Raw genomic sequence first — 57,671 nt, forward strand, 5'->3', positions numbered from 1 at the left:
GAAAAATGTTTGATTCTGTCTCTAATTTCATCGCGAACTCGTTGGAATGTTGCCCATTTCTCAACATCAGTTCCTTCTGCCTTTGCAGGATCCTCAAAGCCCCAATGATCACGTCTAACATGAGATGGTGTCATTGGACACTTATCCGCTGCATCTCCACAAAGAGTGACTACAAAATCTGCATTATTCAATGTTTCCATATCAATAATATCTGAAGTTTGTTGTGAAATATCGATGTTGGCTTCTTTCATAGCTTTAACAGCATTCGGGTTTAGGCCGTGTGCTTCAATACCCGCACTTAGTACTTTCCACTTTTCGCCTAAATACTTTTTTCCCCAACCTTCTGCCATTTGGCTTCTACAAGAATTTCCGGTACATAAAAAGTAAATTATTTTTTTAGACATAATCAGTAATCCCCTTTGGTTTCAACTTTATATAAAATAATAGTTTATTTAGAAAAACGATAACGAAATATATAGGCCTAATAACGTAATAAACAAAATAGGGACTGTTAACATAATACCTGTTTTAAAATATGTCCCCCAAGATATCTTCACACCTTTTTGAGATAAAACATGAAGCCATACTAAAGTTGCAAGTGAGCCAATTGGTGTGATTTTTGGTCCTAAATCAGATCCAATGACATTGGCATAAATAAGTGATTCACGAATTGTACTGGAAGTACTCGTTTCTGCAATCGCTAATGCATCAATCATCACGGTTGGCATGTTATTCATTAGAGATGAAAGGAAGGCTGCTATGAAGCCCATCGACATCGTAGCTATGAATAACCCTTGTTCTGCGGCAACTTCAATAACGCCTGCTAATACTAGCGTAAGCCCTGCATTTCCAAGCCCGTAAACAACTACATACATACCAATGGAGAAAAATACAATATTCCATGGAGCTCCTTTAATAACTGCTTTGGTGTCAACGGCGTTACTTTTTCTTGCCATTACGATGAAGAAGATTGCTATTATTCCAGCAACTATTGAAACGGGAACATGGATAAATTCGCTGCTAAAATAACCGATAACTAATATGGCAAGTACATACCATGAAAGGTGAAACATTTTTATATCTTTGATAACCTCTTTTGGTTCTCTAAGTTTTGATAAATCATATGTCCTTGGAATACTTTTTCTAAAATAAAATAATAAAACGCTAACGGTAGCTATTAGCGAGAAAATGTTGGGAATAATCATTCTTGAAGCATATTCCACAAAACCAATATCAAAGAAATCAGCAGATACAATGTTAACTAGGTTACTAACCACAAATGGGAGTGAAGTTGTATCTGCTATAAATCCACTAGCCATAATGAACGGAAAGATCATTTTTTCTTTGAAATCCAAGTTTCGAACCATTGCTAAAACGATTGGTGTTAATATTAACGCAGCTCCATCATTTGCAAAAAAAGCAGCGACAATGGCTCCTAACACACTTACATATACGAACATCTTAATACCATTGCTTTTAGCGACCCTTGCCATATGTAAGGCAGCCCATTCAAATAATCCAATCTCATCTAAAATCAAGGAGATGAGAATGATTGCGATAAAGGACAATGTTGCATTCCAAGTAATGTCTACTACTTCTATTACATCACTAATATCGACGACCCCTACTAATAATGCAATGATGGCTCCTCCACAGGCGGACCAGCCTATGTTCAAACCTCTTGGTTGCCATATGACAAAAATAAGCGTAACTATGAAAATCAATGCTGCTAAAATAACTGGTGACAAAATACTAACCTCCATTATTCACACGAGATACGTAATCCCTGGTCTTCTAATTCTTGTAGCTTAAAGTCTTGACTTGGAAGATGATTCATTAAGGTCTGAACTAATGGAAAAACTTCACATTCCTTGTTCAATGAATAGATAATCCACTGACCTCTTCTTGTCTCCCGTATCAACCCAGCATCTTTTAACTTCCGTACGTGTTGACTAATTGCAGGCTGACTTACTTTGAAAATTTCCACAAATTCACAAACGCAATAATCATGCGAATCAAGCATTTTAAGCATTGTTAGTCTAGTTTTATCACCTAACAGTTTTAAAATTGTTGATGCCTTTTCTACTTCAATCGTTGATGTTTCCACAAAAGGACCTCCTCGAAATTTCAAAATTAGCATATAATGATTTAATTATATAGTATTTCACTTATATATTAATTGCAACCTTTTTCTAGTTAAAAAAGTATCCAATGTAACACATTACTTAAAAATACAACATTGCATAGTCATTACTTGTATTTGTCAGAATACTTGCCGTTAATAGATAAGAGACTAAGAAATAGAGTGAATTGTTGGAAGTACTTTAATTCTATCTCAAATTGAGGACAGATAAATTCTAATTAATGAAGATTAATAAGCTACTTAACATATAATAGGGATGAAAGTAGAATAGTGAGGGGAGAAATCACATGGATAAAATAATTACCGACAATTTGTATGAAACAAGAAATAACCTCGTTAAGGAGCTTAGTTCATTAAGCGATGCTCAATTTAATAGTAAGCCTGAAATGAATACGTGGAGTATAGCACAAGTGTGTCACCACTTAGTTTTAGTAGAAGAGGCATCTATAAAGGCTATTGCATGGGGATTAAAAGATAGTACTAAAAAAGAACATAAACCAATCCAACTAATATTATTAGATAGAAAGAAGAAGTTTAAAGCTCCAACAATCGTTGAACCACATGTTGAACCATTTGAAGTACAGAAAATAATTGATTTGTTAAATGATTCAAGAAAAAAATTACTAACTTTTCTTGATACTATAGAAGTTAAATCCATATTGGCGGAAAAATCCATGAAGCATCCTGCTTTAGGTGAATTACCTCTGGATCAATGGATTGAACAGATCTATTTACATGAACAACGACACATAGAACAAATAAAAGAGATAAAAATGACTATTTGAATAATGTTTCCTATAAATAATTTAAACTGCTCGTAGATTTGTTTGTATTTGGGAGAGTCAGAATTAAACGCGAAAATGGTATTTTTCATTTGTGATTTCCTTTGACATGTTTATTTATTTATAACTGTATCTTTTTATGTGTCAGTTTATATATTAATATTAACTCAGAATAAGTGACATATCGCAATAGTGAAATCAAGGAGGAGCCAATCATGTACGTACCTAAATACTATAAAGTAACAGATTTTGATGAAATTAAGGGCTTTGTAAAAGATAATTCATTTGGAACAATTGTTACAACAAAACAAGGTAAACCAATCGCGACTCATTTACCTTTAGGATTTAATAAAATTGGTGATGATTATTTTATAACTGGGCATATGGCTTATGGGAACCCACAGTGGAAAACATTCGATACTGGGGAGGATGTACTCATTATGTTTCAAGGGCCGCATGCTTACATTTCTTCTTCTTGGTATGAGCATGAAAATGTGCCGACATGGAATTATCAGGCAGTCCATATATATGGAACTGCTAACATTTTGAATGAAGAAGAGTTAAAACAAGAGCTAACAATCATGCTTCAAAAATATGAAAGTCATCGTAATAATCCAGTTTTATGGGAAAAATTATCTCCTCAAGTTTTAGAAAAAGAATTAAAAGGAATTGTTGGATTTAAAATTAAAGTGAAAGAAATTCAAGCGGCCTTTAAATTGAGTCAAAATCGTAATGAGAAGGATTATCTTAATATCGTAGAAGAACTGCATGCGGAAGGAGATATTAACTCCCAACAGATGGCCAAAGTGATGGAAAAGAGATTAAGAAGTGAAGGCTAATCGTAGTATATAGGAGGACTGCTTCTCGCATAATATTGAAATCACTGAGAATCTAGGATCCTGCAGTTGACATCAATTTCGTTGAATTTTGAGCGTTACAAAAGTAACGCTTTTTTTTGCGTAAATTGTCAGTTACCATAATAATTAATAAAACCTAAGGAATATAGGAGAAGATAACAATGAAAAAAAGAATCAAAATGAAAATAGCAAAGAGGTATTGAAGGGAAAAGGTGTGGGCTATTTATAATGGTCAATTAGAAAAGGTAAAGAGGATACTTCGTTTTGGAATAGACGTCAACGAAACAGATGACAGAGGTTATACTGCTCTTCACTGGGCTACCCAGGAAAGTGAACTAGATATTATTAAACTACTTCTCTCTGTAGGTGCCAATATAAATACAAAAGACATAGATGGATTTTCCCCTCTATATCAAGCAGCTGCAGATGGTAATATACAAATCGTTGAATATCTTCTAGACAATGGTGCTAATATTGAAATTAAGTCTAATGACGATACTACCCCTTTAATAATTGCTAGTTGTTACAACCAGATAGATACCGTGAAGTTGCTCGTACAAAGAAGTTCGAATATTAATGCAAAAACCGACGATGGAAATACTGCTCTCTCATTTGCAAACGAATATGGAAATGAAGAAGTCGCTACTTTTCTAAAAGAGCAGGGTGCTTAAACAATAAGAATGTCTTAACTCCATCAATATAATCCCATCCTCTTATCTTACTAAATTGCCTTTAATGTTTCCTGAAGCTTTTCCATTACCCTTGATAAAGCTAATATTGAATTTGTTGTATCAGAATCGACGATATACAAAGAATGATTTGCATTTTGGACAACCTCTATCTTTAATGTTGAATTACTTAATTGTTCAATTTGATTTGAATCGAAGTGATGGTCTTTGTCTCCGATGACCAAAAGCCCTTGATGTTCGCTATTTAATATTGAATCAAAAATAGCATCGAACTTTAACAATGGAGTGATTAAAATCATTTTCGACTTTGAAAATTCATTTCTTTTCATAAAGTGATTAGCAATTGGAATTGTACCAATTGATTTACCTAAAAAAACGGTTTCATTATATTGACCATTCTTAAGAACATCCAAAATGACCGGGGTAATATCATCCACCATTATTTTGGATATTTCTTCAAGAGTTGTCTTCAATACATGTTCCATAGGAGTATTGGATATGAACAATATCAATTTTGTTTTGAAGCATTTTCATAGTTGCATAATAGAATAAGGGTTTATCATAATTGTAATTTGAACCTGAAAACATAAAGCAAATTGTTTTGGACCCCGTTTCAATATGTGTATAGCTAATTACATTATCATTCGTTTGTATATCCCTATTATTTTTTTTCATCATTTTCCCCCTCTAAATATATTTATAATATTCTAACATATCCTGTTGAGTCTTTTATAAAATAATCATCCTCTTTATAGCAGAGGATGATTTCACAGTTTACAAAGCCACTCTATTAAATTCGTGTGGTCTTTTTTGTGTGTAACTAGAAGGATTTTCTATAACAAGTGTAGAATGGAAAAAGGAACTCGGAATCTTGTGATTAATAAATAAATTAATAGAACGTTTCTTTAAGTGTTGTGTTTACTAATAATTTCACTTCTTTTTTGAGGGCACATATTTTTAAATTATCCTTTTTTCAGTGACCTCCTTGTTTAAGGAGAAGAATTTAAACTAGTGATTAGAATAGCTTTTTAAAGAATTATTTGGGGGATGGCTATGTGGAAGATTTTAAAGAATTTTTTTATTCTAGAAAAATCAAATAAAAAAAATATTTTTAGTTGTATTATCGTGGCTATATTTGTTTTTGGTATGGTTTTATTTGTGGAAACGGAGGATTTAGGAAACTCAATAAAAGAGCAATCAATTGAATATCAATCGCTTTCTTCGGCATTGATAAAATTTCAAAATGTCGACGCTACTGATAATGGGAATGGCAGCGACATATACAAGAATTTAGTTCTCCAGCAACAAACTGTAGCGAAGAAACGTATGGCAATAAGAATGGATAAACCGGAATTGTTTTTGGATACAGCGCTAGACCTTACGGATTTAAGAGCTAAAGCATTTGATATGGAGGGATATGATAATGTTGCGAGTTATCTACCTTCAAAAATAGAAAATCAATTGGAAAGTGCATTCTATCAATATGTAAAGAAAACGGGAATATCATTATCCACAAATTCCTTATCTTTCTTTCCATTTCTCGCTTATCTATTTGGTGTAATCGGTTCCGTTTGGTTTATTTTCATGAGTATTTATACATGTGGGATTATGATAGAAGAATTCCAACATACGTCATTAATTAAGGGTTATCCTATTATGTTTGATAAATACGTTATAGCTAAATGTATCGTGTCTTTGCTCATTGTAGGTGTATTTCTACTAGAGTTATTTATTTGCAGCCTGCCATTAGTTTATTTTAAGGGATTAGGAAACCCTTCTTATCCTATTGCAATATTTGATGGTATTGTTGGGATTTATCCAATTTACAAATACATAGGTGTCTCAATACTGTATATGATTTGTATATCTATTTTTACTATACTCCTATCAGTAATTTTAAATGTTTTATTGAAGAATATGTATTTGACGCTGTTTTTGGAATTGTTATTATATATTTTCCCTATTTTATTTCCAAGTTTGATGAATCTCGTTCCTTTTAATCCATTTAACTATTTGAATTTTACTAAAATACTGAGCGGACAAACGCTCAATCTTGCAAATCCAGTCATCTTAAATAGCACATATGGACTGATTTATATTGGAATAAGTATTGTCCTAATGGTAGTCGCTGTAAAGTTATTCATGACTACGGGGAAACTAAGAAAGGTTTAGGGGAGTGAGATAATGCAGGCTTATTTTAAGTTTGAATTTATTCAATTTATGAGCAATAAGAAGAATATTGCTATTTATGTCCTTCTACTTTTCTTCTCATGTTATTATGCACTAAAAATTGCTCCAACTTATGACCCTATTGAAAAAGTAGATGTAAGTGAAATCGAAGCACGGTATTTAACAAGAGAAGAATTTCTAAATAATGTTGTGATTGATGATGGGACCCATTATTTGACGAGATTTGCTGCAGAGATATTCCCAGAGTGGAATCAATATGATAAAGAAAGAATAGACACTATCAAACAGCACAATCTGAAAAAGTATGCGGAGGCTACATTTAAGTGGTATGGGTACTCTGATAACGTGATTTTTAACTGGGGAGGTGATATCCTATTCTACAATCCGGGATATTACACGTATGGAAATAGTTTTGCAAGAATGGATGGACACTATGCTTATTTATATTCTGAAATTCGTTATAAAGGATATGCAGAAGGGAAATCGGATTTATCTGTCAATGTTTTCGAGGAAAGGACAGCGTTACAAACATTGCAACGTCTGTTACACACTTTTCTGCCCCTAATTTTCATTGTTAGCTGTATACTCCTTACAGTAGATATCGTGTTAAAGGATAGGCGGAACCCAACACTATTACAAGGGTTACCACTTTCAGATTGGAGAAAGTTGATTGTTAAAGGAGGAGTTTCCTTCCTAGGTAGTATTGTAACAATCATCCCACTTTCTGTAGGACTATTTATAATTGGTGGACGAAATGGGTTTGGTAGTTTTAGTTTGCCAGTTCCAATTTATCATTATAATGAAAAATTATTTTCCAATATAACAATGGGGCAATATCTACTTCAAAACATGTTATTTATTGTATTTTGGTTTTTATTTGTCATTTCATTGCTACTTCTTGTTAGTGTGACGTTAAAAAACGAGTTTGCAAATCTATTGGTAGGTTGCGTGTTTGTTATTGCTGAATTTTTCTACTATGGTAGAGGGATTGGAGTTTTTAGGGATGTTCATTGGTATCCAACGAGCTATGCTCAGGTAGGTCAGATTATTTCGGGATACCGGAACTATCTCTATGGTTCAGAAGGACTTACATTTGGGAGTGGACTCTCCGTAATGGGGTTGTGTACATGTATTTTTCTATTCTTCACTTTCTTAATCAGTAATCGAAGAAAGTTTAAGCTATTTTAGTTTCAATGGGATGGAGGGAAGGTATGATTGAATTAAAAAGTATTGGTGTCCAGTTTTCAGGTAGAGACATTTTAAAAGATGTTTCTGTGTTGTTCAATCCAGGGGAAATTATTGGTTTGGTGGCTCCAAATGGGACGGGAAAGTCAACGCTAATGAATGTCATTATGAATTATGTTAATCCAAATAGTGGGAAAGTTATTTTAAATAATGCGTTAGAATATACAAATAAAAAGAATGAAGTAAAAATCCATCAACTAGTATCCATGATGCCCGATCAAAGTGATTTATACAATCAGATTTCCGGAAAAGAGCATTTAAAAATTTATTCTTCCATGTGGAATAGTAATCCAAAACTGATCGATAGCACAATAAGAGAACTAGGAATGGCGTCCTATATAAATAAGCATACAGGAACATATTCCTTGGGTATGCGCCAAAGACTTTGTTTTGCGATGCAAATAGTATCAGATACCCAAGTCATGTTAATGGACGAAGTGATGAATGGATTAGATCCTACTCATGTCGAACTTATATCTCGAATACTAGTTAAAAAGAAATCCGAAGGAAAAACGGTTATTGTGGCTTCACACTTATTAGAAAACTTAGAGAAATATGCAGATCGCATTTTCTTTATGAAAAATGGAGAGTTACTACTTGTTAATGACCTATCTCCAGGGTTTGATGAAAAGGAAATTACAACTGTTCGAGTAGCGGAAGTGACAGATAAGGTAAATGAAAAGCTTTCAAAAGAGTTTCCAGACACAAACGTACAATTATTGCCAAATGGCGCTACTCTAATAGATGTCCGCGGGTATGATTCAAGTAAATTAGGAAATGTTGTAGAATTTCTTAAAGAAAATCAAATAACTGAGTTTAGTTTTGGGAAAGTAACGTTAAATGACTTGTATTCCATGTATTATCAAGAAGTATGAGGAAATTTAAAAAGTAGAAGATTGATAGAGAATTAGATAATTTCCTTACGTATAAGGTATCATGAATCGTCACATTAGTTTAGGTTTCTAATACCTTAAATAAGAAATCGGTCCATTAGATCGTTTTGAACATATTAACCATTTTAATCAACAATGGAATAAAGCACTTTTAATTGGGGCTTGAATTTAATAACTTAAAGAGTCTTTCAGGGTGAAAAAGTATAATTCCCCTAATATAGTTGTTTTAAATAACGAAATGTTATTTGATATGCTATATTTGTGGGAATCTATTTTGGTATTTTAATAGAACGTATGTGTGATATGATTTTAATATATTTTTGAACTGGTTGATTCACAACCATCAAGCCGTTCTATTTATGTGCTTTGATAAGACTTCGAGTATTTGTTTAACTATTTTTTTAATAGAGAAACTAATTTCTATCGTAATCTGAAAACTTAGAAGAAAATGGGGTGGATTTACAAATGACTGAACGATGCACGTGGGCAACAGCCAAAGAGCCCTTATATGTGGAGTATCATGATAAAGAATGGGGTGTTCCTGTATATGATGATAGGCTGTTATTTGAAATGCTATGCCTGGAAGGAGCCCAAGCGGGTCTAAGTTGGTGGACGATTTTGCAAAAAAGAGAAAACTATCGAAATGCTTTTGATAATTTTGAAGCAGAAAAAATTGTTCATTATTCAGATGAAAAGTTGCAATTACTAAGAGAAGATACTGGGATCGTACGGAATAAGTTGAAAATTCAAAGCGTCGTAACAAATTCAAAGGCATTTTTGAGAATACAAAAAGAGTATGGTTCATTTTCTAATTATATATGGAGTTTTGTAGATAACAGACCTATCGTTAACTATTGGAAGACGATAAAAGAAGTACCTATTACAAACGAAATAAGTGATAACATGAGCAAACGGTTGAAAAAAGATGGATTTAAATTTGTCGGTGGTACCATTTGCTATTCCTATATGCAGGCTGTAGGGATGGTGAATGACCATACATTGGAATGTTTTTGTCACCCTTCTCATGTTGAAGTTAAACTATGAAGTTTTATGAGAGCTAACGTAAAATATTGAATAACTTAGATATTCGGGGTATAAATCGCATGGAGATTCATACTCCGTTTTTTTTTATGCTTAAAAAATTTTCATCCTTTTAAGTTCGCAAATGCAACAACCATCGTGTTCATATCAGTTCATATTCAGTTCATAAATATAGTTTATTATCCTTGTATGAACAATTAAATGAAGAAATATGAGGAGTAACGCCGTGGTGTGAGAAGGAATGGCATGTAAAAATCCGTCCTAAGGCGGAGGGGATTCTCCAGACTAGGGGTCATACAAAAAACTACTTTTGCTAATTAAAATGATGAAAAAAGGGAGGAATTACAATGAGTAATGTGAATAAAAAAGAGCCGAACAATGGTGATTGGGCCATTGAAGCGCGAGGGCTTGTCAAAAGCTTTGGTGACAATCGTGCAGTTGACGGTGTAGATCTGAACGTGCGTACCGGTACTATATACGGTGTGCTTGGTCCAAATGGAGCAGGTAAGACTACCACAATTCGAATGTTGGCTACTTTACTGCGAGCAGACGCAGGTTCAACACGGATTTTTGGGCACGATGTAGTGAAGGAGGCTCATATCGTACGCCAATTAATTGGGGTTACTGGGCAGTATGCTTCAGTCGATGAATCCCTTAGTGCTACTGAGAATTTGATCATCTTCTCCCGACTTCTTGGATTAGGACGTGCGGAGGCACGAAATAAGGCAGAGGAGTTATTGGAGGAATTTGGTTTAACAGAAGCTGCGAAGCGTCCATTGAAAAATTTCTCCGGGGGTATGCGTCGCCGATTGGATTTGGCAGCAAGTCTAATTGCACAGCCACCGCTGATCTTCTTGGATGAACCTACTACCGGGCTAGATCCCCGAACGCGCAATCAAATGTGGGATACTATTCGTCGTTTAGTAAAGACGGGTTCGACTGTACTGTTAACAACACAATATCTTCAAGAAGCGGATGAACTAGCTGATCGGATAGCTGTTATCGATCATGGTCGAGTTGTTGCGGAGGGTACTGTGAATGAACTAAAAGCATCAGTTGGTACTTCATCACTGCAATTGTCCATACAAAATCCAAAGGACATCCAGAACGCCCGTCAGACTGTTGAACGAGTACTCAAAGTACCGTCAGCTGTTTCGAAGGAAATCGGGAAAATTACAGCTCCGATGGCGGATGCAGACCGGGTTACAGACCTGCTTATTGCGCTACGTGAGGCAGGAATTCAGCTAGCCGAGTTGAGTGTGCAGAAACCGACTCTTGACGAGGTCTTTCTGACTATCACAGGCCATGGTGTTGAAGAAAGTGCAAATAACGTATTCAATGAAACCGACAGAACAGGGGAGGTAAGAGCATGAAAAGTACTTCTATTAAGCAAGTTGCCGGCCGCCAACTACGCAACAAAACAAGTTTTAGTCAGTCTATACGCAACTCGCTTACAATGGCCTATCGAGGATTGTTGAAGATTCGCCGCACTCCTGAGCAATTGTTTGATGTCACGCTTCAGCCTATCATTTTCACCCTAATGTTTACTTATATTTTCGGGGGGGCTATCTCTGGAAATGTGCAAAACTATTTGCCGGTTATTATACCAGGAATCCTAGTACAAACCGTAATCACCACCTCAATTGTCACTGGTGTCCAGCTGCGAGAGGATATGGATAAAGGTGTGTTCGACCGGTTCAAGTCACTGCCAATCGCTCGTATTGCTCCGTTAGCGGGAGCCCTATTGGCAGACACTATTCGGTATACAATTGCAACCGTGCTAACTTTCACCATGGGATATATCATGGGCTACCGACCTGACGGAGGAATAGGTCACGTCGTTATCGCTGGGCTTCTTGTCATTATGTGTGCTTGGGCTATCAGTTGGATTTTTGCCTTCTTTGGAGTCATTGCGCGTACCGCTTCAAGCGTTCAGGGAATCTCAATGATTGTGCTGTTTCCACTGACCTTTCTTTCCAATGCTTTTGTACCAGCAGAGACATTACCCCACTTTCTTCAGTTGTTTGTAAAAATTAACCCAATTTCGCATCTTGTAACTGCCGTCAGAGATCTTGCAAACTCTGGTACCATAGGTTGGGATCTGTTCGCCTCTCTCCTTGGAGCTGCTGTTGTAGTGTTTATCTTTGCACCAATCACGGTACGTGCATATATGCGCCGGGCATAGTAAGGTTTCTTGGGGTAAACAAAATCGTTTATAAGTTGTATGTGGAACAGAGAACGCCTTTCAACCAGCTTGCTGATTATAGATAATCAGCGAGCTGGTTTTATTTCCTAATTTATGTATAATAAAAAGAAATTCTTTTAATACATTATAAGGAAGACGAAATCGAAAAGTAGGTTAAAAAAATGGACTTAATTACAGAAAAACTATTAATGATTTCTTTTTTTATCCTAATCATCCATTCCATTGAGACATTGGCTTATGCAGTACGGTTAGCGGGTGCACGTGTAAAATTACTAGCTTCAGCACTGTCTCTTTTTAATTTAATGGTGATGATATCGAGATTAGCGAACATGATGCAGCAGCCCTTTACAGGAAGTTTGATTGATACTGCACCAAAGGAACATACGCTAGAGTTTGTAGAAAACCAATATCGTATAATTATCGGTTCAGCTTCATTAGGGACGCTGCTAGGAATTCTTTTATTACCAACTTTTGTTGCCATCTTTTCACGTGCAATTATTCATTTGTCGCAGGAAAGAGGCTCAATACCTGCTTTATTAAAAAAAGGCTTTAGTATTGAGTACCTAAAGCGAGGAATTAAACATCTCCGTATGCCGCGTATTTCATATTTGAAAGGAATTAGCTGGAGAGATATTCCTCTTAAATTATTTGTTATCAATGTATTTATTACTGCGATCTATACGATTGGTGTGCTTTCCGCTTTATATGCCGCTTTATTGGTACCAGAAAGAGCGACAACAGCGATTATGGCCTCAGGTTTGATAAACGGTGTTGCGACGATCTTACTCATTATTTTTATTGACCCTAAAATTTCAATACTTGCAGACGATGTCATTAATCAAAGAGGAAGCCATCTAAATCTAAAAAGAGCTTCTGTTATGATGATGAGTTCACGTTTTCTAGGAACTTTATTAGCGCAAATCTTATTTATACCAGGGGCAAATTACATCACTTGGTTTACAAAATTCATTGCTTAATGTTTATATTGGGAGCTTTCGTTGAGGCATCGACTTGCAAAAAGTTATCTGATAGCCATACATGAAGGTTAACCAAGAAAATGGTTAACTGGAGAGAGGGATAGTATGAATATTAATAAGTTTATTGAACAGTTCAATAAAAAATAGCCTGATGTTGATAGGTTTGAGGGCGCAACGGATGAAATGATAGCAGTATACGAAAAAATGCTTGGATATCAACTGCCTATTTCCTTTATTGAATTTCTGAAGAGATTTTCTAATGGGATACTCTTATTGGATTGTGAACCAATAGGAGGTGTTTGTAAAAAATCGCCTTGTAGTGACATTCGTAAAGTGAGTAGGATAATCCCTGACATTCTAAATGAGGTATTAATAGTAGAAACCAACGAAATGATTGAATCCACTCGACTTGTCTCATTTACAATGTTTAATGGTGGCGATGCTTCTAACAATCATTGGGTATTCTTATGTGAAGATGGTATCACAAACAATGACTATAGAGTCGGGTTTATTAGTCAGAGATCAAATAAAGTGGTTAAAGTATTAAGCAACTTTGAAGAATGGTTAACAAAATTTTGGGGAAATGATGACGAGGAAGAACCGGGAATTCCTGTATTTCATGCAATTTACCCAGACTATGATGAAAGGGGAGTCATAATAGATTCATAAGGTATCTTCTTTACTCAGCACAAAGAAAAACGAATCAGTCTTAACGACCGACTCGTTTTATTTTCCTTTTGATAAATCGTTCACTTCTTTGTTTGTATTTATATCATTTTGTGCATTTTGTCCAGAGTCATCTAGGTTAAGTTTCAAAATTTCTTTTAATTCGTTTAAGGAATCATCGTCAGGAAAGAAGTACCATATATCCTTCTTTTCTCTCTTATCATATAGTTTTTTATCTATCCCCTCGAGATGTAATTGTTCGACTGGCGATGTTTTTATCTTTTGATACATTTTTATTAATCCTAAATATTCTGAGGTTGGGATATTTGTTTTTACGTTATTGCCAACGTCTCTTATCATGTCATCTATTTTTGTAATATTACTTAGGCTCGTGGCTTTATTTATAACATCTTGAATTACTTGTTTTTGACGTGAATTTCGTCCTTTATCGCCTTCTGGATCTTTTTTACGCATACGTACATAAGCTAGTGCCTCATTACCATTTAAAAACATAGGACCTTTCGTATAAGTTTTCCATTTCAAACTTTCCGTCAGTTGAGCTTTAAATGTAAATGGAACATCTACATCGACTCCGCCTACAGTATTAACAATATCTTCAAATCCTTTAAAGTCTGTGGAAACATAATAATCGAATGGAATATCTAATAGTTTTTGCAACGTATTAATTGTGTAATTTATTCCTCCAATAGAATACGCATGATTTATTTTATCTTCATAGCCCAACTCTTCTATGTAAACCATTGTGTCACGAGGAATATTAACCATCGATATTTTTTGTGTTTTAGGGTTAACCGTTACTACAAGGAGCATATCTGAGCGGCCATATTTTTCTTCCTCTTCATGTTCTATACCTGCTAATAATATTGTAAATGCAGAACCCTCTGCTCTTGGATTCAACTCACCATTATCTTCAGTATCCCCCGGCAAAGGCACAAACATTTTGGATGCTGCATTCTTTGTTTCAAGAGACAGTTTAATTGCAAAAACGATTACACTAGATACTAGTAGCATGGAAACAATAAGTATAGTAAATAAAATTTTTCTTTTTTTCGTAGATTTAAGTTTGGTAACTCGTGTTGAAGCCATATTTTTCCCCACTCTATTTGTGAAATATAATATTAACAAATTATACATAATATTCTTACACATGTATATGAAAAGTCATATACAAGGAAATAGTTAAACAAGATGAAGAAAATTTCTTAAAAACATAATCCCTGATTACCGGTTTTAGGCCAGAACCCACCTTCTTTAAAAGAACTTCCTGAAAAAACTCTTTTTTGTATAGAGCATATGTTATAGATAATATAAGAAAAGGGGAGTTGCAAAGTGATGTTTATAAAGCGTTTTGGATTTAAAAAGCGCGATACATCCATTTATTTTATGGGGGCGGTAAGTCAAAAACAACAGCTAGTCCAAAGTGAAAACAAAAACGAAAAAGAAATTTATCATAAAGTAGATGTTGAAAAATATTTTCGACCATCCTGTCGTGTCATCTTGAATGACCGATTATTCGGCTATCAATTTTTCGGGAACTATTATGATAAAACCTATGATAAAATCAGTCTTTCACCGTTCTTGATGGATACTCCGGAAAATATGCTTCTCAATTATTTCAGCATTTTAAGGGAAGCTGAAAATCTAACAAGCAAACTTATTTCAGGTTGCGGTACAGTAGGAGAGGCGAAGATTCCATTTCCGATCGCATACAATTTCTTCACTAAAGATTATAAACAAAAAGTCTCCTATTCAACTTATCTTTCGTCTTTCGAAGGAATCGGGCATACGAATCTAATAAAATTATATAAACTTCCAACTCAAAATAACGACCAACAGATTCAATTCTTCATCGAACTTGAAACGATTAACGGGACACTGAAGGGCATTTCCGCATTCCAATATCATTACGGCACTGTTTCAATTCTAAAGGAAGAGAGTAATTACAAAATAGATAACATCACATTGATCGGTGAAGATTTTCTGTGTGCTGCATACCATGGTTGGAGGCAACACGGTGAAGATGTAGTAGATGTGGAATATGGTAATTGGTGCAAGCTAATTAAAAAAAGATTGCCAACTAAAATGGATGGTTATGTAAAAACCATTGATGTAATCGGGACGGATGGGAATGACTATCGATTCATCTTCGTTCAATTAACGAACGATACCGATGTGCTAATCTCTCAATTAATAAAAAGGAAACAAGGGATGTGGGAAGCGGTGAAGATAGATCCAACTAGATGTGGAGAAATCAAAAAGCAATGATATTGTAAAGCTATGCTGAAGATGGTGAGTCAATTAGGGTGCCAAGTTCCAAACCAATTCAGAATTCAATGAGAACCTGGTACCCCACTTTATATTATCCTTTTAAGAAAAATGATTCATTGTGAAGTTATTTATGATTTGTATTATACTGCCGCATTTTTTTAACTGTATTAATAAATCTTAACCCATCTGTATCATAGCCAGCCAAGTGTTTTTCGTATGATGGATATTTATAAGGTAGTGCTGTTGATATAAATACTATTAGATTTATGAGGGAAAATAGAATTAATGTAGAGTTAAATGCCCCAAAAATAAAAGAAAAAGAATAAGATAGTATACAACATAATAAAGAGAATAAAGGACCTGCACTATCAATTATCAGTCTTTGTTTATTTGTTAATGGAGGTATATCTTCCGGATTAGAAATAAAAAAAAATCCTGAATTAGCTATTGTTAAATGAAAATGAATTCTTTTGAAATATATATTTAACTTTTTCTCCTTACTTCTTGATCCTAAAAAGATTTCTGCTATAGCATTTTTAGTTGAAGTTAAAATTCCAATTGCATGACCTATTTCGTGAAATAGAACTGCAAGTGGTAATAAAATAAATAAACTAATAATCGCGACAAAAAACTGCAATACATTTCCCCCTCCACTCTACCTCTATATTAACGGCGCGTTTGAAACGATTCTAGGTAATTCATCTTCTGAATATTGATAACCCTTAGATAAACCGAGGGTAGATATAGCAAATATTATTGATAGTCCTAAAAAAACTTTTTATTTTCATTGTAAGTCCTCCCAGTGTTTTATCCCTTTTAAATTTTTGTATGCCTCATTAGATTTTTGAAAACTTATTGCTGCTAGTTTATACTTTGACATTTTCATATAATTTACAGCAATTAAAAGGTAATACTTATATATATTTTTAAAATCGGAAACTTTTTCGAAATAATTGATAGCGTTCAAGCAAGAATTTTCAAAGTTAAGGTTCTCATGAAGGGATTTATATACTTCAATTTGGAGTAAATAGGTAATATGTAACGGTGTATCGTCTTCCTTTAAAATTAACTCTTTTGCTTGTTTACATAAATCAATTACAATATTTGAGCGAGTCAATTTAGAATTTTCTTTTATCACTTGTACTTTTTCTTTCTCACTGTATCCCATTTTCCCTAGCAATGCTGCCGGGACGGGATTGTCAGATCGAATATATTCACCCCATTTCTTTTAAGCAATTCGAGCATGAGATAGTTAAATGTCAATACATGAAGAAATGAAAAGGAAAACGTGAATTCGTCTGTTCGGTTCGATTTTGGCTGGAATTTATGTAGAACAATCCTATCAAATGGAATTATTCAAAAGTCCTGTATTAAAGCTAGACAGCCCCGGCCAGTTGAAGAACTCTACGTTGAAATTATAAGTCCATTAAATTAGTAATTGAGTTAATTTCATAAATAGCATGTAATTTTTAAAACGCGAACAATCCTTAATTTATTTATTGGAGCGACAGGCAGCGACTCCAGCGGGATGAGTGAGACAGATGAGACATTACAAACGACGCGAATGCGGCGGTGATGGCTCATCGCTCACCCCGCGGAAAGCGTCTGCCTATAGCGGAAATCATGCTGATTTATGAAGAATATATTATACATTTCACTTTAATATTGTTCTTGTTATACTCTAAATTTGAATTATGAAATTGATTCAATTATGTATTAGAAAAAGCCCAAGGAGCTAGCTTCAAAAAATGAAGCTGTATCCCTTGGACTTTTGCAATTACTTTATATAAAGAAAGTCTAAAATGCCCAGTCTCCATTACGGAAGATTGGAACGATAGTGCCATCTTGTTTGATGCCATCAATATCCATCTTGTCAGATCCAATCATGAAGTCAACATGAACAATGGAAGTGTTCATGCCATTCTTTAATAATTCTTCTTGGCTCATTTTTGTACCGCCTTCAATCGTTGTAGGGTAAGCTGCGCCGATTGCTAAGTGATTGGATGCATTTTCATCAAATAGTGTATTAAAGAAAGTAACCCCCGATTGAGAAATTGGAGATGGGTCTGGAACGAGTGCTACTTCACCTAGTCCTGTACCACCTTCGTTGTCAAAAACTAATTTTTTAATTGTTTCATCGCCTTTTTCAGCAGAAATTTCTACGATTTTGCCATCTTTAAAGTGCACTTCAATACCTTCAATTAGTGTACCAGCATAGCTTAGCGGTTTCGTGCTTCGTACCACACCTTCCATACGATGTGTATCAGGAGCAGTGAAAACCTCTTCCGTAGGCATGTTAGCAATAAACTCTTCGCCTTTAGGATTATAACTTTCAGCGCAAGCCCAAATATGGTTTTTTGGTAAACCTAAAGTTAAATCAGTACCTGGTGCAGTGTAGTGTAAAGCATCAAATTGTGCTTCATTCAATTTCGCTGCTTTTTCATTCAATATTTTCTTATGTTCATCCCAGGCAGCAATTGGATCTTCTGCATACACGCGACTAGATTTGAAGATTTGGTCCCATAATGCATCAACTTGTTCTTCGGAAGTTGCCAAGTTAGGGAATACTTGAGCAGCCCAACCAGCTCCAGCGGCAGCAGCCACAGTCCATTTCAAGTCGTCATTTTGAGTTGCCTTGCGTTGTGCTTGGAATGCCTTTCCAGCTACGTTTTGGTAGGCTGCAATTTTAGCCGGATCAACTTCATTTAGAAGACCAGGATCACTTGAAACTATAGAAAGACGGCTTACGCGATGATTCAAAACATGGTCTTCGGATTCTTGAATTTCGTAATCAGGAATGTCGGTTAACACTTCTATAGGTTGGTGTAAATAATGTAGTTTGCTAATTTCATCATCGGACCATTTGATAATGACCTTTTCAGCGCCTAAATTATAAGCCTCTTTGGTGATTAATTGAGCTAATGGAGCTTGATCGACAGTGATGGTCATTTTAACCCAATCACCGGGTTGTACATTGATTCCTTTTGCAACTAGTAGTTTTGCATATTTTTGTAAGTTCTCTTTAAAGTTAGGTAACATCATTTTTCCTCCAATAATTTGTCGTTATTAACTATTCTAGCATGCTCAAACTAAAACATCTTTATTTAAATGTAAAAAGTGTCTGAATGTTGCGCCCAATATACCTGTTAACTATGATAGAAATGGAAATCTATTTAAATAGGAGTGATATGTTTGTATCGTAAAGTAGAGGATTTTATAGAAGATTGGACAACCTCAGCAGAAGGAACATTGAATGTTTTCAAAGCGATGACAAATGATAAGTTAGACCAAGCGATTGTTGAAGGACATAATACACTTGGTTGGTTAGCGTGGCATTTAGTTGGTGCTGCAGGAGCGTTTGGTCATTTTGCAGGCTTAGAAATTCCAGGTCCTGGGCGAGATGAGGCGATGCCAACAGATGTATCAGAAATTGTAAAGGCTTATGAAAAGGCTGTGGGTGCATATAAAACAGAGGCGGCTAAGCTGACAGATGAAATGTTGTTGGAAGAAATCTCTGGATTTGTTGGGCCAATAGCTCGTGGAAAATTTTTACGTGGCTTAATTGACCATCAAACACATCACCGTGGTCAGATGACAGTTTTACTACGTCAAGCAGGTCTCACAGTTCCTGGAGTTTTGGGACCAACAAAAGAAATGCAATAATTTTAGATGCCGGTTCTAACCAAACTTAGAACCTGGCACCTTACATTTAAACTTTAAAAACTATACTCTGCTTCTTTTTCTTCACGAATTCTTGTATAAGTTTCGGTTAATACAATCGTATTTTCCACTAAGCGTTCAATTCGGAAGAGCACGTCATCATTCACAATTTCTTTACGATGGAAGTCTTTTTCCTCGATGAATACATACGTTTGAACAATTTGTGCTTTCATATAAGCTAAAACCGGTTTTAGTTGTTGCTCAGCAATTAAGTAGTGCTTTGGAGAGCCGGCTGTTACAAGCATGCTAACGATTTTATCGCGAAAAGCATTTACTGGAAGTAAATCAAAAATGTTCTTTAATGTTGCAGGAATAGATGCCTGGAAAATCGGTGTTCCGATAATAATAGCATCTGCTTCCATTATCGTTGTAGCTATATACCCTGTATCGCCTTCATAGTCCAAGTAATTGCGTCCATCGCTAAATTGTACGTCATACTCAGCTAAATCTATTAATTTCACTTCTGTGTCTGGATAATTCTCTATAATTGATTTTAATGTGTAGTTCATGGCGGTGCGTGTTTTTGAGCCAACTCTTGAACCAGATAATCCAACAATTTTCATGTTAGACGCCTCCTATTTCTTTGCTGTATATTTTTTAATAGCTGGTAAAATTTCTGTGCCTATAAGCTCGATATTTTTGATTAATTTTTCAAATGGCACACCACCAAAGTCCATTTGCGCTATATAACGCTGATGACCGAATAACTCATGCTGATAGAGAATCTTTTCGATTATTTGCTGCGGACTACCAATATTCATTACATCGCGTGTATCTGCACCTTGTACAAAATGTTGTTTTGGATAGCCCCTACCGTTAATTAGCTGCATCCCTTGGTTAACATGAGGAAATGCCTCGCTCTGTGCCTGTTGTGTAGTTTCGGCAGCATAGAAAAATCCCGCTGTTGCAACTGGTAGAGTAGCTGAATCAAAACCGCTTTGTTTGGAAGCCTCACGATATGCGTCGATCGATGTCTTAAAGCTAGTAGCAGGACCACCTAATGTAGCAAGCATCATCGGAACTCCAGCATAGCCAGCTTTAATAGCGCTAGCAGGGGGTCCACCAACTGCACGCCAAATGGGCAACGAGCCGTTTTGTGGACGCGGAATGACCCTTGCATTGTTTAATGGAGCGCGGAATTGCCCACTCCAATTGACAATTTCCTCTTTATTAATCTTCAATAACAGCTCAAACTTTTCCTCAAATAACTCCTCATAGTCGCGAACATTATAGCCCAATAGTTCAAAGAGACCTATTCGCGAAGCACGACCAGCAATAATTTCTGTACGACCTTTAGAAATCAAATCAATCGTCGCAAAATCCTCATAGACACGAACAGGATCAGACGTACTGATAATCGTAGAGGAGCTCGCGATTTTAATTTTACTTGTAGCTTGAGCGATTGCTGCTAACACTACAGAATGTGCTTGTGTTGCAAAATACTCCTGATGACTTTCGCCTACACTAAAAAAATCAATACCTGCTTGCTCCGCTATCTGAGCTAATTCAATAATTTCATGAATACGCTGCTCTGCAGAAATGCGCTCTCCTGTATGAGGGTTTGGGATATGGTCTCCTAATGTATAAAGTCCGAATTCTAGACCCTTACTTTGATCAATACGATATTTTTCCATTTACTTCTCAACCCTTCTAGTTTTATATTGGATACTTTTCTTTTTTGTTTACAATGCTATTATGACTTGAAACATCATTTTATATAAGTACGCACTTCAAAGTGGTATAGTATACAAAATGATACTGAGGAGAGAATAAAACGTGGAAATGCAACCCGAACTATGTCGAGTAGAAGATGCCTTAGGGATTTTAGTAGGGAAATGGAAACCAATAATTTTATTAACCCTTTTGCAGGAAGGTACGCAAAGATTTAGTGAACTAAAACGGAAAGTGCCAGGTATTACACAGAAAATGCTAACAAACCAATTGCGTGAGTTAGAAGCAGAGGATATTATTTCACGCAAAATATATCCTCAGGTACCCCCAAAAGTAGAATATTCTATTACGGAATACGGAAAGAGTCTAGAACCAATTTTAGTAGCGATGCATGAATGGGGAACAGCGCATACATTGCATAAAAACAAAAAGATGAATGGGGAAATAAACTGACCCATCGTAAAAAATAATTCAGTTTACTCACTACAACTGTATAGAAAAATTCAAACACCTCTCCGCTGTTAATTGGAGAGGTGTTTGAATTTTTTTAGAAATACTTTATACATTGAACAGCGATTTATGTTTAATGCAAGAAAGTTAAACTTCGAATTTTCTGAATTTTTTTGTTGACTAATGGAATTTTAGCTATTAATCTAATATCATATTACTAATTATGTATCCATCGTTTATAAAGTGTTATACGCAGATTTATATTACATAATCCGAGGAGGAATGATGTTTGTATAATCCACAAATGGAAACAATGGTGCGCAATGAGATGGAATTTCTTCAACTTAAACGTCTACGAGATACTGTTAGAAATGTTTATGAACAAGTAGCATTTTATCGTAAAAAATTTGAGGAGCTGGGGATTACTCCGGACGATATTCAAAGTTTAGAGGATTTATCCAAATTACCATTTACTAAAAAACAGGACTTACGAGATCAATATCCATTTGGTTTATTCGCAGTACCAAAAGAAGAGATTGTTCGAATACACGGTTCTTCTGGAACGAGCGGGAAACCGACAGTTGTTGGATATACAGCAAAAGATATAGAAATGTGGGCGGAGGTTGTAGCACGTTCGATTGTCGCTGCTGGTGGTAAAAAATCAGATATTTTCCATAATGCGTATGGCTACGGTTTGTTTACAGGAGGAATTGGGCTCCATTACGGCGCGGAAGTTCTTGGTGCAGCCGTTGTACCAATGTCAGGCGGAAACACGGAAAGACAAATTACGCTGATTGAAGATTTTAAGCCTAGGGGCATATGCGGAACGCCTTCATATATGTTGAATATAGCTGAGAAGATGAAGGACAGAGGGATTGATCCAAGGCAGTCTTCCATGGATTATGGAATTTTCGGTGCTGAGCCTTGGTCGGAAGAAATGCGAAAAAAGCTTGAGCAAACGTTCCATTTGAAAGCAATTGATATATATGGATTGAGTGAAATTATAGGACCAGGTGTCTCCGTTGAATGTCATGAAGCACAAAATGGCTTACATGTGCAGGAAGACCATTTTTACATTGAAGTTATTAATCCTGAAACGCTAAAACCGGTTGCTGAAGGGGAAGAAGGGGAACTAGTTTTTACAAGTTTAACAAAGGAAGCCCTCCCAATTATTCGATATCGCACAGGTGATATCTCATCCATCACGCGTGAGAAGTGCAAATGTGGAAGAACTACAACGAGAATGTCGCGCGTGAAAGGTCGAACAGATGACATGATGATTATTCGCGGAGTGAATGTCTTCCCGTCAGAAATTGAACGGGTTCTTTTACAGGTAGAAAATTTAGTGCCGCATTATCAAATTCATTTAATAAGAAAAGACGCGTTGGACTGTGCAGAGCTCCATGTAGAAATTGATAGTACTTTATATGAAATGATTGCTGGTGATTTGAATGATTCGCGAGTAATTCAATTGAAAGGAAAAGTACAGAGTTTAATGAAATCGACCTGTTTAGTTTCGATAGATATCGTATTCAATCGCCCTAAAACGATACCGAGATCAGAAGGAAAAGCGATTCGCGTTGTAGATAAAAGAGATAACAAGGTAATTGGAGTTTAAATACATTTAGTAGGAGGAATTAAATTTGTCTCATAATAAGGATATTTTTGATGTAACTATAATCGGAGGAGGACCGGTTGGCTTATTCACTGCTTTTTATGCTGGCCTTCGAAATATGTCCTGCAAAATAATTGAAAGCCTCCCGCAGCTTGGAGGGCAACTATCAGCACTATATCCGGAAAAGTATATTTACGATGTTGCGGGGTTCCCAAAAATAACAGCACAACAACTCGTCGATAGATTAAAGGAACAAATGACTCAATTTGAACAAACAGTTTGTTTAAATGAAGCGGTGGAAGAGATAGAAAGACAGCAAGATAATTCTTTTAAACTTACGACGAATAAAGAGTCCCATTTTACTAAAACAATCATTATTACTGCTGGAAATGGTGCATTCCAACCGAAGAAGCTAGATCTATCAAATGCTACTAGATTCGAAGAAAGTAATCTACATTATTTCATCAATGATTTACAACAATTTACCGGGAAAAAAGTTCAACTATTTGGTGGTGGAGATTCTGCAGTGGATTGGGCTCTTATGCTGGAGTCGGTTGCGGAAAAAGTAACTTTGGCACATCGCCGTGATAAATTCCGCGCTCATGAACATACAGTGGAAATGTTAATGGCTTCTTCTGTCGATGTCCTGACTCCTTTTGTTCCCGCGGAGTTTATTGGAGAAGAAAAAATAACGCATGTCGTTTTAAACGAAGTGAAAGGTGCAGAAACGAAGGTCATTGCAGTGGACGATGTTATTGTCAATTATGGTTTCGTATCTTCTCTTGGTCCGATTAAAAATTGGGGATTTAATTTGGAGAAAAACAGCATTGTTGTCAATTCAAAAATGGAAACGAATATTCCGGGAATATATGCCGCGGGTGATATTTGCACATATGAAGGAAAAGTAAAGTTGATCGCAAGTGGATTTGGCGAGGCGCCAACAGCGATTAGTAATGCAAAAGTATATATCGACCCAACATCAAAAGTTCAGCCAATCCATAGCACAACTGTGATGGATAAACCTGAGATAAAATCGAAAAAAGTCTACTAAAAAGAAGAAGGAAGGAAGTACATTATGCCTAAGTTTACGATTGTAGATCAGGAAACATGCATTGCATGTGGAGCTTGTGGGGCCAGTGCACCGAACATCTTTGATTATGATGATGAAGGACTTGCGTATGTAATTCTTGATAATAATTTTGGGACGGCTGAAGTACCGGAAGATTTACATGATGATTTGGAAGATGCTTTAGAAGGCTGCCCAACTGAATCTATTAAAATGGCAAACAAGCCAATAATAAAAGAAACGGTATAAAGTAATTCCTGCTAAATTATCAGAATTAACTTGCAACTTATATAACGTCATAATATAATGACGTTATTAAAGTGTTATACCGGATAACAACAATGCATAACTTAAATAGAGGGGTGATTTTACATGTCGAGTGTACAAAGTTCTAAGGAAGAATCACAGCTGGCTCATTTCATGCAGCGAATAGAAGATGGAGACAAGATTGAAGCGGATGATTGGATGCCGGAAGAATACAGATTGACTTTGATTAGATTGATTTCTATGCACGGGATAAGTGAAATAATGGGTGCTCTACCTGAGAAAGAATGGGTTCCTAAAGCTCCTTCTCTTTCTAGGAAGCTTGGCATTATGGCAAAGGTGCAAGATGAAATGGGTCACGGTCAGTTGCTTCTACGTGTAACAGAAGACTTATTGGCACCGTATGGGAAAAACCGTGGGGATTTAATGCAAGACTTATTCAAAGGTGATTTGAAATTCCATAATGTTTTCCATATGGAAACGAAAACATGGGCGGATGCAGGCATTATTGGCTGGCTCGTTGACGGAGCAGCTATTATTACACAAACCAATATGCTTGGTGCTTCATACGGACCATATGCGAGAGCATTGCAACGCATTTGTGCGGAGGAAGTTTTTCATGCACAACATGGCGAATCGATCATCATGGCGCTTGCAGAAGGAACAGATGAGCAAAAAGCGATGATTCAAGAATCTCTGAATCGTTGGTGGGAGGCCCTTCTCATGTTCTTTGGACCAGCAAGTAAAGAAACGACGGGTTCTTCGAAACAAGATTTAACGATTAAATATAAAATCCGAACTAAAACAAACGAAGACTTCAGACAAATATTTTTTGACAAATACATTCCACGTATTTTATCACTTGGACTGACAATTCCGGATTCCACTCTTCATTTCGATGAAGGAAGTAAACTATGGTCTTATAAGCAACCTGATTGGAATGAATTTAAAAAAATCATTAAAAACGGAGGACCGCGTTCACAAGCACGCCTGAACTTACGCCGATCTTCGTACGAAAATAATGCATGGGTACGCGAGGCACTAAGTAAAGCGATCAATTAGAGAAAGGGGTCAGGATAAATGGCGGATGATAAAACATTTTATCAAGAATATGAAGTTTTTAGTAAGCGAACGCCAAGCTCTGCATTCCAGCACCAATTTAGCTTACTAGCACCAAATGAAGATATGGCATTTATTTTGGCACAGGAAAATTTCATGCGCCGCGAACCGGTTGCTGACATTTGGATTGTGAATCGTAAGAATATCCGAAAGATGGATGTAGAAGAAAAAAAGACTCTAGGCAGGTTGGATAATAAAGATTATCGTACGACAAAAGGTTACGGCTACTTAAAGAAAAAATGGCGTCAATATGAGCAGCAAATACTGGATGAAAAAGAGATTCTGTCATGGGGAGGAGAACGTAAATGATCGAAAACGATTCTATCATGAGCCCTGAATATAAAGAAGCGATAACGAACCTACTATTCCAACTGGCCGATGATGATTTTTTGTATGCTTACCGAGGATCAGAATGGCTCGGACTTGCTCCTCATATTGAGGAAGACGTAGCATCTTCGTCCATTAGCCAAGACAGTATGGGGCATGCAGCAATGTACTATAAACTCCTAGAAGATTTAGGAGTGGGTAATGCCGATGACCTTGCCCATTTGCGTCAGGCACATGAAAGAAGGAACAGCATTTTAACAGAACGAGTGAACGGGGAAGGCTATTATATGGAAACACCTCAATATGACTGGGCCTATCAAGTGGTAAGAAGTTACTTTTACACGCAAGCTAAAAAAGTGAAAATTGATTCGTTAAGTGAAAGTTCTTATAGCCCAATTGCAGAAGCGGCAGTAAAAGTGAAAATGGAACTTTATTATCATAGATTACATTGGGAAACATGGTTTAAACAATTACTAAGCTCTACGGATGTAGCAAAAAAGAAAATGAACGATGCAATAGAGCTCGTTATGGGTGATTTTGGAGATGTATTTTCTTATGGAAACCAAAAACAAGTAATTGAAACTAGTAGATTAATAGCAAGTGAAGAAATGTTGAAAGAAAAATGGAGAGCGAATATTGAACCAGTATTTAGTTTTCTTCAAATGAAAGTACCGACGATTCCAGATCGGGCTACTAGAAACGGACGGAACGGCGAACATACAAAAGACTTGGATGAAGCATTACTTACGCTTTCTGAGGTTTACAAACTTGACTCAGTAGCAGTCTGGTAATCCGAAAATGGAAAGAGGTGAACTGAATGACTGCATCTGTAGAAATTTCTGTCGGGCGCGTATTAGAAATACTTAAAAATGTAAATGACCCGGAAATTGACTCAATCAGCATAGTAGATCTTGGTATGGTGGGAGAAGTCACTACAGAAGGAAATAACATAAAAGTAGTTCTACTTCCGACTTTTTTAGGGTGTCCTGCACTCGAAATTATAAAAAAGAATACGATAAATGCTTTAAAAAAACTTCCAGAAGTGAACGAAGTCGAAGTGGAATTCGTCTTTCATCCGCCGTGGACGTCTGACCGAATAACGGAACAAGGACATGTGAATTTAAGGAAGTTTGGAATTGCTCCTCCACCCCGTCACTTGGAAGAGGACGGCTCCTGGCATGTTGATTGTGCGTATTGTGGATCTACTTATGTAACGATGGAAAATATTTTTGGACCTACAGCATGCAGAAGTATTTTGTACTGTAAAAGCTGTAAAAATGTTTTCGAAGCAATGAAACCTGTTTCTACTTTAATGTGAAGTGAGGAGAAGAAAAATGGCTAAATTAATCGCGTTATACAAACATCCTGAAAACAAAGAGGCTTTTGATGATCATTATTTCAACGTGCATGCACCACTTACAGCAAAAATTCCTGGTCTTCGAGAGATGAAAGTGACGAAAGTGACAGGATCTCCGATGGGGGGAGAAGGAAAGTACTATCTCACATGTGAGATGCATTACGATAGTTTGGATGCATTGCAAGAAGGCCTACGTTCACCTGAAGGAAGAGCATCTGGCAAGGACTTGATGGGATTTGCAGGCGATCTTGTTACTTTAATGATCGGTGAGGAAGCGTAATGAACAGTTTCGAATTCATTGAAACCTCCTTAACGGGAAACGTAGGGGTTATTGAACTAAATCGTCCCCGCCAGTTAAACTCATTGAATCGGAAAATGGTAAATGAAATTGTCGTTGCAATGGAAGGGTTTGACCAAGATGAAAAAGCTCGTGTTATCGTACTTACCGGCAAAGGGCGTGCTTTTTCAGCGGGAGCAGATATAGATGAAATGATGGATGATAATCCTATTAGCCTGGAACAATTAAATCAGTTTGCTGATTGGGATCGTTTTGCACTCATAAAAAAACCAATTATAGGTGCGGTTAAAGGGTTCGTTTTCGGGGGTGGATTTGAGCTTGCACTTTGCTGTGATTTATTAATCGCTGCAAGCGGTACAGAATTTTCATTTCCAGAAGTTGGCCTTGGGGTGATGCCCGGGGCAGGAGGAACGCAACGGCTGACGAAACTTGCTGGACGTACAAAAGCGCTAGAGTGGCTTTGGACTGGAGAGCGTATTTCTGCGGAAACGGCTCTTAAACACGCAGTCATCAATAAAATTGTTGCTCCTGAACTATTAATGGAAGAAACGATGAAATTCGCGGATCGACTTTCTAAACAGCCGCCTCTCTCATTGCGCCTCATTAAAGATTCGGTCAACAAAGCAGTGGATTATTCTTTATATGAAGGAATGCAATATGAACGAAAAAACTTCTACCTACTTTTCGGTACACAAGACCAAAAAGAAGGTATGAATGCATTTGTAGAAAAAAGAAAACCGAATTATAAAGGGAAGTAAGGAGGTTGTTGCATGTGTTTGAAACGATCCGTTATGACGTTAAAGACGGTATTGCATGGCTTTATTTAAATAGACCGGACAAATTGAATGCATTTATCGCACAAATGAATCGGGAAGTGAAAGACGCAATCAAAGCCGCTACGTTTGATGAACAAGTTCGTTGTATTGTCATTTCAGGCGAAGGACGTGCATTTTGTTCTGGTCAGGATTTAGCAGAAGTCGATGAGAATATGGATCACGGTCAAGTGTTAAGAGACTACTACGGACCGATGATAAAGCAAATTAGACAATGTGAAAAGCCAATTGTCGCAGCGGTAAATGGGGTAGCTGCCGGAGCAGGATTCAGCCTAGCGCTCGCTTGTGACTTCCGACTTGTTTCGGAACGTGCCAGCTTTTTGAACGCTTTTATACATGTTGGCCTCATTCCAGATTCGGGTAATCTTTATTATTTAACACAGTTAGTTGGCCAGTCTAAAGCTGCGGAACTATCTATCTTGGGAGAAAAAGTGACAGCTGCTGATGCAGTAGCAATTGGTCTAGCGAATCGACTAATTTCATTGGAGACTTGGCAAGAAGGCGTTTCCGCATTTGCAGCAAGCCTCGCTTCTCAACCAACAAAAGCAATCGGATTAATCAAACGGTCCCTGAAAGCGGTTACGGAACTTTCTTTTGAAGACTACTTGGAGCAAGAAGCACAAGGGCAGCGAATTGCTGGTCTGACAAATGATCACCGAGAAGGTGTCCGTGCATTTATGGAAAAAAGAAAACCTGTTTTTTCAGGAAAATAAGGAGAGCTGAGCACATGACAACAATTGGTGAAAGTAAAATGGAGCAAGAAGCGATGAAACGAGAATTTTATCATTTGATTATTAACGGAGAAAAAGTAAAAAGCAGCACAGGTGAAACGATAAAGACATTTAATCCGGCAACAGGTGAACTCGTAGCGGAAGTTGCAAAAGCTTCAAAAGAAGATGCTGAAAAAGCTGTTGCAGCTGCTCGTGATGCGTTTGATAATGGCAAGTGGAAAAAGTCTACAATTGGTCGACGTGCGCAAGTATTGAATAAAATTGCAGCAATAATGCGTGCTCGTTTCAATGAACTTGTTGAATTGGAAATTCTTGATACTGGTAAATCTCTTCACGCAGCGCAAGGTCAAGTTTCACAAGCAATTGAGGATTTTGAGTTTTATGCTGGTGCAATTGTTGGCCACCGAGGAACAGTTAACAATGTCCCAGGACAATTCCACAACTACACGGAGAAGGAGCCTGTTGGTGTTTGCGCGCAAATCATACCATGGAATTACCCACTCATGATGGCAGCATGGAAAGTAGCTCCTGCGATTGCAGTTGGTTGTTCTGTAATTGTAAAACCGGCATCACTTACTCCACTTACTGCTATTATTCTTGGGGAAATTTGCCTTGAAGCAGGTGTCCCTGCAGGCGTAGTAAATGTCCTTCCAGGCTCGGGATCTGACATTGGGAATTTTTTAGTGGAGCATCCACAAGTTGATAAGGTTGCATTCACTGGTTCAACTCCTATTGGGAAAGATATTATGGGTAAGGCATCTCAAACGCTAAAACGGGTTACACTTGAGCTTGGTGGAAAATCACCGAACCTCGTATTTGAAGATGCTGATATTGAAGCTGCAGTAGATGGCTCTTTATTTGGTATTTTCTACAACTCGGGTCAATCATGTGAAGCCCGTTCTCGTTTATATGTTCACGAAGACATTTACGATGAATTTATGAGCAAGTTTGTTGAAAAAACGAAAAAGCTACAGCTAGGAAATCCATTTGATAAAGGTACTCATGTCGGCGCAATTATAGATCAAGGTCAACTGGATACAATAGATGGTTACGTCCAATCTGCTAGAAAAGAAGGAGCAGAAATTCTTGTTGGCGGTAATGTTGCAAAGCCAGAAGGATACGAAAATGGATTCTGGTATGAGCCGACGATTATTGGCAACGTAGATCACAATATGACGGTTGTTAAAGAAGAAATTTTCGGTCCTGTTGTCGTTGTGATGAAATTTAAAGATGAAAAAGAAGCTATACGACTAGCGAACGATACTGAGTTTGGGTTAGGTTCAGCCATATGGTCCAAAGATGGTGCACGTGCAACACGTGTCGCAAATCAAATCCAGGCAGGAATTGTTATGGTAAACTGTCCATTTTCAGCATTCCCTGGGACGCCATTTGGTGGCTACAAGCAATCTGGATTCGGACGCGAGTTATGTATCGAGACACTAGATCTCTACTCTGAAACGAAGAGTATTTTAGCATACTATGGCAGTCGTCCACTAAATCCGTTCGGACTGTAAAAATAGAGTAGGATTACGGACAGGGATTGTTAAAAACCCTGTCCGTCTTCTTTCATATCAAAGGAGGATAACGATGATTAACCATATTGTGATCATAGGTTCAGGTGTGATGGGGAGAGGAATTGCTTATGTAGGAGCAGTTGGTGGATATGCTGTGACCCTCGTAGATAATAATGATTCTGCATTACAAAATGCGAAACAAGAAATAGATAGTATTTTTGAAAAAGGTGTTAAGCTTGGAAAAATTTCCTCTAAACAAGCGGAACAATCACGTAAAAATTTGAGTTATGAAAGCGACCTTGGAAAAGCGTCTAGTATTGCTGACTTAATTATTGAAGCAGTTCCTGAAAAGACGGAAATTAAAAAACAAGTGTTTGAAATAATAGAAGAATATGCTCCAGCTCATTGTTATTTTGCTACGAATACTTCAACTATGAGTCCAACAGAAATTGCTTCATTTGGTAAACGCCCTGAAAAAACAATAGCAATGCACTTTTTTAACCCTGTACATAAAATGCCTCTTGTCGAAATTGTTCGGGGATTAGAAACGAGTAATGAAACGGCAGAAGTCATTAGAGAAGTAGCGGTAAAGATGGGTAAAGAAACTGTCGTCATAAATGAATTTCCTGGGTTCGTAACGAGCCGGATAAGTGCACTAGTTGGTAATGAAGCATTCTATATGCTTCAAGAAGGGCTAGGCACACCGGAAGAAATTGATAAAGCGATTAAGCTAGGACTAAATTATCCAATGGGCCCATTCGAACTCGTAGATCTAGTCGGACTGGATACTCGGTTGAATAACTTGAAATATTTACACGAAAAGCTAGGGGAGAAGTATCGTCCAGCACCTCTTCTAGAGCAATATGTCAAAGCGGGGCGGCTTGGAAGAAAGACTGGTAAAGGTGTATACGACTATACAACTGGTGAAGAGTTGGTGACGAAATGAGAGAAGTTGTCATAGTAGATGCTGTCCGCACGCCTATCGGAAGATATAATGGTGTATTAAAAGATGTCCGACCAGATGATTTGGGAGCTGTTGTTATTAAAGCACTTGTTGATCGAAATCCTAAGATTTCCCCCAAAAAAATTGAAGAAGTTGTTTTTGGAAATGCAAATCAAGCGGGTGAAGATAATCGGAACGTTGCACGAATGTCTGGATTGTTAGCTGGCTTACCAGTCGAAGTCGCAGGTACGACTATTAACCGCCTGTGCGGGTCGGGACTTGACGCTATCATGTACGCAGCTAGAGCAATTGCAGTCGGCGAAGGGGATATTTACATTGCAGGTGGCACTGAAAGTATGACTCGTGCCCCACTTGTTATGGCAAAGCCAGATAAAGAATTTCCACGTGGCAATATAGAACTGCAAGATACGACGATTGGCTGGCGTTTTACAAATAAAAAACTAAAAGAAATGTACGGCGTAGACACGATGCCGCAAACAGCAGAAAATGTTGCACAGAGGTATCAGATAACCCGGCAAGATCAGGATTTATTTGCTTACGAAAGTCAGCAACGTGCTAAAAAAGCAATAGAAGAAAATCAATTTGCTGAAGAAATTGTTCCTGTTATCTATAAAGACCGAAAAGGCAATGAAATCATTGTAGATAAAGATGAACATCCACGCCCTGATACTACGCTTGAAAAGCTTGGTAAACTAAAACCATTATTTGAAGGAGGCACAGTTACGGCAGGCAACGCTTCGGGCGTAAATGACGGTGCAGCTGCTTTACTACTGATGAGTGCCGAAAAAGCGGAAGAATTGAATTTAAAACCATTAGCAAAATATGTTACGGGAGCGACTGCAGGACTTGAACCTTCTGTTATGGGACTAGGCCCAATTTTTGCTTCTAGAAAAGCTTTGGATCGTGCTGGGTTGTCAACTAAAGACATCGGACTCGTTGAATTGAATGAAGCATTTGCTTCCCAATCATTGGAGTGCATACGCCAGTTAGACTTAGATACTGAAAAAGTAAATGTCAATGGAGGAGCAATCGCATTTGGACACCCTTTAGGTGCAAGTGGTGCTCGCATTGTTACAACACTTTTATATGAAATGAAGAAAAAAGGCGTTCAATTCGGATTAGCCACGATGTGCATCGGTGTCGGACAGGGAATTGCAACGATTTTTGAACATATACCTGAATAAGAAGTTGAATCTCTTCAATATGAAGTTGATATACTAGGAATCTAGTATTTATAACGACTTGAAGCGCTTTTAAATGGTGACTACTTACGAACTATTTCCTATATGTTTTTAGTTTTACCGATTACTGTTTACACGAAACAGTAAAGCAGATAATTAGCGTTAGTGGAAACTGAAAAATAGATAGCATCTATCGATAAAGAAGTGCTGAGCGGACGAAATTGTTATCTTCGTCCGCTTTTAAAAGAGTAGGAAAGCATCTTATCTCTGATAAACCAAACCTAATGCATCTTGTCTCTTCACCTTCCATTAAACCTAACGTAAATAAATAGTGTAGCCAATGTTTCGTCCAAAGTACCATGGAAACGTAAAGACAAGATGCACATAAAGGACACTTCCGTTTTTCTTACTGAAAAGGAGAGGACACAATGACAACTATTTTACTTAAAAAAGAAAACAATATTGCGTATGTCACTATTAATCGTGAAGAAGCATTGAACTGTTTTAATTATGAAACATTGCATGAGCTTCAAAAAGTGGTAGATGCGATTTCACTTGATGCGGAAGTAAGGGTAGTCATTTTTACTGGAGCAGGTGACAAATCATTTAGTGCAGGCGCGGATTTAAAAGAGCGAAAAACATTAAAGGAAACTGAAGTACGAAGAAATGTGAAAGCGATTCGGGATGTATTCAACAGTATTGCAAGTCTCCCACAGCCGACGATTGCTGCTGTAAATGGATATGCATTCGGTGGTGGTTTTGAATTAATGATTGCATGTGACTTTTCCATTGCAATTGAAGGAGTGATAATGGGTCTAACGGAAACGAGTTGGGCTATCATTCCAGGTGCGGGCGGGACGCAACGACTTCCAAGGCTAGTTGGGGAAATGAAAGCGAAAGAACTAATCTTCACTTCAAGGAAATTCACAGCAGAAGAAGGAGTTCACCTTGGGGTAGTTTTGAAAACTGCGAAGAAAGAAAACCTTCTTGCGGTTTGTGAACAACTTGCCTATGAAATGATGGGAAATGGTCCTGTGGCGATTAAGCAAGCAAAATATGCAATTACGCAAGGTATGAATACCGATTTGCAAACGGGACTCGCAATTGAATCTAAGGCATACGAATTAACAATTCCAACAGAAGATCGAATGGAAGCATTACACGCATTCAGTGAGAAAAGAAAACCAATCTTTATTGGGAAGTAATCAGTGTACTGTACTCAAGAGTTGTTTTTAAACAGATAAAAAGCGCCGGGTATTAAGTTAAGGGTTTCTTGGTTGGAAATTTTGCCACTACCATTATTTAGTCTCTCGAAAAGCTTGTTATGTGGTTTTCATAAAAGCAAAAAAGTAGAGGTGAATTTCCTAATATTTTCACTACTATTTTATTCATTCTAGAAAATCGTTGATAAAGGCAACGCCCGCGGAAAGGGAGCCGTTTCAACGATTTTCTTATTTATTGGACAACCACAACTTACAAAATCGAATTATACTAAATGTAGGGGTGTTTAATTTCTTATAACAAAATAATGAAAGACGAAAAGAAGCGTGATATATTGTTAGGTAGGAAAAAAGAAAGAGTGAGTCTATATGTCAAACACACAATCAATGATATTTACAATATACGGAGATTATATCCGCCATTACGGCAACAAAATATGGATTGGGAGCTTAATCCGATTATTGAAGGAATTTGGCCATAATGAACAGTCGGTGCGGGTAGCTGTATCAAGAATGATGAAACAAGGGTGGCTCGAATCCGAGAAAAAAGGAAATAAGAGTTATTACTTTCTGACTGAACGCGGAGAAGCACGGATGGAAGAAGCTGCTATTCGGATTTTTAAACTGATGCCAAACGATTGGGATGGTAAGTGGCGTATGCTTATGTATACTATTCCGGAAGAAAAAAGACAAATCCGAGATGAACTGCGCAAAGAGCTTTTATGGAGCGGATTTGGTAGCTTTTCCAATGGGTGCTGGATTTCTCCGAATAATCTTGAAAAAGAAGTACAATTTCTTATAAAAAAATATGATATACAAACTTATGTAGATTTCTTCGTATCGGAATACAAAGGACCGCAAGCAAACAGAGAGCTTGTTGAAAAAAGCTGGCCACTTCAAGAAATCGATGGGAAGTATAAAGAATTTATTTCGACCTATAGTGAACAATATATTGTCCATCAAAGTATGATAAACGATGGACGGATGACAGATGCAGAGTGTTTTGTGGAACGGACTAATCTCGTTCACGAATACCGAAAATTTCTCTTTACTGATCCTGGGCTTCCGAAAGAATTACTCCCAGAAATTTGGAGTGGCAACCATGCAGCTCTATTATTTGAACAATATTATAAATTGTTGGCACAGTCTGCAAGCAAATTTTTTGAAGAAGTATTCCAAGAAGATAATGATATGCGTCGGAAAGACAAAGGATATGATGCAGATGATCATCCACTTCTTATGGATTAACACCTTTCAACGACATGTTTAAAAGCTGTCAAGTCTCACAAGTTATCTCTTATTATTTGCTAAGTGGTTGCTTCCATGAAGAGACTGGTTGCTTTCATAAATGAATCTGTTGCTCTTCGTGTAGTAGTGGTTGCTTTCATCATGCCAATGGTTGCCCTTTTCCAGTTTTACCCTTTATATTACCGGGCAAATAGAAAATGCAGCCAAGATTTGATTCTTGGCTGCTGCTATACTATAGCAAGTGTTTATTCTTTATTGTTTTCACCGTTTTGAAAAATTTCTCTATAGTCATACCCTTTTTGAACATAAGTATTAATCGATAGTTGGATAATCTCGAAATCCTTTTCGTTCAATCCTCTAACCACTTTTCCTGGTGAACCGACGACTAGTGATCGGGGAGGAATTTTCTTTCCTGGTGGTATTAATGTATTGGCACCTATTATGCACTCTTCCCCAATTTCCGCATGATCCAGAATGGTAGAACCCATTCCAATAATTGAGCGTTTTCCAACCTTGCAACCATGTAGGATGACATTGTGTCCAACAGTAACTTCATCTTGTACTACAACTGGCGCGTCCTCATATAAATGTATGGTTGAATTGTCCTGAATGCTACATCTTTTACCTATTGAAATTAATCCTTCATCACCTCGTAGAACCGCATTAAACCAAATTGTAGACTCTTCTCCAATTTCAATTTCTCCAATAATTTTGGCCCCTGGTGCAACAAAAACAGTCGGATCTAACTTCGGTTTTTTCCCTCTATACGAAATAATCATAAATTTTCTCCTCGCTTTTAAAATTATCGGAATTGTTATTCTATTAATTTTAATATAACATATTTGTTGAGAGGTGGTAAAAAAATGATATATGTATGTGAAAAGCTAAAAATTAACTATCCAATTATTCAAGGTGGAATGGGCAATATTAGCAATGCGCAACTCACAGCAGCTGTATCAGAAGCTGGAGGTCTTGGAACAATAGGTTGTGGGACCATGTCACCAATGGAAGTAGAGAAAATAATACTCGAAACGAAGCAGCGAACAAATAAGAACTTTGCCATAAACATTGCAATTAGTGTTTCGCCTTTTGTAAATGAACTGATTAATCTTGTTATCAAGTATAAAATACCGATTGTTTCATTATCAGCGGGAAATCCAGTTCCTTATATTCCTCTACTGCATGAACATGGTGTAACAGTTATAGCATTAGTAGCCTCTGTAAAGCATGCACAAAAAGCGGAACAAGCTGGTGCTGATATACTTGTTGCAGAAGGGTTTGAAGCAGCGGGCATCAACTCAAACCTAGAGTTAACGACATTCACGCTCATACCACAAATAGTGAAGCATGTAAAAATTCCTGTAATAGCAGCGGGAGGAATTGGTGACGGTAATGGATTGGCTGCTGCACTTATGCTAGGTGCTAGTGGTGTACAAATTGGTACTCGTTTAATTGCAACAAAGGAAGCACCTTTTCACAATGTGTACAAGCAAAACCTAGTGGCAGCAAGTGATACAGAAACTTTGATTATTGGAAGAAGTGTAGGACGCTTAAGAAGAATATTAAAGACTCCATATGCGATGAAGCTGGATGAGTTAGATAAAATGGGAATGACAATAGAGCAATATAGTGAAATGACATCGGAAAAACAACATATTAAAGGTGCGATTGACGGCGATATGGAGAATGGTTTTATTAATAGTGGTCAAATCGCAGGCCTTATTGAAGACATTCCAACAGTAAAAGAATTAATCGATGAAATGATGAAGGAAGCAGAAAACCGAATGAATAAATCCTCGGAAGAATTAAAGAGGTTACTAGTCAAATAGCATACACCGGTCTTTATTTATATTAGAAAAGCACAGAGCATCCGAAATTGTATCTTCGGATGCTTTTTAATTAGTAGGGAAGGGTTTATCGCTCATCAAAACCATATGTATCATGCCTTTAAACACTTGTAGAGAGAGTGGGATAAACATCCGCCCAACATTACAGTAAGTGGATATGAATTGAAATATAGTGTATCCACTGTTTCATCGAATGACTCTTCAAAAGAATTTTTACTCTGTTTTTAGTTAAACTTACAAATATCTAATTCGAAATACATAGATTTTTCTGATTATTGTATTGACTATCGTATTACGGATTGATACTATTACGTTATAATACTGTTATGCGAAGTAGACTTGTCGCTAATTATGTAAGCGTTTACAACTTTTTGTGTGTATTAAATTGCCGAAACACCATTCTGTTTTATTAACAATCTACCATATAGTAAATAGAGGTGAAATGATGAGGCGGGGGATGGAATTAGGTAGAGAAGAGACAATAGAAATAATTGTAACCAAGGATATGTTTGCTTCATTTGAAGGAGAAGTTGTGCATCCTGTCTATTCAACAGTAGCTATGACATATCATATGGAGTGGGTTTCTAGAAAAATCATTCTACCATTTTTGGAAGACGATGAAGAGGGAATGGGAGCATCGGTTAAACTAAACCATCTAGCGCCCTCCCCGCTCGGTTCCATAGTTACACTAACTGCAACCTTAGAGGGACTGTTTGACAATGTAGTACTGACCAAAGTGACTGCATCAAATCACAACGGTATCATCGGAAAAGGTGAAGTAAAGCAAGTAATTTTACCGAAAAAAATGATCGCTGAAAAACTGAAAAATGCTTCTTTATTTCCTAAGAAAAAGAAATTAATTTAGTTAAGAACTAATCGCCGAGGGGGCTTAAGAGATGATAATGGCAGATAAATTTTCAATGACAAAAGAATTTGATCTATTCGATAAGATGGCTAAGCATGAACAGGTGGTTTTTTGTAATGATCCATCCACTGGCTTGCGTGCAATAATTGCAATCCACGACACAACGCTTGGACCGGCACTTGGTGGATGTCGTATGCAACCTTATAACAGCGTGGAAGAGGCGTTGGAAGATGCTTTGCGTCTTTCAAAAGGAATGACGTACAAATGTGCAGCAGCAGACGTAGATTTCGGTGGTGGAAAAGCAGTTATTATCGGTGATCCTAAAACAGATAAATCTCCGGAATTATTTCGCGCGTTTGGTCAATTTGTAAACTCACTAGGTGGCCGCTTTTATACAGGAACGGATATGGGTACGACGATGGACGATTTCATTCATGCAATGAAAGAAACGAATTTCGTCAACGGTCTTCCAGAGGTATATGGAGGAGGTGGTGATTCTTCTATACCAACAGCAGCAGGTGTTTTGTACGGTATAAAAGCAACTAATCAGTTGCTATATGGAAGTGACGAATTGGGGCAACATACTTATGCGATTCAAGGCCTAGGAAAGGTTGGATTCAAAGTAGCAAGTGGATTGCTTGAAGCTGGTGCTCACATCTACGTGACAGATATTAACGAAGAAAGTCTGAAGGCAATTGAGGAGGTAGCAGCAAAAACACCGGGAAAAGTACAAATTGTTGCAAATGATGACATTTATTCACAAGAAGCAGATATATTCGTTCCTTGTGCATTTGGTGGGATTATTAACGATACTACAATCCCTAAGTTTAAAGTTAAAGCGATTGTAGGATCCGCTAATAATCAATTATTAGATGATAGACACGGCAAGCTGTTACGTGATAAAGGGATTTTATATGCACCGGACTACATCGTAAATTCTGGGGGGCTCATTCAGGTAGCAGATGAATTGTATGGTATTAATCAGGAACGTGTATTAGCAAAAACTAAACATATATATGATGCAATTCTGGAAGTGTATAAGGATGCTGCGAGTAGTGGAAAAACAACTGAGGAATCGGCGAATGCTATGTGTGAGAAACGAATAGAAAGTCGAAGAAAACGGAATAGTTTTTATTCAGCACCGAAAAAACCAAAATGGTCGTTTAATAAACTATCCTGATTGGAGGCAGTTAAGTGGAACATAACTATCCTATTAAAAGAATAATAGATGATAAGGGCTTTCTTGTGGATGCGAGCTATGAAAAACAGATAGATGAGCAATTAGTTAAAGACCTTTACTATCACATGTTACGGGTCCGTACTTTTGATAGAAAAGCGATTAACTTGCAAAGACAAGGACGGCTTGGAACTTATGCGCCTTTTGAAGGGCAGGAAGCAGCTCAAGTTGGGAGCTCACTTGCGTTAAATGCTGACGATTGGGTATTCCCGACTTATCGAGATCATGGTGCGACAATAACGTTTGGAAAAAGTATGGTTCAAACGTTTTTATATTGGAATGGCAGAGTGGAGGGGTGTGTAGCTCCGCCTAATAGAAATATTTTCCCACCAGCTGTTCCTATTGCGACTCAAATTCCCCATGCAGTTGGAGCTGCCTGGGCTGAAAAAAGAAGAGGAACACAAAATGCAGCAATTGCTTATTTCGGAGATGGTGCAACTTCGGAAGGCGATTTTCATGAAGGCTTGAATTTTGCGAGTGTATTCAAGGTACCGGTCATCTTTTTTAACCAAAATAACGGGTATGCAATATCCGTTCCAATTGAAAAACAGATGAATTCGGCAACTATAGCACAAAAATCAGTTGCTTATGGCATGCCAGGGGTAAGAATTGACGGAAACGATTGCTTTGTAGTTTATTTTGAAACGAAGAAAGCATTTGACTATGCACGAAATGGAAATGGCCCGACTTTAATAGAAGCAATTACTTGGAGAAAAGGTGCACACACGACTGCTGATGATCCTTCGAAGTATCGTTCTGAAAAACAAGGGGAGGGTTTTGTTGATCCTCTTTCACGATTAGAGTTATTTATGAAAAATTACGGTTACTGGAATGATGAGTGGATTGAGGCGACTAAAGAAAAAACGAGTAGTGAAGTGGAAGCGGCTGTTGAAGAAATGGAGAAATTTCCGCCGCCGAACGTAGAGGACGTTTTCAATCATGTATACGCTGAAATGCCAGCTCATCTCGCTGAACAAAAAGAAGCGTACCTATCACATTTAGGGAGGCATTAATGAATGGCACAATTGAAAGAGTCGGATCAAAAAACCGAGACGACAAAGCAGCTGACGTTAATTCAAGCGATTAATGATGGTATGCGTTTGATGCTAGAAGAGGATGATCGAACGATCATTCTTGGTGAAGATATCGGAAAAAACGGAGGAGTGTTTCGTGCAACGGAAGGACTACAGGAAGTGTTTGGTGATGATCGAGTAGTCGATACACCGCTTTCAGAAGCAGGGATTATCGGTACTTCAATTGGCCTCGCAGTTAATGGTTTTAGACCGGTTGCTGAGATTCAGTTCCTCGGTTTTATTTATCCTGCATACGAACAAATTATGACACATGTCTCACGAATTCGAATGCGAACAATGTCCCGTTTTACAGTGCCTATGGTTATACGAGCACCATACGGAGCTGGAATTCGTGCTCCAGAAATACATTCCGACAGTACAGAAATCTTGTTCACGCATATGCCTGGCATCAAAGTTGTTTGCCCATCTAATCCATACGATGCAAAAGGTTTGTTGATTGCAGCAATGGAAGATCCTGATCCTGTGATAGTTTTGGAGCCTATGAAAAACTATCGAGCAAAGAGAGAAGCAGTCCCTATTGGTAAATATGCGGTGGAAATTGGTAAAGGAAAAATAGTAAGGGATGGTACGGATGTAACTCTAATTGCTTGGGGGGCTATGATTGGAATAGCGGAAAAAGCAGCTGAACAGGCCGAGAAAAAAGGTATTAGTTGTGAAATTATCGATTTGCGAACATTGTATCCAATAGATCGCGATATTATTGCGGGGTCCGTGCAGAAGACAACTAGAGCAGTCATTATCCATGAAGCGCATAATACTGGTGGCCTTGGGAACGATATCGTGTCAATTATCAATGATACCGCTTTCCTCTATCTTCGAGCTCCGATTGAACGTGTAACAGGATTTGACGTTCCGGTTCCATTCTTTGCATTAGAAGAACATTATTTACCAACACAAGCACGCGTCATGGAAGGAATAGAAAAAGTGGTAAATTTTTAAGGAGGAAATGGGATGCTCGAAGTAAAGCTACATGATGTCGGGGAAGGAATGACGGAAGGGGAAGTAATCCATTACTTAGTCAAAGTTGGAGATTCAGTAATGACGGATCAGCCTCTTGTCGAAGTACAAACAGATAAAATGGTTGCTGAACTCACATCGCCCTGCTCAGGTATCGTGAAAAAAATTCCTATTGAAGTTGGTGAAATCGTCCAAGTAGGAACAAGTCTACTCTACATTGAAGTAGATGGGGGTGGTCAGCCAGAACTAAAATCATCGTTAGAAATGAAACAAGTTAAAGAGAAAAAGGCGATTCCTCCGCTTGAAAAAGCAGCAGCACCTACTTCTTTTAAACGAGTACTTGCTGCACCTTATACACGAAAAATCGCACGTGACAACAATATAAATCTGGAAGACGTTCATGCTGCTGACCCTTCAGGAAGAATAACTGAAGAAGATGTTTTTCGGTTCTTAAAAGGACTCCAAACCGAGAAGGAGCAAGTAAATGACGTGAAGCAGGTGGTTATTGTTCAAGAAGCTCCTAATGAAATTCCTTTTAGAGGCATTCGAAAAAAGATTGCTGAAAAGATGACGAAATCACTTTTTACAATCCCGCATGTCACTCATTTTGATGAAGTAAATATGACTAAACTGTTTGAAATGAAGGAGCTATTAAAAACATCTGGTGAGTCAGTGAGCATATCCGCATTTCTTATTAAAGCACTTGTTATTTCATTGAAGGACTTTCCGATATTCAACGCAGAACTAGATGAAGAGAATAGTAGGATATTACTCAAGAAAAACTACCATATTGGTATCGCAACAAACACGGATAGCGGATTAATCGTCCCTGTTATCCATGATGTTGATAAGAAATCAATTAAAGAGATTAATAGTGAAGTAAAAGATTTAACGAAAAGAGCGATCGAAGGGAAGATACAACCATTTGAAATGCAAAATAGTACTTTTACAGTGAGTAATGTTGGACCACTAGGTAGTACTGGTGCAACCCCAATTATTAATTATCCTGAAACGGCCCTAATTGCTTTTCACAAAACGAAAAAACAACCTATCGTCAATGAATATGATGAAATTGTTATCGGTCGTATCATGACGCTGTCCATGGCATTTGACCATCGTGTTGCGGATGGTGCGACTGCTGTTAAGTTTACGAATCGCTTTGCAAGCCTAATTGAACAACCCCACAAACTAATGATGGAGATGATATAAAATGGTTGTTGGGGAAATCAGTCAGGAACGAAAACTCATAATTATTGGAGGAGGACCAGGCGGATACACTGCTGCCATTAGGGCTGCACAGCTTGGTCTTTCCGTAACACTAATTGAACAGGCTGAAATGGGTGGTGTTTGTTTAAATGAAGGATGCATTCCTTCTAAAGTATATACACACGCAGCAGCTAAACGCTCAGAAGCCGCACATTTGCAAGAACTTGGTATCGGAAGTTCGAATAACCTTTTGGATTTCCAAAAGCTAAGTGCCTATAAAGAGAAAGTTATCCACCAACTTAGGTCTGGTGTAGAAAGTTTATGTAAGGTAAACAAAATTGAATTAATACAAGGTAAAGCTACCTTCCTAGCTGTGGACAAAATCGGGGTAGAAAAAGGACATCAATTCGATATTTTTGAATTTGAACAAGTAATTATCGCAACAGGTAGTTCCCCGATTCTACCAACTACTATGAAAGAAAAAGGGAAAAGAACTCTCTTTCCTCATGAGCTATTTAAATTGGAAGAGATACCGAAGCATCTTATTGTAAGGGGTCAAGATTACATTGCACTCGAAGCTGCTTCTAGTTTTGATGCATTAGGAGCAAAGGTTAGTTTAGTGATAGATGATAAAAAAGGATTTCCTTTCGATGAATCCATTAATAAAGAATTACATCGTGTTTTTAAAAAACGTAAAATTACCGTTCATAAAGAGATGGAATTCATTTCAACTAATGAGAAGGATGACGAGATATCAATAACGTTTTTAACGGATAAAAATGAAGAAGAGACAATTCGTGGATCTCATCTATTCGTTTCCGGAACAAGGAAACCAAACTTGGATTCTCTAGGAATTAGTCGATTCCAGATTGAACAAACAGTTGAGGGATTCATAAAGATAGATGGAAATATGCAATCATCAATCCCTTCTATATATGCGATTGGAGATGTTACAGAAGGTCCAATGCTCGCAGTAAAAGCAATTAAGCAAGGAAAAGCTACTGTGTCTTCCATCGTAGGAGAACAAACGGAAGTTGACCTTACATTTATGCCGGTTGTCGCGCATACAATTCCACCAGTTGCCTCGGTAGGGCTGACGGAACAAAATGCACGTGACTTTGAGATGTCTATTCGTGTCAGTCAATTTGCTCTTGGTGGGAACGGTTATGCAACAATTACTGGCAAAAAGGATGGGTTTATTAAAGTTATTTCCGATTCAACTACTGAAATCATTCAAGGTATTCATATGATTGGAGAGGGAGCAGTTGAAATGTCAGGCTCCTTTGTACAGTTGCTTGAAATGGCTGCGAAAGAAGAAGATATAAAGTTTCCACACTATGCACATCCAGGATTCAACGAAGGACTACAGGAAGTGGTAGAAGGGCTTATCGGACAAGCAATTCATGCTGCGCCGGTTAAAAAGAAAGGCTAGTAAAATATTTAACTAAAGAATAAGTAATACGTACGCCTGTATCATAAATAGACAGAATATTAAAATTTGTTTTTAATTTGGATTCACATAAATACAAAATAAAACAACGTTAAGAGGGGGAAAGGTAAATGAAGAACACTTGGAAAAAAATGATGGCTGTTATTTTTAGTACTACATTAATACTTGCTGCATGTGGTGATGGAGGAGAAAAGGCGACATCCTCAAAGAAATATAAAATAGGCGTCACTCAAATTGTAGAACATCCATCCCTAAATGCTGCTTATGATGGCTTTAAAAAGGCTCTAGAAGATGCAGGAATTGATGCAGAATATGATCCACAAATCGCTCAAGGGGATAATAGTGCTAACACAACGATAGCGACGAATCTTGTCAGTGCAAAGGTGGATTTAATATTTGCAAACTCAACACCAAGTGCTCAAGCTGCTGCAAGTGCTACATCTGATATTCCAATTGTTTTCACATCCGTAACAGATGCAGTTGGAGCAGAACTCGTTAAATCAATGGAAAAACCGGGTGGTAATGTAACAGGTACAATTGATGCTCATCCTGATGCAATTTCTGATACGATGAAGTTCCTTAAAGAACAATTAGGAGCAAAAAAAGTTGGAATGGTGTTTAACTCTGGAGAGCAAAACTCTCGTGCACAAGTAGATGCGGTAAAAGAAATGTTAAAAGGTATGGATATGACTGTTGTGGAAGCATCTGTTGCTACATCTGCAGATGTGAAACAAGCCGCTGAGTCATTAATTGGAAAAGTAGATTCTATGTACATCATTACAGATAACACGGTTGTTTCCGCTCTTGAATCCGTAATTTCAGTAGCAAACGACAACAAAATTCCAATGATGGTAGGGGAATTTGACTCTGTTAAACGAGGTGGGTTAGCAGCTTATGGATTTGAGTATTATGACATTGGCTACGAAGCAGGGCAAATGGCTGTCAAAATATTAAAAGGTGAAAGCAAGCCAGCTGACTTACCTGTTCAAATCCCACAAAAGTTAAAATTGGTTTTGAATAAAAAAACAGCTGCTATTTTAGGAATCGACATTAAAGATGAATGGAAAGCTGAGCTTGTTGAATAAATAGGAGGTGATTCTGTATGTTTGCAGCTGTATTTGGCTCTGTGGAGCAAGGAATCATCTATGCAATTATGGCACTTGGGGTGTATATTTCATTCCGAGTGCTAGATTTTCCAGATTTAACAGTGGACGGTAGTTTTGTAACAGGAGCTGGGGTTGCTGCAACGATGATTATCACTGGATATCACCCAGTGATAGCTACAGCAGTAGCTATAGTTATCGGTTTTATTGCTGGATGTGTAACCGGGCTTCTACATACAAAAGGAAAAATTAATGCGCTGCTATCTGGAATCTTAATGATGATTGCCCTGTACTCCATAAATTTACGCATAATGGGTCTGACGTCTCCAAATTCCATTGGTCGTCCTAATATTCCTTTATTAAATGCTGAAACAATGTATAGTAAATTCCAATCATTTTGGGGTTCTTTAGGCATCGATACTTCCATTAATAACTTTTTAGGTGATCAAGGAATTCAGTACTTGCCTTCAACCTGGGGTACAGTGATTATCATGATCATTATTGTTTTAATCATTAAGTTTATCGTAGATTGGTTTTTGAAAACCGAAGTAGGTCTTGCGATAAGAGCTACTGGCGACAATAAGAAAATGATTCGTAGTTTATCTGCTAATACTGACACACTCATTATTGTTGGTCTTGGCTTTTCCAACGCACTAGTAGCATTTTCTGGGGCATTGATCGCTCAGTATGCAAAATTTGCTGACATCGGAATGGGAATTGGGATGATTATTATTGGACTCGCTTCCGTTATTATTGGTGAGGCAATTTTTGGAACGAAAACAATTCTGCGAACAACATTTGCTGTAATAGCAGGAGCCATTATTTATCGAATCGTACTTGGTCTTGCACTTCGAGTAAATTTTCTCGATACGGGAGATATGAAATTAATAACGGCAGTTATTGTAATTGGAGCATTGATTTTGCCGCAATTTATTGAAAAGAAACGCGAGAAAAGTAGAAAAGCAAAACGCCATGCGGAACGGTTAGTAGAACAAAAGCATTTGCTAATGAAGGAGGGAAATCCCGTTGTTAAAGCTCAGTCAGGTCAATAAATTATTTAATGAAGCGACTCCTGATGAAAAAATTGCTTTAGATCAAATTAATCTTCAGTTAAATCCTGGAGATTTTATGACTGTGATTGGAAGCAACGGAGCTGGAAAATCGACTATGCTGAATATGATTTCCGGCGCTCTTTCTCCTGATTTTGGTGTAATTGAAATTGCGAATAAAGACGTTACAAGAGTACCGGAATTTCAGCGTTCCCAAATGATTGGAAGGGTATTTCAAGATCCAATGGCAGGCACAGCTCCTACAATGACGATTGAAGAAAACCTGGCGATGGCTTATTCACGAAACAAAAAACGGTCATTAAAAAAGGGTGTAGACAAGAAACGTCGTGAGTTTTTTCGTGCATCGCTTGAGACGCTTCATTTAAACCTTGAAAATCGATTGAATGCAAAAGTAGGAATGCTTTCTGGTGGAGAGAGGCAAGCACTATCACTCTTGATGGCAACTTTTACCCAACCATCTATTTTGCTTCTTGATGAGCATACCGCTGCGCTGGATCCTTCGCGAGCAGAACTAATTACAAATTTAACAAAGAAACTTGTAGAAAAAGATCAGCTTACAACGTTGATGATCACGCATAATATGCAACAAGCTTTAGATTTAGGGAACAGGCTTATTATGATGGATAAAGGTCAGATAATTTTAGAAATAGAAGCTGATGAAAAGAAAAAGTTAACCATTCCTAAACTAATGGATGAATTCCAACGCATTCGTGGAGAGAAGTTAACTAGTGATAAGGCATTATTATCGGTATAATTTGCGCATCATATTTCTCGGGAAATATATTTGTTTACATTATGGAAAAATAGCTTACTAACTAGGAAGGTAACGAAAAGCTCCATATAATTCGACTTTGCTAGATGGGGTTGTCCAATAAGCAAGAAAATCGTTGAAACGGCTCCCTTTCCGCGAGAGTGTCGCCTTTTTCAACGATTTTCAAGAATTCAAAAGTAGAAGATAGAAATGTTCAAGCTTTTATTAGCCAATTTATTAGAATTCAACTTTTTCATTTTCATCTTAACTAAAGGGGTGAAACGTATGAGTAGTGCAAAGATGAAAGTGTTAGGGAAACGTGAATTAGTATTCGGAGAAGTAAATACCAAAACTAATACAGTCAAGATAAAGGACAACAAATTTAATGCAAATGAAATACAATTCGATACACCAATTACGGGGACAGTTTTTGGCACACTTCTGAACTACAAGGGGGCTCTTGAAAGACTTGGGGATGCTGTCAATAATGAACCATATAATTCTCCTCCAATCGCCCCTGTCCTTTATATTAAACCGGCAAATACCTTTAACCGATATGGAGCAGCAATCCCCATGCCAATAGGGATAACTAAACTGGAAATAGGAGCGGCACTAGGATTAGTAATAGGAAAGAAGGCTGTCGCAGTGGATGAAGAAACTGCGCTAACTTATATTGCAGGGTACACGATTGTGAACGATGTAAGCGTGCCACATGAAAGTGTATTCCGTCCAGCAGTTCAACATCATGCACGTGATGGATTTTGTCCAATTGGCCCATGGATAATTGATCGTCATGAAGTGGATAATCCCGATGATTTAATTATTCGAGTATTCATTAATGATAAGCTTCGCCAAGAAAGTTCAACATCCAATTTAATTCGTACAGTCCCCCGCTTACTCGTGGATGTAACTGAGTTTATGACGTTAAGTAAAGGCGACGTGTTACTAGTAGGAATTCCTGAAGAGGCGCCACAAGCTCAAGTAGGAGATAAAATCCGAATAGAAATTACAGGTATTGGTAGTTTAGAGAATGTTATTTTAGAAGAAACAGAGAACAATCGGAGGGGGACGATATGAGAAGAGCAAGAATTGCATATGGAGGGGCTATCCATGAAGCAATTGAATGGGAAGGGTTTCTTAAATTAGAAGATGGTCGAATAGTTGAGGAGCACAATGTATCCTGGCTTACTCCGATAGAGCCGCGTACGGTTTTTGCGTTAGGACTTAACTATGCAGATCATGCAGCGGAACTTGCTTTTTCAGCTCCTTCTGAACCACTTGTCTTTTTAAAAGGCCCGAATACGTTTATTGGGCACCAAGCTTATACCCGTCGTCCGGCAAATGTTACTTATATGCACTATGAGTGTGAATTGGCCGTCATAATCGGTAAAACAGCTAGAAGTGTAAAAAGAGAAGATGCTTACAAATATGTTAAAGGGTACAGTGTCGCCAACGATTACGCTATCAGAGATTATTTAGAAAACTATTATCGGCCAAACTTGCGAGTGAAAAATCGTGATACATGTACACCATTTGGTCCATGGATTGTCGATATGAAAGATATTGCAGACCCAATGAATCTAAAATTGACAACACATGTCAACAACCAACTCGTTCAAGAAGGAACGACTGCAGATATGATATTTGATATTCCCTCGATTATTGAGTATTTAAGTAGCTTTATGACGTTGAGCGAAAATGATGTCATTCTTACAGGTACGCCAAAAGGGTCTGTCGATACAGTAGTCGGAGATGTTGTAGTCACGGAAGTCGAAGGAATTGGTCGCTTAGTAAATACCATTATCGGAGACGATTCCTTTACAAATGGATAGTGTGAAAAGGAGGGGATTATTTGCCGCATTTCATAGTGGAGTACACGGATAATATTAAAGAAGAGGCGAATCTTCCAAAATTATTCGAGGAAATTCATAAAGTTTTTATTGAACGAGACACTATATTTCCTATAGGTGGAATCCGTTCAAGGGCGATTGAACTAAAAGAGTACCGAGTGGCAGATGGTACAGGGAATGATGCATTCGTCCATGCCGTATTAAAAATTGGTGATGGGCGTTCAGATGAAATAAAGAAAGAAGTTTGTACAGCGCTCTTTGAAGTAATGAAAGAACATTTCTCGTCATTAATGGCTAAGCGATATTTAGCCTTGTCCATGGAACTTATTGAATTAAGTGAAGTTGGCACTTATAAACAAAATAATATTCACGCTAGATTTAAAAAGTAGTGTAGATTACCCAATTAATTTATTAATATACATTTCGTTCGGAAAATTCTGATTATAGTAAGTGGAATTAATGAGGAGGGAATAGAATGGGCGCACGAACAGGTAAAGAATACATTGATGGTATTAAAAAACGACAAACAGAAGTCTGGATTCATGGGGAAAAAGTAGAAGATGTTACGAAACATCCAGCATTTAAAAATGTCGTAGAAAGCGTTGCCGGTCTTTACGACTTACAACACGAGAAATCGGAAAAAATGTTATATACTTCTCCGACATCAGGGCAAAAAGTTGGCCTATCTTTTATTGCACCTAAAACGAAAGAAGATTTATTCAAAAGACGAGAAATGCATAGCGAATGGGCTGCATTCTCCGGTGGCATGATGGGTCGTTCCCCAGACTATTTAAATACAAGTATTATGGCCTTCGGTACAGCGAGTGAATTTTTTGCGCAAGAAGGTGGCGGAAGTGATCAATTTGCTAAAAATGCAGCAAATTACTATGAATATGCACGTGAGAACGATATTAGTTTAACCCATACATTAATTCACCCACAGGTAAACAGATCCATGCTCACGCAATCAGAGCAAAAAGATCCATTTCTCTCAGCAAGGATTACGAAAAAGACGGAGGATGGAATTATTGTGAATGGTTGTCGTCTCTTGGCAACTTTAGGCGGTATTACAGATGAGCTTGTCGTATTCCCTTCGACAATAAATAGAACTCCAGGAACTACAGATGACCCATTTGCATTTGCGTTTGCCATTCCAAATAATACTAAGGGATTAAAATTCCTATCTAGAGAATCTTTCGATTATGGTAAGAGTAAATGGGATCACCCACTCGGCGCTAGGTTTGATGAGAGTGATGCAATCATTTCCTTCGAAGATGTGCTAGTTCCGTGGGAGAGAGTTTTTGTATGTGAAAGTACAAATATATGTAATCGCACTTACGCTGAGACGAATGCGGTAATACATATGACACATCAAGTTATTTGCAAAAACGTCGTAAAAACTGAGTTCATACTAGGTGTTGTCATTAGTATGATGGAAGCAATTGGTATTGATCAATTTATGCATGTGAAAGAAAAAGCGAGTGAAATCATGGTTATTTTAGAAGTGATGCGTTCACATTTATTTAAATCCGAACATAATGCAAAAATTGATCAATATGGCAATATGACACCAGACTTCGAACCGTTAAATGCAGCACGCAACTGGTTCCCAAAAATGTATCAGCGTATGAATGAAATTATTAAAATTCTAGGAGCTTCTGGATTAATGGCTCTTCCAACAGAAGCAGACTTTAGCAATACGGACGTCGGTTCGTTAGTTCATCGCTATACACAAGGTGCAAATATAAACGGCGAGGAAAAAGTACAGCTCTTCCGCCTAGCGTGGGATATTTCCATTAGTGCATTTGGGAACCGACAAGCACTTTATGAATATTATTTCTTTGGTGATCCAGTGAGAATGTCAAATGCTTATTATGATGGGTTTAATAAGCAACCTTATAAAGACATGGTTACGAACTTTTTAAATAAAGCAAAAAAAGAAGCAGGAATATTATCGTAAATTCCAGTTAACATCTATTGAAAATAGCGAGGTGAATAAATGATGCACGAGGTAGATCACGAAATTGATGATCGCTTATATCGAAATGTGATGGGTAGTTTTGCCACAGGTGTAACCGTTATAACAACAGAAGTAGAGAAAGTAGTGCATGGCATGACTGCAAATGCTTTTATGTCGGTTTCTCTCAATCCTAAGCTTATCGCAATTAGCATTGGAGAAAATGCAAGAATGCTTCAGCATATAAAGGATTCTAAGAAATTTGCGATTAACATATTATCGTCTAACCAACAAAAGAAGTCGAAACAATTTGCAGGTCAGCTTAAATCAGAATCTGAAGTTACGTTTACCTACTTTAAAGGACTGCCAATACTTGAAGATACTTTAGCAGTGATTACATGTGATTTGAGTAGCGAGTATGTTGTGGGAGACCATACGATTTTTATCGGTCATGTTACTGGAATTCAGCTTGAGCAAAAAGATCCTTTATTATTTAGTCAAGGAAAGTATCGAGAATTAAAAGATCTACAAGAATCAGAAACAACTACTTAGAAGGAGTAGAGTCTAATGGCATATGAAGAAGCTAAAAAGAAGTTAAGAGGTTCCATTTGTCCTGTCGTTACACCCTTCAAGGAAAGTGGTGCAATTGACGAAAAAGCATTCATCGAGTTGATCAATTGGCAAATTGAAAGCGGAAGTCATGGTATTTCTGTTACAGGAACAAGTGGCGAACCAAGTTCTTTAACAATTGCTGAAAGAAAAAGGGTTATGAATCTAGCGAAAGAGACAATAGATGGACGCGTGTTTTTTGCGCCTGGTACAGGGTCTACAAACCATGATGAGACAATGGAACTAACGAAATATGCAGAAGAAATTGGTGCGGATGCGGCCATGGTTATCGTGCCTTACTACAATAAGCCAAACCAAGAAGCACTTTATCAGCACTTTAAAATAGTAGCAGATTCAGTTAAAATCCCAATCATTATTTACAATATACCAGGTCGATCTGCTGTCAATATGGAAGTTAGCACGATGAAACGCTTAGTGGAAGATTGTCCAAATATTATCGGTGTAAAAGAAGCCAATAAAGACTTTGAACATGTTAATCGTGTGCTTCTAAACTGTGGAAGAGATTTTCTTTTGTTCTCGGGGATTGAATTACTTTGCTACCCAATGCTTGCAATTGGAGGAGCTGGATTTATTAGTGCCACAGCAAATGTAGAACCTGCAAAAGTAGCAGAGTTATATAATGCTTGGGAAGCTGGAGATGTCGCTAGAGCACAAAATCTTCACTTCGAATTAATGCCATTAAATGATGTACTTTTTAAAGATACAAATCCTTCCCCAGTTAAAGTAGCGCTTGGCTTGATGGGGAAAATAACACCGCAACTGCGCTTGCCATTAGGATTACCTTCAGCAGCGATACAAGAAGAAGTTCGAGAATCACTTATTGAACTCGCTATTTTGCCTAAGGAAGCAGCTTTAAAGTAATTACAAATAAGAAAATAGGTGATAGAAATGTTATCTTCTCAGGAGTTAGTCTCTTATAAACATGAATCACAAAAAAATATATCCCTCTATATAAATGGAGAATTCACTTCCTCTGTAGGTGGAAAGACGTTCAAAAACATGAACCCATTTACGAATGAACAAATTAATGAAGTTGCAGAAGGGCAGTCAGAAGATATTAATAAAGCAGTCGCTGCCGCGCGGGAAGCCTTTGATAACGGTCCCTGGAAAACTATGAAACAAAGTAAACGAATGGAATATATTTATCGTATTGCAGATTTGATTGATGAAGAAATAGAAAAAATAGCTTACTTAGAATCACTTGATACGGGTCTTCCGATTAGCCAAACGAGAAAAATGGTAAGCCGAGCTTCTGAAAACTTTCGATTTTATGCTCGGATGGTAGAAAGCCGACTAGTTGGAGATGCCTATCAAGTAGATGATGAATTTATAAACTATACAATTCATGCACCTGTTGGGGTTGCAGGATTAATAACTCCTTGGAATGCCCCATTCATGTTAGAGACATGGAAAGTGGCACCAGCACTTGCGACAGGAAACACAGTTATTTTAAAGCCAGCCGAACTTTCTCCCCTATCTGCTAATGTTTTAGCGGAAGTAATTCATAAAGCGGGTCTGCCAAAAGGCGTTTTCAACGTTGTTCATGGCTACGGTGAAGTAGCAGGGGATGCGCTTGTAAAACATCCGGATGTCCAACTAATTTCATTTACAGGGGAAACAAAGACGGGGTCAACGATTATAAAAAATAGTGCGTATACGCTGAAAAGTTGCTCGATGGAGCTTGGTGGTAAATCACCGATAATCGTTTTTGATGACGCAGACTTTGATCGTGCTTTAGATGCTTGTGTTTGGGGGATTTACTCATTTAACGGCGAACGATGTACTGCCAATTCTCGATTATTTTTGCAAGAAGGGATTAAAGATAAATTTATAGATGCTTTAAAGAGGCGAGTTGCGAATATTAAAGTCGGTGACCCATTAGACGGAAATACGGAAGTGGGACCGCTCATTGATAAAGGTCATTATAGCAAGGTGAAGAGCTACTTGGATATAGCAAAAGAAGAAGGAACCGAAGTGATCACTGGGGAAATCCCTCTGGAATTCGCAAGAGGGAACTTTGTAGCACCAACAATTATCCTAAATGCTGAAAATCATATGCGTGTTTCGCAAGAAGAGATCTTCGGCCCTATCCTAACTGTTTTGACATTTAAAGATGAAGAAGAAGTAATAAATCTTGCAAACGATATAGATTATGGACTTGCGGGTTATGTATGGACGAATGATATTAAACGAGGTCATCGTGTTGCACATAAAGTAGAAGCTGGAATGCTTTGGGTGAATGCACAGAACGTCCGTGATTTAAGAACACCTTTTGGAGGTTCCAAGTCCTCTGGAATTGGACGTGAAGGCGGGCATTATGGCTTTGGGTTTTATACGGAGCAGAAAATAATTCATGTTTCGATTGCTGAGCATCATATTCAGCAGTTCGGGAAAAATTAGCGGAGGGTATGGTGAACGCGATGGATTTTTCAATCATTCGAATCGCAAGAACGGTGCTTCATGTATTGGATTTACAGGCGTCCCGTAAATTCTATGTGGATGGATTAGGCATGATTGAAACAGAAAGTGATGAAAATCATATATACTTAAGAGGTTTAGAGGAACATTCCCATCATAGTTTGTTATTAAAAAAAGCAGACAAAGCTGTTGTGGAAGTACTTAGTTATAAAGTAGAAAAAGAACAGAATCTCGACGAAATAGAAAAGCTTTTTATTGCAAGAGGACTAAAAACAAAATGGATGGCGAAAGGCGAACAACATGCAATTGGAAGAACTCTTCGTGTCCATGATATATCGGGTATTCCATTAGAATTTTTTGCGGAAATGACGACTGTCGATCGGATGCTGCAGCGCTATGACCTTTATTCAGGAGCGAAAATACAGCGAATTGACCATGTGAATTGTGCAGTACCGCATGTTCAAAAAGCATATGATTTTTACGTGAAAGACCTAGGGTTCTCGTGTTCAGAATACACGGATACAGAAGACGGAGAATTGTGGGCAGCTTGGCTTTATCGGAAACCAACCGTTCATGACCAAGCATTCATGAGTGGTCCAGGACCGAAGCTACATCATTTTGCTTACACACTAACTGATCGACTCAGCGTGCTCGATTGTTGTGATGTTTTAGCGAGCTTGGGATATGCGGATTCGATCGAACGAGGACCTGGACGCCATGGCCTATCCAACGCCTTTTTCCTCTATTTGAGAGATCCAGATGGTCATCGCATAGAGCTTTACACAGGTGATTATTTAACAAGCGACCCAGATTTAAAGCCGAAACGTTGGGATTTAAATGATCCGCTTCGTCAAACGTTCTGGGGACATAAAGCACCAGATAAATGGTTCAATGAAACAAGTACCTTCATTGATATTGAAACGGGTGAAGAGATAAAAAGTGAAGAACCATTTTTGGAACAAAGAAAACCAAAAATTGTCGTTTGAGAACGAATTGAAAATACAACAAAACCAGCTAGAAAAATGGTGATTTTACCATTTTTCTAGCTGGTTTTTCATTAGCGCTATTTTTAATCTTCCCAATTTCCTCCCTACAAAAATTCGAAAACTCATTTTTTCATTTAATCTGTATATTTCATTTGTATTTCACATTTTACTTATATAATCGGTTTTGTATTAGAAAATTAGGAGGGAATTTATATCAAAAAAATTGTAATTGCTTTATTATCCATAATTATATTTAGTTCTACACTTGCTGGTTGTGGAAATGAGTCAACTAGCAATCAGGAAAGTCAAAAATGTCATTAAAATCACGGGGGATAGAGATTGAATAAGAAAAAGCACTTTTATAATATTTTTTGGCGTTGGCACTTTTATGCTGCTTTATTTATTGCACCATTGTTGATTACTCTAACAATTAGTGGGATTGGATATTTATTTTATACAAACGTTGAAAATCAAATGTATAGTGATTTGTTTTTTGGTGAAAGCAGTAAAAGTGAATCGGTTAGCATAAACGAAGCGATAGAGAATGCTGAAAATCAATATGATGGTTATCATGTAAAAAAAGTAATTGTTTTGAAAGATAGTTATAATACAAGATTTACGATGACTAATATAATGGGTGATCAAAAATATGTCTTCATTGATGATCATAATCAGATATTAGGTAGTCAAAATGCTGCAACTACTTATTCGAATTTTATGAGGAGTCTACATAGTTCTTTATTTGTAGGTGGAACAGTTGTAAACTATATGGTTGAATTAGCAGCATGTTGGGCTATATTTTTACTTGTTTCAGGAGTCTATATGTCATTTAAAGGCAAGGTATTTAAACGACAGAAAGGAACCAAAAATAAGAGACAGAAACATAAAAAACTTCATGCAATCACAGGAGTTATTATTACTATTCCAATGGTAATTATTATTTTTACTGGGTTACCTTGGTCAGCCCTTATGGGGAACTTTATATACTCAGCGGCACAAGCACATCCGTCACTTGGTTTTACAGAATTAAACGAAGTTCCACCAACATCTAAGATGAACGAAATTCCTTGGGCAACTAGAAAAAAAGAAGCACCTACTTCTAACGCCGATATAACATCATTGACTGTAAGTGATCTGATGACGATAGTAGAAAATCAAGGAATCGGCAAACCTTATTCCATTATTCTTCCAAGTGCAGCAAATGACGTTTATACAGTAGCGAAAGGAAGCAATACAGGGATTACAGGGTTAGATGTTAGCCCTTCCGATGAAATAACTGCATATTTTGATCAATACAGTGGGGACTTTATCTCAAAAGTAAGTTACGATGAATATGGCATATTAGGAAAATGGTTCACGTGGGGAATTCCTTTACATGAGGGTCATTTATTTGGTTGGCCAAATAAAATAATCAATCTAATCGTTTGTTTAGCATTCCTAACAGTCATTATTTTTGGATACAAAATGTGGTTAGATAGAAAAATGAAAGGCCAATTATCAGCTCCTCCAAAAACACCAATGGGAAAAAGTTTTGCTGGATTCATTGTTCTACTGGCAGTACTTGGATTAATAATGCCTCTCTTTGGTTTATCCCTAATAGTAATTGCTTTTATAGAATTTATAACATATTTATTGAAAAAGAAAAGCAGAACATTTATACAACGTCAAAATCAATGAAGTTCGTATTAAGATAGAAGAATTGTATAAAATCGTATTCAAGAGAATTTTTCTGGAATACGTTATGGAATTGTAAAATTGTAATGTGGAATTCATATGTTGTTCATGTTGACGAAGTATTATAAACACCATAGTAACAAATAATACTATGGAGGTTAACATAATGGAAACAAAATGGAGTTTAAGATTAATTCGTTTAGCTGCAATTTTTGGATTGTTAGGAGCTATATTAGGTTCACATATGGCGGGATCAGGTAGCTATCAATTCCGTCCAATTCACGCGCACATATTAGTCGTAGGTTGGTTAACAATCTTTGCGTGGGGTGTTTTCTACCGAGTATACAAAATTAAATCTTCCAAATTGGTAGCAGTTCATGGATGGACTGCGGTAATTGGATCGGTAGGTTTGACAGTGGGAATGTGGTTAAATACATTAAAACCATATAATGTGAATGAAACCTTCTCTTTAGTATTCTACATTGTTGGTGGAACTGTTCTATTAATAAGTTTCGGTTTATTTATTATTAACACATTTATGATTGTTACTAAATTAGATAAGAGATTCTAATAAAAATATTTCCAGTAAAAGAAAATTAAATTAGTAGAATAAATTACAGCCCCCTAAAAGATAAGTAGGGGGTTGGTTTTATTTTAAATGAAAAATTATGAATCGTGTGGCATGTCCAAATGAAGTACTTTAAGGCAGCTACCTTGCTGCCTTATTATTCGTACCATGGATTCAGATGAACAAGAACTTCCTCCACATTAGAATATTGCTTTATTATCGTTCTTTTAATTTCTTTTGAAACATCGTGACCCTCTTGAATGCTTAGTGAAGCGGATATACTTACTCGAACATCGACAATGATGTAGTGACCATGTTCTCTTGCTCGGATGCGGTCAATTCGTTTTACTTCAGAAACGGATTGAACTAACTCGAAGATTATTTCCATAGTTTCAGAATCAATATTTTTTTCCATTAGCACATCAACAGACTCTCTTCCCATTCCAATGGCT

At 37.4% G+C, this 57,671-nt stretch carries 59 protein-coding genes and 2 pseudogenes (2 of these 61 running past the window's edge); 49 read left to right on the plus strand and 12 right to left on the minus strand.

The features are described 5' to 3' along the window. The 3 genes in view from arsC to ACTSKG_RS13960 are tightly spaced (at most 48 nt apart) and all read right to left on the minus strand, a layout consistent with a single transcriptional unit that may run on beyond the window. Positions 1 to 404: the 5' portion of an arsenate reductase (thioredoxin) gene (arsC, locus tag ACTSKG_RS13950; protein ID WP_464755160.1), read on the minus strand. Its footprint begins 16 nt before the window's first position; only the first 404 of its 420 coding nucleotides appear in the window; its start codon is at positions 402 to 404; its stop codon lies off the left edge, out of view. Between the two features lie 48 nt (positions 405 to 452). Next, positions 453 to 1,763: an arsenic transporter gene (locus tag ACTSKG_RS13955; RefSeq protein WP_464755161.1), complete on the minus strand. Its 1,311-nt coding sequence runs from the start codon at positions 1,761 to 1,763 to the stop codon at positions 453 to 455. Continuing rightward, positions 1,763 to 2,107: an ArsR/SmtB family transcription factor gene (locus ACTSKG_RS13960; RefSeq protein WP_464755162.1), complete on the minus strand. Its 345-nt coding sequence runs from the start codon at positions 2,105 to 2,107 to the stop codon at positions 1,763 to 1,765. The genes ACTSKG_RS13955 and ACTSKG_RS13960 overlap by 1 nt, the downstream gene beginning before the upstream one ends. 323 nt (positions 2,108 to 2,430) lie before the next feature. Between ACTSKG_RS13960 and ACTSKG_RS13965 the strand changes: the two genes are divergently transcribed. From ACTSKG_RS13965 to ACTSKG_RS13975, 3 genes are all read left to right on the plus strand, one after another. Beyond that, on the plus strand, positions 2,431 to 2,928 hold the full coding sequence (locus ACTSKG_RS13965; protein ID WP_464755163.1) for a DinB family protein: 498 nt from the start codon (positions 2,431 to 2,433) through the stop codon (positions 2,926 to 2,928). A 212-nt stretch (positions 2,929 to 3,140) separates the two neighbouring features. Next, positions 3,141 to 3,764, plus strand: coding sequence for an FMN-binding negative transcriptional regulator (locus ACTSKG_RS13970; RefSeq protein WP_464755164.1), 624 nt, complete (start codon positions 3,141 to 3,143; stop codon positions 3,762 to 3,764). A gap of 230 nt (positions 3,765 to 3,994) precedes the next feature. Then, a complete protein-coding gene (locus ACTSKG_RS13975; RefSeq protein WP_464755165.1) occupies positions 3,995 to 4,453 on the plus strand; it encodes an ankyrin repeat domain-containing protein in 459 nt (152 codons plus the stop codon). Between the two features lie 50 nt (positions 4,454 to 4,503). On the opposite strand, the pseudogene ACTSKG_RS13980 reads toward ACTSKG_RS13975, so the two are convergent. After that, positions 4,504 to 5,146 (minus strand): annotated as a pseudogene (locus ACTSKG_RS13980) (alpha/beta hydrolase). Positions 5,147 to 5,524: 378 nt separating this feature from the next. On the opposite strand from ACTSKG_RS13980, the gene ACTSKG_RS13985 reads away from it, so the two are divergent. From ACTSKG_RS13985 to ACTSKG_RS14020, 8 genes and pseudogenes are all read left to right on the plus strand, one after another. Further along, entirely contained in the window at positions 5,525 to 6,643 is a 1,119-nt protein-coding gene (locus tag ACTSKG_RS13985) for an ABC transporter (protein ID WP_464755166.1), read from the plus strand. 12 nt (positions 6,644 to 6,655) lie between these two features. Continuing rightward, entirely contained in the window at positions 6,656 to 7,849 is a 1,194-nt protein-coding gene (locus ACTSKG_RS13990; protein ID WP_464755167.1) for an ABC transporter permease, read from the plus strand. A 23-nt stretch (positions 7,850 to 7,872) separates the two neighbouring features. Further along, on the plus strand, positions 7,873 to 8,781 hold the full coding sequence (locus tag ACTSKG_RS13995; RefSeq protein ID WP_464755168.1) for an ATP-binding cassette domain-containing protein: 909 nt from the start codon (positions 7,873 to 7,875) through the stop codon (positions 8,779 to 8,781). A gap of 483 nt (positions 8,782 to 9,264) precedes the next feature. Then, on the plus strand, positions 9,265 to 9,843 hold the full coding sequence (locus ACTSKG_RS14000; RefSeq protein WP_464755169.1) for a DNA-3-methyladenine glycosylase I: 579 nt from the start codon (positions 9,265 to 9,267) through the stop codon (positions 9,841 to 9,843). A 344-nt stretch (positions 9,844 to 10,187) separates the two neighbouring features. Beyond that, complete coding sequence (locus ACTSKG_RS14005; protein WP_464755170.1) at positions 10,188 to 11,213, plus strand: ATP-binding cassette domain-containing protein; 1,026 nt, start codon at positions 10,188 to 10,190, stop codon at positions 11,211 to 11,213. Then, the gene (locus ACTSKG_RS14010) at positions 11,210 to 12,025 is read left to right on the plus strand and encodes an ABC transporter permease (RefSeq protein WP_464755171.1); all 816 of its coding nucleotides are present in this window, start codon (positions 11,210 to 11,212) and stop codon (positions 12,023 to 12,025) included. Before ACTSKG_RS14005 ends, ACTSKG_RS14010 begins: the two co-directional genes overlap by 4 nt. A 182-nt stretch (positions 12,026 to 12,207) precedes the next feature. Next, complete coding sequence (locus ACTSKG_RS14015) at positions 12,208 to 13,023, plus strand: lipid II flippase Amj family protein (RefSeq protein ID WP_464755172.1); 816 nt, start codon at positions 12,208 to 12,210, stop codon at positions 13,021 to 13,023. A 180-nt stretch (positions 13,024 to 13,203) separates the two neighbouring features. After that, positions 13,204 to 13,692: pseudogene (locus ACTSKG_RS14020) on the plus strand (SMI1/KNR4 family protein); the annotation flags it as partial. 57 nt (positions 13,693 to 13,749) lie between these two features. Here ACTSKG_RS14020 and ACTSKG_RS14025 read toward each other — a convergent pair. Then, on the minus strand, positions 13,750 to 14,796 hold the full coding sequence (locus ACTSKG_RS14025) for an LCP family protein (protein WP_464755173.1): 1,047 nt from the start codon (positions 14,794 to 14,796) through the stop codon (positions 13,750 to 13,752). 246 nt (positions 14,797 to 15,042) lie between these two features. Here ACTSKG_RS14025 and ACTSKG_RS14030 point away from each other — a divergent pair, with 246 nt between their 5' ends. Further along, positions 15,043 to 15,975 carry a hypothetical protein gene (locus ACTSKG_RS14030; protein WP_464758039.1) on the plus strand — a complete coding sequence of 311 codons (933 nt, stop codon included), beginning with the start codon at positions 15,043 to 15,045 and terminating at the stop codon, positions 15,973 to 15,975. A 127-nt stretch (positions 15,976 to 16,102) separates the two neighbouring features. On the opposite strand, the gene ACTSKG_RS14035 is transcribed toward ACTSKG_RS14030, so the two are convergent. From ACTSKG_RS14035 to ACTSKG_RS14045, 3 genes are all read right to left on the minus strand, one after another. Then, positions 16,103 to 16,615, minus strand: coding sequence for a site-2 protease family protein (locus ACTSKG_RS14035; RefSeq protein ID WP_464755175.1), 513 nt, complete (start codon positions 16,613 to 16,615; stop codon positions 16,103 to 16,105). A 147-nt stretch (positions 16,616 to 16,762) separates the two neighbouring features. Continuing rightward, on the minus strand, positions 16,763 to 17,146 hold the full coding sequence (locus ACTSKG_RS14040; protein WP_464755177.1) for a hypothetical protein: 384 nt from the start codon (positions 17,144 to 17,146) through the stop codon (positions 16,763 to 16,765). Between the two features lie 629 nt (positions 17,147 to 17,775). After that, a complete protein-coding gene (locus ACTSKG_RS14045) occupies positions 17,776 to 19,020 on the minus strand; it encodes an aminopeptidase (RefSeq protein ID WP_464755178.1) in 1,245 nt (414 codons plus the stop codon). Positions 19,021 to 19,170: 150 nt separating this feature from the next. Here ACTSKG_RS14045 and ACTSKG_RS14050 point away from each other — a divergent pair, with 150 nt between their 5' ends. Continuing rightward, on the plus strand, positions 19,171 to 19,641 hold the full coding sequence (locus tag ACTSKG_RS14050; RefSeq protein WP_464755179.1) for a DinB family protein: 471 nt from the start codon (positions 19,171 to 19,173) through the stop codon (positions 19,639 to 19,641). Positions 19,642 to 19,694: 53 nt separating this feature from the next. On the opposite strand, the gene ACTSKG_RS14055 is transcribed toward ACTSKG_RS14050, so the two are convergent. Further along, on the minus strand, positions 19,695 to 20,261 hold the full coding sequence (locus ACTSKG_RS14055; RefSeq protein ID WP_464755180.1) for an NADPH-dependent FMN reductase: 567 nt from the start codon (positions 20,259 to 20,261) through the stop codon (positions 19,695 to 19,697). A 12-nt stretch (positions 20,262 to 20,273) separates the two neighbouring features. Continuing rightward, positions 20,274 to 21,332, minus strand: coding sequence for an LLM class flavin-dependent oxidoreductase (locus ACTSKG_RS14060; protein WP_464755181.1), 1,059 nt, complete (start codon positions 21,330 to 21,332; stop codon positions 20,274 to 20,276). A 142-nt stretch (positions 21,333 to 21,474) separates the two neighbouring features. Here ACTSKG_RS14060 and ACTSKG_RS14065 point away from each other — a divergent pair, with 142 nt between their 5' ends. From ACTSKG_RS14065 to paaX, 16 genes are all read left to right on the plus strand, one after another. Further along, positions 21,475 to 21,822 carry a winged helix-turn-helix transcriptional regulator gene (locus tag ACTSKG_RS14065; protein ID WP_464755182.1) on the plus strand — a complete coding sequence of 116 codons (348 nt, stop codon included), beginning with the start codon at positions 21,475 to 21,477 and terminating at the stop codon, positions 21,820 to 21,822. 301 nt (positions 21,823 to 22,123) lie between these two features. Then, positions 22,124 to 23,437, plus strand: a complete 1,314-nt coding sequence (locus tag ACTSKG_RS14070; RefSeq protein ID WP_464758040.1) for a phenylacetate--CoA ligase family protein — start codon at positions 22,124 to 22,126, stop codon at positions 23,435 to 23,437. 25 nt (positions 23,438 to 23,462) lie between these two features. Then, on the plus strand, positions 23,463 to 24,485 hold the full coding sequence (locus ACTSKG_RS14075; protein ID WP_464755183.1) for an NAD(P)/FAD-dependent oxidoreductase: 1,023 nt from the start codon (positions 23,463 to 23,465) through the stop codon (positions 24,483 to 24,485). A 24-nt stretch (positions 24,486 to 24,509) separates the two neighbouring features. Next, complete coding sequence (locus tag ACTSKG_RS14080; RefSeq protein WP_464755184.1) at positions 24,510 to 24,749, plus strand: ferredoxin; 240 nt, start codon at positions 24,510 to 24,512, stop codon at positions 24,747 to 24,749. Between the two features lie 123 nt (positions 24,750 to 24,872). After that, positions 24,873 to 25,826 carry a 1,2-phenylacetyl-CoA epoxidase subunit PaaA gene (paaA, locus tag ACTSKG_RS14085; protein WP_464755185.1) on the plus strand — a complete coding sequence of 318 codons (954 nt, stop codon included), beginning with the start codon at positions 24,873 to 24,875 and terminating at the stop codon, positions 25,824 to 25,826. Between the two features lie 18 nt (positions 25,827 to 25,844). Beyond that, positions 25,845 to 26,192 carry a 1,2-phenylacetyl-CoA epoxidase subunit PaaB gene (gene paaB, locus ACTSKG_RS14090; RefSeq protein ID WP_464755186.1) on the plus strand — a complete coding sequence of 116 codons (348 nt, stop codon included), beginning with the start codon at positions 25,845 to 25,847 and terminating at the stop codon, positions 26,190 to 26,192. Next, positions 26,189 to 27,001 (plus strand): 1,2-phenylacetyl-CoA epoxidase subunit PaaC, encoded by an 813-nt coding sequence (gene paaC / locus ACTSKG_RS14095; protein WP_464755187.1) that lies wholly within the window; start codon positions 26,189 to 26,191, stop codon positions 26,999 to 27,001. The genes paaB and paaC overlap by 4 nt, the downstream gene beginning before the upstream one ends. Before the next feature lie 26 nt (positions 27,002 to 27,027). Then, positions 27,028 to 27,528, plus strand: a complete 501-nt coding sequence (gene paaD, locus ACTSKG_RS14100) for a 1,2-phenylacetyl-CoA epoxidase subunit PaaD (RefSeq protein WP_464755188.1) — start codon at positions 27,028 to 27,030, stop codon at positions 27,526 to 27,528. A 16-nt stretch (positions 27,529 to 27,544) separates the two neighbouring features. After that, positions 27,545 to 27,847 carry an EthD family reductase gene (locus tag ACTSKG_RS14105; RefSeq protein ID WP_464755190.1) on the plus strand — a complete coding sequence of 101 codons (303 nt, stop codon included), beginning with the start codon at positions 27,545 to 27,547 and terminating at the stop codon, positions 27,845 to 27,847. Beyond that, complete coding sequence (locus ACTSKG_RS14110) at positions 27,847 to 28,623, plus strand: enoyl-CoA hydratase/isomerase family protein (protein ID WP_464755191.1); 777 nt, start codon at positions 27,847 to 27,849, stop codon at positions 28,621 to 28,623. The genes ACTSKG_RS14105 and ACTSKG_RS14110 overlap by 1 nt, the downstream gene beginning before the upstream one ends. Positions 28,624 to 28,637: 14 nt before the next feature. Next, positions 28,638 to 29,411 (plus strand): enoyl-CoA hydratase-related protein, encoded by a 774-nt coding sequence (locus tag ACTSKG_RS14115; protein ID WP_464755193.1) that lies wholly within the window; start codon positions 28,638 to 28,640, stop codon positions 29,409 to 29,411. A 14-nt stretch (positions 29,412 to 29,425) separates the two neighbouring features. Then, positions 29,426 to 30,943 carry an aldehyde dehydrogenase family protein gene (locus tag ACTSKG_RS14120; RefSeq protein WP_464755194.1) on the plus strand — a complete coding sequence of 506 codons (1,518 nt, stop codon included), beginning with the start codon at positions 29,426 to 29,428 and terminating at the stop codon, positions 30,941 to 30,943. A 73-nt stretch (positions 30,944 to 31,016) separates the two neighbouring features. Beyond that, on the plus strand, positions 31,017 to 31,889 hold the full coding sequence (locus ACTSKG_RS14125; protein WP_464755195.1) for a 3-hydroxyacyl-CoA dehydrogenase: 873 nt from the start codon (positions 31,017 to 31,019) through the stop codon (positions 31,887 to 31,889). Next, positions 31,886 to 33,091, plus strand: a complete 1,206-nt coding sequence (locus ACTSKG_RS14130) for an acetyl-CoA C-acyltransferase (RefSeq protein WP_464755196.1) — start codon at positions 31,886 to 31,888, stop codon at positions 33,089 to 33,091. The genes ACTSKG_RS14125 and ACTSKG_RS14130 overlap by 4 nt, the downstream gene beginning before the upstream one ends. Before the next feature lie 425 nt (positions 33,092 to 33,516). Further along, positions 33,517 to 34,293: an enoyl-CoA hydratase-related protein gene (locus ACTSKG_RS14135; protein ID WP_464755197.1), complete on the plus strand. Its 777-nt coding sequence runs from the start codon at positions 33,517 to 33,519 to the stop codon at positions 34,291 to 34,293. Positions 34,294 to 34,677: 384 nt separating this feature from the next. Beyond that, entirely contained in the window at positions 34,678 to 35,556 is an 879-nt protein-coding gene (paaX, locus tag ACTSKG_RS14140) for a phenylacetic acid degradation operon negative regulatory protein PaaX (RefSeq protein ID WP_464755199.1), read from the plus strand. Between the two features lie 245 nt (positions 35,557 to 35,801). On the opposite strand, the gene ACTSKG_RS14145 is transcribed toward paaX, so the two are convergent. After that, the gene (locus ACTSKG_RS14145) at positions 35,802 to 36,335 is read right to left on the minus strand and encodes a gamma carbonic anhydrase family protein (protein ID WP_464755200.1); all 534 of its coding nucleotides are present in this window, start codon (positions 36,333 to 36,335) and stop codon (positions 35,802 to 35,804) included. Between the two features lie 84 nt (positions 36,336 to 36,419). Between ACTSKG_RS14145 and ACTSKG_RS14150 the strand changes: the two genes are divergently transcribed. The 20 genes from ACTSKG_RS14150 (at position 36,420) to ACTSKG_RS14245 (ending at position 57,222) form a co-directional block, all read left to right on the plus strand. After that, on the plus strand, positions 36,420 to 37,385 hold the full coding sequence (locus ACTSKG_RS14150; protein WP_464755201.1) for an NAD(P)H-dependent flavin oxidoreductase: 966 nt from the start codon (positions 36,420 to 36,422) through the stop codon (positions 37,383 to 37,385). A 463-nt stretch (positions 37,386 to 37,848) separates the two neighbouring features. Next, positions 37,849 to 38,268: a thioesterase family protein gene (locus tag ACTSKG_RS14155; RefSeq protein WP_464755202.1), complete on the plus strand. Its 420-nt coding sequence runs from the start codon at positions 37,849 to 37,851 to the stop codon at positions 38,266 to 38,268. Positions 38,269 to 38,299: 31 nt separating this feature from the next. Further along, positions 38,300 to 39,448, plus strand: coding sequence for a Leu/Phe/Val dehydrogenase (locus ACTSKG_RS14160; RefSeq protein ID WP_464755203.1), 1,149 nt, complete (start codon positions 38,300 to 38,302; stop codon positions 39,446 to 39,448). Between the two features lie 14 nt (positions 39,449 to 39,462). Further along, positions 39,463 to 40,518: a pyruvate dehydrogenase (acetyl-transferring) E1 component subunit alpha gene (pdhA, locus tag ACTSKG_RS14165; RefSeq protein ID WP_464755204.1), complete on the plus strand. Its 1,056-nt coding sequence runs from the start codon at positions 39,463 to 39,465 to the stop codon at positions 40,516 to 40,518. Positions 40,519 to 40,521: 3 nt separating this feature from the next. Then, positions 40,522 to 41,538 (plus strand): alpha-ketoacid dehydrogenase subunit beta, encoded by a 1,017-nt coding sequence (locus tag ACTSKG_RS14170; RefSeq protein ID WP_464755205.1) that lies wholly within the window; start codon positions 40,522 to 40,524, stop codon positions 41,536 to 41,538. A 12-nt stretch (positions 41,539 to 41,550) separates the two neighbouring features. Next, complete coding sequence (locus tag ACTSKG_RS14175) at positions 41,551 to 42,765, plus strand: dihydrolipoamide acetyltransferase family protein (RefSeq protein WP_464755206.1); 1,215 nt, start codon at positions 41,551 to 41,553, stop codon at positions 42,763 to 42,765. A gap of 1 nt (position 42,766) precedes the next feature. Then, on the plus strand, positions 42,767 to 44,194 hold the full coding sequence (locus ACTSKG_RS14180) for a dihydrolipoyl dehydrogenase family protein (RefSeq protein ID WP_464755207.1): 1,428 nt from the start codon (positions 42,767 to 42,769) through the stop codon (positions 44,192 to 44,194). Between the two features lie 128 nt (positions 44,195 to 44,322). Next, the gene (locus tag ACTSKG_RS14185) at positions 44,323 to 45,297 is read left to right on the plus strand and encodes an ABC transporter substrate-binding protein (protein ID WP_464755208.1); all 975 of its coding nucleotides are present in this window, start codon (positions 44,323 to 44,325) and stop codon (positions 45,295 to 45,297) included. A 17-nt stretch (positions 45,298 to 45,314) separates the two neighbouring features. Continuing rightward, entirely contained in the window at positions 45,315 to 46,367 is a 1,053-nt protein-coding gene (locus tag ACTSKG_RS14190; RefSeq protein WP_464755209.1) for an ABC transporter permease, read from the plus strand. Next, positions 46,342 to 47,139, plus strand: coding sequence for an ABC transporter ATP-binding protein (locus ACTSKG_RS14195; protein ID WP_464755210.1), 798 nt, complete (start codon positions 46,342 to 46,344; stop codon positions 47,137 to 47,139). The genes ACTSKG_RS14190 and ACTSKG_RS14195 overlap by 26 nt, the downstream gene beginning before the upstream one ends. Positions 47,140 to 47,421: 282 nt before the next feature. Beyond that, entirely contained in the window at positions 47,422 to 48,213 is a 792-nt protein-coding gene (locus tag ACTSKG_RS14200) for a fumarylacetoacetate hydrolase family protein (RefSeq protein WP_464755211.1), read from the plus strand. Next, positions 48,210 to 48,968 (plus strand): fumarylacetoacetate hydrolase family protein, encoded by a 759-nt coding sequence (locus ACTSKG_RS14205; protein WP_464755212.1) that lies wholly within the window; start codon positions 48,210 to 48,212, stop codon positions 48,966 to 48,968. Before ACTSKG_RS14200 ends, ACTSKG_RS14205 begins: the two co-directional genes overlap by 4 nt. 20 nt (positions 48,969 to 48,988) lie before the next feature. Next, positions 48,989 to 49,375 (plus strand): 5-carboxymethyl-2-hydroxymuconate Delta-isomerase, encoded by a 387-nt coding sequence (locus tag ACTSKG_RS14210; RefSeq protein WP_464755213.1) that lies wholly within the window; start codon positions 48,989 to 48,991, stop codon positions 49,373 to 49,375. Positions 49,376 to 49,461: 86 nt separating this feature from the next. Further along, complete coding sequence (hpaB, locus tag ACTSKG_RS14215) at positions 49,462 to 50,946, plus strand: 4-hydroxyphenylacetate 3-monooxygenase, oxygenase component (protein WP_464755214.1); 1,485 nt, start codon at positions 49,462 to 49,464, stop codon at positions 50,944 to 50,946. A 42-nt stretch (positions 50,947 to 50,988) separates the two neighbouring features. Then, the gene (locus tag ACTSKG_RS14220; RefSeq protein WP_464755215.1) at positions 50,989 to 51,495 is read left to right on the plus strand and encodes a flavin reductase family protein; all 507 of its coding nucleotides are present in this window, start codon (positions 50,989 to 50,991) and stop codon (positions 51,493 to 51,495) included. 15 nt (positions 51,496 to 51,510) lie between these two features. Beyond that, complete coding sequence (hpaI, locus tag ACTSKG_RS14225) at positions 51,511 to 52,434, plus strand: 2,4-dihydroxyhept-2-ene-1,7-dioic acid aldolase (RefSeq protein ID WP_464755216.1); 924 nt, start codon at positions 51,511 to 51,513, stop codon at positions 52,432 to 52,434. Positions 52,435 to 52,461: 27 nt separating this feature from the next. Continuing rightward, positions 52,462 to 53,973, plus strand: a complete 1,512-nt coding sequence (gene hpaE, locus ACTSKG_RS14230) for a 5-carboxymethyl-2-hydroxymuconate semialdehyde dehydrogenase (protein WP_464755217.1) — start codon at positions 52,462 to 52,464, stop codon at positions 53,971 to 53,973. 20 nt (positions 53,974 to 53,993) lie between these two features. Continuing rightward, a complete protein-coding gene (gene hpaD, locus ACTSKG_RS14235) occupies positions 53,994 to 54,977 on the plus strand; it encodes a 3,4-dihydroxyphenylacetate 2,3-dioxygenase (RefSeq protein ID WP_464755218.1) in 984 nt (327 codons plus the stop codon). 339 nt (positions 54,978 to 55,316) lie between these two features. After that, entirely contained in the window at positions 55,317 to 56,654 is a 1,338-nt protein-coding gene (locus ACTSKG_RS14240; protein ID WP_464755219.1) for a PepSY-associated TM helix domain-containing protein, read from the plus strand. Between the two features lie 163 nt (positions 56,655 to 56,817). Beyond that, a complete protein-coding gene (locus ACTSKG_RS14245) occupies positions 56,818 to 57,222 on the plus strand; it encodes a hypothetical protein (RefSeq protein ID WP_464755220.1) in 405 nt (134 codons plus the stop codon). 154 nt (positions 57,223 to 57,376) lie between these two features. On the opposite strand, the gene ACTSKG_RS14250 is transcribed toward ACTSKG_RS14245, so the two are convergent. Continuing rightward, a protein-coding gene (locus ACTSKG_RS14250) for a cation diffusion facilitator family transporter (RefSeq protein ID WP_464755221.1) crosses the window boundary here: on the minus strand, positions 57,377 to 57,671 show its end. It continues 593 nt past the right edge of the window; only the last 295 of its 888 coding nucleotides appear in the window; its start codon lies beyond the right edge, outside the window; it ends in the stop codon at positions 57,377 to 57,379.

Source organism: Psychrobacillus syltrankelensis, from assembly GCF_055454035.1.

Excerpts from the sequence above, each read along its gene's own strand:
- ACTSKG_RS14205 (WP_464755212.1), top strand. The coding sequence starts at position 48,210 with ATGAGAAGAGCAAGAATTGCATATGGAGGGGCTATCCATGAAGCAATT.
- ACTSKG_RS14145 (WP_464755200.1), bottom strand. The coding sequence starts at position 36,335 with ATGATTATTTCGTATAGAGGGAAAAAACCGAAGTTAGATCCGACTGTT.
- ACTSKG_RS13995 (WP_464755168.1), top strand. The coding sequence starts at position 7,873 with ATGATTGAATTAAAAAGTATTGGTGTCCAGTTTTCAGGTAGAGACATT.
- ACTSKG_RS14000 (WP_464755169.1), top strand. The coding sequence starts at position 9,265 with ATGACTGAACGATGCACGTGGGCAACAGCCAAAGAGCCCTTATATGTG.
- ACTSKG_RS14120 (WP_464755194.1), top strand. The coding sequence starts at position 29,426 with ATGACAACAATTGGTGAAAGTAAAATGGAGCAAGAAGCGATGAAACGA.
- ACTSKG_RS14190 (WP_464755209.1), top strand. The coding sequence starts at position 45,315 with ATGTTTGCAGCTGTATTTGGCTCTGTGGAGCAAGGAATCATCTATGCA.
- ACTSKG_RS13965 (WP_464755163.1), top strand. The coding sequence starts at position 2,431 with ATGGATAAAATAATTACCGACAATTTGTATGAAACAAGAAATAACCTC.
- hpaB (WP_464755214.1), top strand. The coding sequence starts at position 49,462 with ATGGGCGCACGAACAGGTAAAGAATACATTGATGGTATTAAAAAACGA.
- ACTSKG_RS13990 (WP_464755167.1), top strand. The coding sequence starts at position 6,656 with ATGCAGGCTTATTTTAAGTTTGAATTTATTCAATTTATGAGCAATAAG.
- ACTSKG_RS14010 (WP_464755171.1), top strand. The coding sequence starts at position 11,210 with ATGAAAAGTACTTCTATTAAGCAAGTTGCCGGCCGCCAACTACGCAAC.
- ACTSKG_RS14080 (WP_464755184.1), top strand. The coding sequence starts at position 24,510 with ATGCCTAAGTTTACGATTGTAGATCAGGAAACATGCATTGCATGTGGA.
- paaD (WP_464755188.1), top strand. The coding sequence starts at position 27,028 with ATGACTGCATCTGTAGAAATTTCTGTCGGGCGCGTATTAGAAATACTT.
- ACTSKG_RS14060 (WP_464755181.1), bottom strand. The coding sequence starts at position 21,332 with ATGGAAAAATATCGTATTGATCAAAGTAAGGGTCTAGAATTCGGACTT.
- paaA (WP_464755185.1), top strand. The coding sequence starts at position 24,873 with ATGTCGAGTGTACAAAGTTCTAAGGAAGAATCACAGCTGGCTCATTTC.
- ACTSKG_RS14070 (WP_464758040.1), top strand. The coding sequence starts at position 22,124 with ATGGAAACAATGGTGCGCAATGAGATGGAATTTCTTCAACTTAAACGT.
- ACTSKG_RS14155 (WP_464755202.1), top strand. The coding sequence starts at position 37,849 with ATGAGGCGGGGGATGGAATTAGGTAGAGAAGAGACAATAGAAATAATT.
- ACTSKG_RS14180 (WP_464755207.1), top strand. The coding sequence starts at position 42,767 with ATGGTTGTTGGGGAAATCAGTCAGGAACGAAAACTCATAATTATTGGA.
- ACTSKG_RS14185 (WP_464755208.1), top strand. The coding sequence starts at position 44,323 with ATGAAGAACACTTGGAAAAAAATGATGGCTGTTATTTTTAGTACTACA.
- ACTSKG_RS14045 (WP_464755178.1), bottom strand. The coding sequence starts at position 19,020 with ATGATGTTACCTAACTTTAAAGAGAACTTACAAAAATATGCAAAACTA.
- hpaI (WP_464755216.1), top strand. The coding sequence starts at position 51,511 with ATGGCATATGAAGAAGCTAAAAAGAAGTTAAGAGGTTCCATTTGTCCT.
- ACTSKG_RS14160 (WP_464755203.1), top strand. The coding sequence starts at position 38,300 with ATGATAATGGCAGATAAATTTTCAATGACAAAAGAATTTGATCTATTC.
- ACTSKG_RS13955 (WP_464755161.1), bottom strand. The coding sequence starts at position 1,763 with ATGGAGGTTAGTATTTTGTCACCAGTTATTTTAGCAGCATTGATTTTC.
- ACTSKG_RS14040 (WP_464755177.1), bottom strand. The coding sequence starts at position 17,146 with ATGGGATACAGTGAGAAAGAAAAAGTACAAGTGATAAAAGAAAATTCT.
- paaC (WP_464755187.1), top strand. The coding sequence starts at position 26,189 with ATGATCGAAAACGATTCTATCATGAGCCCTGAATATAAAGAAGCGATA.
- ACTSKG_RS14110 (WP_464755191.1), top strand. The coding sequence starts at position 27,847 with ATGAACAGTTTCGAATTCATTGAAACCTCCTTAACGGGAAACGTAGGG.
- ACTSKG_RS14105 (WP_464755190.1), top strand. The coding sequence starts at position 27,545 with ATGGCTAAATTAATCGCGTTATACAAACATCCTGAAAACAAAGAGGCT.
- ACTSKG_RS14200 (WP_464755211.1), top strand. The coding sequence starts at position 47,422 with ATGAGTAGTGCAAAGATGAAAGTGTTAGGGAAACGTGAATTAGTATTC.
- hpaE (WP_464755217.1), top strand. The coding sequence starts at position 52,462 with ATGTTATCTTCTCAGGAGTTAGTCTCTTATAAACATGAATCACAAAAA.
- hpaD (WP_464755218.1), top strand. The coding sequence starts at position 53,994 with ATGGATTTTTCAATCATTCGAATCGCAAGAACGGTGCTTCATGTATTG.
- ACTSKG_RS14150 (WP_464755201.1), top strand. The coding sequence starts at position 36,420 with ATGATATATGTATGTGAAAAGCTAAAAATTAACTATCCAATTATTCAA.
- ACTSKG_RS13970 (WP_464755164.1), top strand. The coding sequence starts at position 3,141 with ATGTACGTACCTAAATACTATAAAGTAACAGATTTTGATGAAATTAAG.
- ACTSKG_RS14005 (WP_464755170.1), top strand. The coding sequence starts at position 10,188 with ATGAGTAATGTGAATAAAAAAGAGCCGAACAATGGTGATTGGGCCATT.
- ACTSKG_RS14125 (WP_464755195.1), top strand. The coding sequence starts at position 31,017 with ATGATTAACCATATTGTGATCATAGGTTCAGGTGTGATGGGGAGAGGA.
- ACTSKG_RS14030 (WP_464758039.1), top strand. The coding sequence starts at position 15,043 with ATGTTTATAAAGCGTTTTGGATTTAAAAAGCGCGATACATCCATTTAT.
- ACTSKG_RS14135 (WP_464755197.1), top strand. The coding sequence starts at position 33,517 with ATGACAACTATTTTACTTAAAAAAGAAAACAATATTGCGTATGTCACT.
- ACTSKG_RS14170 (WP_464755205.1), top strand. The coding sequence starts at position 40,522 with ATGGCACAATTGAAAGAGTCGGATCAAAAAACCGAGACGACAAAGCAG.
- ACTSKG_RS14055 (WP_464755180.1), bottom strand. The coding sequence starts at position 20,261 with ATGAAAATTGTTGGATTATCTGGTTCAAGAGTTGGCTCAAAAACACGC.
- paaB (WP_464755186.1), top strand. The coding sequence starts at position 25,845 with ATGGCGGATGATAAAACATTTTATCAAGAATATGAAGTTTTTAGTAAG.
- ACTSKG_RS14015 (WP_464755172.1), top strand. The coding sequence starts at position 12,208 with ATGGACTTAATTACAGAAAAACTATTAATGATTTCTTTTTTTATCCTA.
- ACTSKG_RS14130 (WP_464755196.1), top strand. The coding sequence starts at position 31,886 with ATGAGAGAAGTTGTCATAGTAGATGCTGTCCGCACGCCTATCGGAAGA.
- ACTSKG_RS14175 (WP_464755206.1), top strand. The coding sequence starts at position 41,551 with ATGCTCGAAGTAAAGCTACATGATGTCGGGGAAGGAATGACGGAAGGG.
- ACTSKG_RS14220 (WP_464755215.1), top strand. The coding sequence starts at position 50,989 with ATGCACGAGGTAGATCACGAAATTGATGATCGCTTATATCGAAATGTG.
- ACTSKG_RS14245 (WP_464755220.1), top strand. The coding sequence starts at position 56,818 with ATGGAAACAAAATGGAGTTTAAGATTAATTCGTTTAGCTGCAATTTTT.
- ACTSKG_RS13985 (WP_464755166.1), top strand. The coding sequence starts at position 5,525 with ATGTGGAAGATTTTAAAGAATTTTTTTATTCTAGAAAAATCAAATAAA.
- ACTSKG_RS14025 (WP_464755173.1), bottom strand. The coding sequence starts at position 14,796 with ATGGCTTCAACACGAGTTACCAAACTTAAATCTACGAAAAAAAGAAAA.
- paaX (WP_464755199.1), top strand. The coding sequence starts at position 34,678 with ATGTCAAACACACAATCAATGATATTTACAATATACGGAGATTATATC.